The organism is Streptococcus sp. HMSC071D03 (assembly GCF_001812125.1).
In the GTDB taxonomy this organism is placed as follows: Bacteria; Bacillota; Bacilli; order Lactobacillales; family Streptococcaceae; genus Streptococcus; species Streptococcus pseudopneumoniae_N.
Window position 1 is genome coordinate 1 of record NZ_KV807755.1, and the last position, 57,671, is coordinate 57,671.

55 protein-coding genes and 1 riboswitch (1 of these 56 running past the window's edge) are annotated in these 57,671 nt (G+C 40.3%); of the genes, 33 read left to right on the forward strand and 22 right to left on the reverse strand.

Annotated elements, in window-relative coordinates:
* Positions 1-123: 123 nt before the first annotated feature.
* From serS to HMPREF2837_RS05820, 3 genes are all read right to left on the reverse strand, one after another.
* A complete protein-coding gene (serS, locus tag HMPREF2837_RS05810) occupies positions 124-1,398 on the reverse strand; it encodes a serine--tRNA ligase (protein ID WP_000884217.1) in 1,275 nt (424 codons plus the stop codon).
* A gap of 213 nt (positions 1,399-1,611) precedes the next feature.
* Positions 1,612-1,983 carry a DUF956 family protein gene (locus HMPREF2837_RS05815; RefSeq protein WP_049548975.1) on the reverse strand — a complete coding sequence of 124 codons (372 nt, stop codon included), beginning with the start codon at positions 1,981-1,983 and terminating at the stop codon, positions 1,612-1,614.
* Positions 1,984-1,985: 2 nt separating this feature from the next.
* Positions 1,986-3,350, reverse strand: a complete 1,365-nt coding sequence (locus tag HMPREF2837_RS05820) for an aspartate kinase (RefSeq protein ID WP_049548976.1) — start codon at positions 3,348-3,350, stop codon at positions 1,986-1,988.
* Between the two features lie 159 nt (positions 3,351-3,509).
* Between HMPREF2837_RS05820 and HMPREF2837_RS05825 the strand changes: the two genes are divergently transcribed.
* The 15 genes from HMPREF2837_RS05825 to HMPREF2837_RS05900 all read left to right on the forward strand — a co-directional run bounded on the left by HMPREF2837_RS05825 (position 3,510) and on the right by HMPREF2837_RS05900 (position 16,010).
* Entirely contained in the window at positions 3,510-4,070 is a 561-nt protein-coding gene (locus HMPREF2837_RS05825; RefSeq protein WP_049548977.1) for a hypothetical protein, read from the forward strand.
* Positions 4,071-4,180: 110 nt separating this feature from the next.
* Positions 4,181-4,966: an enoyl-CoA hydratase gene (locus tag HMPREF2837_RS05830; RefSeq protein WP_049548978.1), complete on the forward strand. Its 786-nt coding sequence runs from the start codon at positions 4,181-4,183 to the stop codon at positions 4,964-4,966.
* 90 nt (positions 4,967-5,056) lie between these two features.
* Positions 5,057-5,491, forward strand: coding sequence for a fatty acid biosynthesis transcriptional regulator FabT (locus HMPREF2837_RS05835; RefSeq protein ID WP_049548979.1), 435 nt, complete (start codon positions 5,057-5,059; stop codon positions 5,489-5,491).
* Positions 5,491-6,465, forward strand: a complete 975-nt coding sequence (locus HMPREF2837_RS05840) for a beta-ketoacyl-ACP synthase III (RefSeq protein ID WP_049548980.1) — start codon at positions 5,491-5,493, stop codon at positions 6,463-6,465. Before HMPREF2837_RS05835 ends, HMPREF2837_RS05840 begins: the two co-directional genes overlap by 1 nt.
* 56 nt (positions 6,466-6,521) lie before the next feature.
* Positions 6,522-6,746, forward strand: a complete 225-nt coding sequence (locus HMPREF2837_RS05845; RefSeq protein ID WP_000257840.1) for an acyl carrier protein — start codon at positions 6,522-6,524, stop codon at positions 6,744-6,746.
* 221 nt (positions 6,747-6,967) lie between these two features.
* Entirely contained in the window at positions 6,968-7,942 is a 975-nt protein-coding gene (fabK, locus tag HMPREF2837_RS05850) for an enoyl-[acyl-carrier-protein] reductase FabK (RefSeq protein ID WP_049548981.1), read from the forward strand.
* Complete coding sequence (fabD, locus tag HMPREF2837_RS05855) at positions 7,935-8,855, forward strand: ACP S-malonyltransferase (protein WP_049548982.1); 921 nt, start codon at positions 7,935-7,937, stop codon at positions 8,853-8,855. Before fabK ends, fabD begins: the two co-directional genes overlap by 8 nt.
* A gap of 31 nt (positions 8,856-8,886) precedes the next feature.
* A complete protein-coding gene (gene fabG / locus HMPREF2837_RS05860; RefSeq protein ID WP_049548983.1) occupies positions 8,887-9,621 on the forward strand; it encodes a 3-oxoacyl-[acyl-carrier-protein] reductase in 735 nt (244 codons plus the stop codon).
* 22 nt (positions 9,622-9,643) lie between these two features.
* On the forward strand, positions 9,644-10,879 hold the full coding sequence (gene fabF / locus HMPREF2837_RS05865; RefSeq protein ID WP_049548984.1) for a beta-ketoacyl-ACP synthase II: 1,236 nt from the start codon (positions 9,644-9,646) through the stop codon (positions 10,877-10,879).
* Between the two features lie 2 nt (positions 10,880-10,881).
* Positions 10,882-11,325, forward strand: a complete 444-nt coding sequence (accB, locus tag HMPREF2837_RS05870) for an acetyl-CoA carboxylase biotin carboxyl carrier protein (RefSeq protein WP_049548985.1) — start codon at positions 10,882-10,884, stop codon at positions 11,323-11,325.
* The gene (fabZ, locus tag HMPREF2837_RS05875) at positions 11,322-11,744 is read left to right on the forward strand and encodes a 3-hydroxyacyl-ACP dehydratase FabZ (RefSeq protein ID WP_049548986.1); all 423 of its coding nucleotides are present in this window, start codon (positions 11,322-11,324) and stop codon (positions 11,742-11,744) included. Before accB ends, fabZ begins: the two co-directional genes overlap by 4 nt.
* Before the next feature lie 11 nt (positions 11,745-11,755).
* Positions 11,756-13,123, forward strand: a complete 1,368-nt coding sequence (gene accC, locus HMPREF2837_RS05880) for an acetyl-CoA carboxylase biotin carboxylase subunit (protein ID WP_049548987.1) — start codon at positions 11,756-11,758, stop codon at positions 13,121-13,123.
* Positions 13,124-13,308: 185 nt separating this feature from the next.
* Positions 13,309-14,172, forward strand: coding sequence for an acetyl-CoA carboxylase, carboxyltransferase subunit beta (gene accD, locus HMPREF2837_RS05885; RefSeq protein WP_049548988.1), 864 nt, complete (start codon positions 13,309-13,311; stop codon positions 14,170-14,172).
* Positions 14,172-14,939 carry an acetyl-CoA carboxylase carboxyl transferase subunit alpha gene (locus tag HMPREF2837_RS05890; RefSeq protein WP_049548989.1) on the forward strand — a complete coding sequence of 256 codons (768 nt, stop codon included), beginning with the start codon at positions 14,172-14,174 and terminating at the stop codon, positions 14,937-14,939. The genes accD and HMPREF2837_RS05890 overlap by 1 nt, the downstream gene beginning before the upstream one ends.
* Before the next feature lie 345 nt (positions 14,940-15,284).
* Positions 15,285-16,010, forward strand: a complete 726-nt coding sequence (locus HMPREF2837_RS05900; RefSeq protein ID WP_049548990.1) for a CPBP family intramembrane glutamic endopeptidase — start codon at positions 15,285-15,287, stop codon at positions 16,008-16,010.
* A 54-nt stretch (positions 16,011-16,064) separates the two neighbouring features.
* On the opposite strand, the gene nusB is transcribed toward HMPREF2837_RS05900, so the two are convergent.
* The 7 genes from nusB to gatC form a co-directional block, all read right to left on the reverse strand.
* Positions 16,065-16,487: a transcription antitermination factor NusB gene (gene nusB / locus HMPREF2837_RS05905; RefSeq protein WP_049548991.1), complete on the reverse strand. Its 423-nt coding sequence runs from the start codon at positions 16,485-16,487 to the stop codon at positions 16,065-16,067.
* Positions 16,480-16,869 (reverse strand): Asp23/Gls24 family envelope stress response protein, encoded by a 390-nt coding sequence (locus tag HMPREF2837_RS05910; protein ID WP_049548992.1) that lies wholly within the window; start codon positions 16,867-16,869, stop codon positions 16,480-16,482. The genes nusB and HMPREF2837_RS05910 overlap by 8 nt, the downstream gene beginning before the upstream one ends.
* Before the next feature lie 28 nt (positions 16,870-16,897).
* The gene (gene efp / locus HMPREF2837_RS05915) at positions 16,898-17,458 is read right to left on the reverse strand and encodes an elongation factor P (RefSeq protein WP_000568646.1); all 561 of its coding nucleotides are present in this window, start codon (positions 17,456-17,458) and stop codon (positions 16,898-16,900) included.
* Positions 17,459-17,834: 376 nt separating this feature from the next.
* Positions 17,835-18,878, reverse strand: coding sequence for a 2,3-butanediol dehydrogenase (locus tag HMPREF2837_RS05925; protein ID WP_049548994.1), 1,044 nt, complete (start codon positions 18,876-18,878; stop codon positions 17,835-17,837).
* Positions 18,879-19,002: 124 nt separating this feature from the next.
* Complete coding sequence (gatB, locus tag HMPREF2837_RS05930) at positions 19,003-20,445, reverse strand: Asp-tRNA(Asn)/Glu-tRNA(Gln) amidotransferase subunit GatB (RefSeq protein ID WP_049548995.1); 1,443 nt, start codon at positions 20,443-20,445, stop codon at positions 19,003-19,005.
* On the reverse strand, positions 20,445-21,911 hold the full coding sequence (gene gatA, locus HMPREF2837_RS05935) for an Asp-tRNA(Asn)/Glu-tRNA(Gln) amidotransferase subunit GatA (protein ID WP_049548996.1): 1,467 nt from the start codon (positions 21,909-21,911) through the stop codon (positions 20,445-20,447). The genes gatB and gatA overlap by 1 nt, the downstream gene beginning before the upstream one ends.
* Positions 21,911-22,213, reverse strand: a complete 303-nt coding sequence (gene gatC / locus HMPREF2837_RS05940; RefSeq protein WP_049548997.1) for an Asp-tRNA(Asn)/Glu-tRNA(Gln) amidotransferase subunit GatC — start codon at positions 22,211-22,213, stop codon at positions 21,911-21,913. Before gatC ends, gatA begins: the two co-directional genes overlap by 1 nt.
* Before the next feature lie 212 nt (positions 22,214-22,425).
* Here gatC and HMPREF2837_RS05945 point away from each other — a divergent pair, with 212 nt between their 5' ends.
* On the forward strand, positions 22,426-23,970 hold the full coding sequence (locus tag HMPREF2837_RS05945) for a peptide chain release factor 3 (RefSeq protein ID WP_049548998.1): 1,545 nt from the start codon (positions 22,426-22,428) through the stop codon (positions 23,968-23,970).
* A 549-nt stretch (positions 23,971-24,519) separates the two neighbouring features.
* Here HMPREF2837_RS05945 and HMPREF2837_RS05950 read toward each other — a convergent pair.
* From HMPREF2837_RS05950 to trkA, 9 genes are all read right to left on the reverse strand, one after another.
* Complete coding sequence (locus HMPREF2837_RS05950; RefSeq protein WP_049548999.1) at positions 24,520-25,857, reverse strand: dipeptidase; 1,338 nt, start codon at positions 25,855-25,857, stop codon at positions 24,520-24,522.
* A gap of 17 nt (positions 25,858-25,874) precedes the next feature.
* Positions 25,875-27,383, reverse strand: a complete 1,509-nt coding sequence (locus tag HMPREF2837_RS05955; protein WP_049549000.1) for a YfcC family protein — start codon at positions 27,381-27,383, stop codon at positions 25,875-25,877.
* A gap of 94 nt (positions 27,384-27,477) precedes the next feature.
* Entirely contained in the window at positions 27,478-28,425 is a 948-nt protein-coding gene (arcC, locus tag HMPREF2837_RS05960) for a carbamate kinase (RefSeq protein WP_049549001.1), read from the reverse strand.
* A 281-nt stretch (positions 28,426-28,706) separates the two neighbouring features.
* Positions 28,707-29,720 (reverse strand): ornithine carbamoyltransferase, encoded by a 1,014-nt coding sequence (gene argF / locus HMPREF2837_RS05965; protein ID WP_186823206.1) that lies wholly within the window; start codon positions 29,718-29,720, stop codon positions 28,707-28,709.
* Positions 29,721-29,787: 67 nt separating this feature from the next.
* Positions 29,788-31,017 (reverse strand): arginine deiminase, encoded by a 1,230-nt coding sequence (gene arcA, locus HMPREF2837_RS05970; protein ID WP_049549003.1) that lies wholly within the window; start codon positions 31,015-31,017, stop codon positions 29,788-29,790.
* 355 nt (positions 31,018-31,372) lie between these two features.
* Positions 31,373-32,065, reverse strand: a complete 693-nt coding sequence (locus tag HMPREF2837_RS05975; protein ID WP_049549004.1) for a CPBP family intramembrane glutamic endopeptidase — start codon at positions 32,063-32,065, stop codon at positions 31,373-31,375.
* A gap of 60 nt (positions 32,066-32,125) precedes the next feature.
* On the reverse strand, positions 32,126-32,746 hold the full coding sequence (locus HMPREF2837_RS05980; RefSeq protein ID WP_065426691.1) for a hypothetical protein: 621 nt from the start codon (positions 32,744-32,746) through the stop codon (positions 32,126-32,128).
* Between the two features lie 175 nt (positions 32,747-32,921).
* Entirely contained in the window at positions 32,922-34,361 is a 1,440-nt protein-coding gene (locus tag HMPREF2837_RS05985) for a TrkH family potassium uptake protein (protein WP_049549006.1), read from the reverse strand.
* A 3-nt stretch (positions 34,362-34,364) separates the two neighbouring features.
* Positions 34,365-35,714, reverse strand: a complete 1,350-nt coding sequence (gene trkA, locus HMPREF2837_RS05990; RefSeq protein ID WP_049549007.1) for a Trk system potassium transporter TrkA — start codon at positions 35,712-35,714, stop codon at positions 34,365-34,367.
* Between the two features lie 393 nt (positions 35,715-36,107).
* Here trkA and HMPREF2837_RS05995 point away from each other — a divergent pair, with 393 nt between their 5' ends.
* From HMPREF2837_RS05995 to HMPREF2837_RS06055, 13 genes are all read left to right on the forward strand, one after another.
* Positions 36,108-36,611: a tRNA (cytidine(34)-2'-O)-methyltransferase gene (locus HMPREF2837_RS05995; protein WP_049549008.1), complete on the forward strand. Its 504-nt coding sequence runs from the start codon at positions 36,108-36,110 to the stop codon at positions 36,609-36,611.
* Between the two features lie 48 nt (positions 36,612-36,659).
* Positions 36,660-36,878: riboswitch (FMN riboswitch) on the forward strand.
* A gap of 156 nt (positions 36,879-37,034) precedes the next feature.
* On the forward strand, positions 37,035-37,598 hold the full coding sequence (locus tag HMPREF2837_RS06000) for an ECF transporter S component (RefSeq protein WP_049549009.1): 564 nt from the start codon (positions 37,035-37,037) through the stop codon (positions 37,596-37,598).
* Positions 37,588-38,238, forward strand: a complete 651-nt coding sequence (locus tag HMPREF2837_RS06005; RefSeq protein ID WP_049549010.1) for a phosphatase PAP2 family protein — start codon at positions 37,588-37,590, stop codon at positions 38,236-38,238. The genes HMPREF2837_RS06000 and HMPREF2837_RS06005 overlap by 11 nt, the downstream gene beginning before the upstream one ends.
* A 27-nt stretch (positions 38,239-38,265) precedes the next feature.
* Positions 38,266-38,685: a ParB N-terminal domain-containing protein gene (locus HMPREF2837_RS06010; RefSeq protein ID WP_049549011.1), complete on the forward strand. Its 420-nt coding sequence runs from the start codon at positions 38,266-38,268 to the stop codon at positions 38,683-38,685.
* Entirely contained in the window at positions 38,660-39,142 is a 483-nt protein-coding gene (locus HMPREF2837_RS06015) for a GNAT family N-acetyltransferase (RefSeq protein WP_049549022.1), read from the forward strand. The genes HMPREF2837_RS06010 and HMPREF2837_RS06015 overlap by 26 nt, the downstream gene beginning before the upstream one ends.
* Positions 39,143-39,335: 193 nt before the next feature.
* Positions 39,336-39,761 (forward strand): 50S ribosomal protein L11, encoded by a 426-nt coding sequence (gene rplK / locus HMPREF2837_RS06020; protein ID WP_001085808.1) that lies wholly within the window; start codon positions 39,336-39,338, stop codon positions 39,759-39,761.
* A gap of 96 nt (positions 39,762-39,857) precedes the next feature.
* Positions 39,858-40,547, forward strand: a complete 690-nt coding sequence (gene rplA, locus HMPREF2837_RS06025; RefSeq protein ID WP_001085672.1) for a 50S ribosomal protein L1 — start codon at positions 39,858-39,860, stop codon at positions 40,545-40,547.
* Between the two features lie 212 nt (positions 40,548-40,759).
* On the forward strand, positions 40,760-42,460 hold the full coding sequence (locus HMPREF2837_RS06030; protein ID WP_049549012.1) for an acetolactate synthase large subunit: 1,701 nt from the start codon (positions 40,760-40,762) through the stop codon (positions 42,458-42,460).
* Positions 42,453-42,929: an acetolactate synthase small subunit gene (ilvN, locus tag HMPREF2837_RS06035; RefSeq protein WP_001253809.1), complete on the forward strand. Its 477-nt coding sequence runs from the start codon at positions 42,453-42,455 to the stop codon at positions 42,927-42,929. The genes HMPREF2837_RS06030 and ilvN overlap by 8 nt, the downstream gene beginning before the upstream one ends.
* 218 nt (positions 42,930-43,147) lie before the next feature.
* Positions 43,148-44,170, forward strand: coding sequence for a ketol-acid reductoisomerase (gene ilvC / locus HMPREF2837_RS06040; RefSeq protein WP_000290683.1), 1,023 nt, complete (start codon positions 43,148-43,150; stop codon positions 44,168-44,170).
* An 80-nt stretch (positions 44,171-44,250) separates the two neighbouring features.
* Positions 44,251-45,501 carry a threonine ammonia-lyase IlvA gene (gene ilvA / locus HMPREF2837_RS06045; protein WP_049549013.1) on the forward strand — a complete coding sequence of 417 codons (1,251 nt, stop codon included), beginning with the start codon at positions 44,251-44,253 and terminating at the stop codon, positions 45,499-45,501.
* Positions 45,502-45,583: 82 nt separating this feature from the next.
* A complete protein-coding gene (locus HMPREF2837_RS06050; RefSeq protein WP_000243418.1) occupies positions 45,584-46,480 on the forward strand; it encodes an SPFH domain-containing protein in 897 nt (298 codons plus the stop codon).
* A 105-nt stretch (positions 46,481-46,585) separates the two neighbouring features.
* The gene (locus HMPREF2837_RS06055; RefSeq protein WP_001140700.1) at positions 46,586-46,801 is read left to right on the forward strand and encodes a capsule biosynthesis transcriptional regulator; all 216 of its coding nucleotides are present in this window, start codon (positions 46,586-46,588) and stop codon (positions 46,799-46,801) included.
* A 444-nt stretch (positions 46,802-47,245) separates the two neighbouring features.
* Here HMPREF2837_RS06055 and HMPREF2837_RS06060 read toward each other — a convergent pair whose 3' ends face one another.
* The gene (locus tag HMPREF2837_RS06060) at positions 47,246-47,986 is read right to left on the reverse strand and encodes an amino acid ABC transporter ATP-binding protein (protein ID WP_049549014.1); all 741 of its coding nucleotides are present in this window, start codon (positions 47,984-47,986) and stop codon (positions 47,246-47,248) included.
* The gene (locus tag HMPREF2837_RS06065) at positions 47,986-49,551 is read right to left on the reverse strand and encodes an ABC transporter substrate-binding protein/permease (RefSeq protein ID WP_049527370.1); all 1,566 of its coding nucleotides are present in this window, start codon (positions 49,549-49,551) and stop codon (positions 47,986-47,988) included. Before HMPREF2837_RS06065 ends, HMPREF2837_RS06060 begins: the two co-directional genes overlap by 1 nt.
* Positions 49,552-49,681: 130 nt before the next feature.
* Here HMPREF2837_RS06065 and HMPREF2837_RS06070 point away from each other — a divergent pair, with 130 nt between their 5' ends.
* Together HMPREF2837_RS06070 and HMPREF2837_RS06075 are read left to right on the forward strand one after the other, a co-directional pair.
* On the forward strand, positions 49,682-51,574 hold the full coding sequence (locus HMPREF2837_RS06070) for a DUF2207 domain-containing protein (protein ID WP_049549015.1): 1,893 nt from the start codon (positions 49,682-49,684) through the stop codon (positions 51,572-51,574).
* 61 nt (positions 51,575-51,635) lie between these two features.
* The gene (locus tag HMPREF2837_RS06075) at positions 51,636-52,481 is read left to right on the forward strand and encodes an undecaprenyl-diphosphate phosphatase (protein ID WP_049549016.1); all 846 of its coding nucleotides are present in this window, start codon (positions 51,636-51,638) and stop codon (positions 52,479-52,481) included.
* Positions 52,482-52,518: 37 nt separating this feature from the next.
* On the opposite strand, the gene dinB is transcribed toward HMPREF2837_RS06075, so the two are convergent.
* On the reverse strand, positions 52,519-53,580 hold the full coding sequence (gene dinB, locus HMPREF2837_RS06080; RefSeq protein ID WP_049549017.1) for a DNA polymerase IV: 1,062 nt from the start codon (positions 53,578-53,580) through the stop codon (positions 52,519-52,521).
* A gap of 237 nt (positions 53,581-53,817) precedes the next feature.
* Here dinB and pflB point away from each other — a divergent pair, with 237 nt between their 5' ends.
* Positions 53,818-56,133 carry a formate C-acetyltransferase gene (pflB, locus tag HMPREF2837_RS06085; protein ID WP_049549018.1) on the forward strand — a complete coding sequence of 772 codons (2,316 nt, stop codon included), beginning with the start codon at positions 53,818-53,820 and terminating at the stop codon, positions 56,131-56,133.
* 403 nt (positions 56,134-56,536) lie between these two features.
* Positions 56,537-57,671: the 5' portion of an AAA family ATPase gene (locus HMPREF2837_RS06090; RefSeq protein ID WP_049549019.1), read on the forward strand. The gene runs 968 nt beyond the window's last position; 1,135 of the gene's 2,103 nt are visible here — the first part of the coding sequence; it begins with the start codon at positions 56,537-56,539; its stop codon lies beyond the right edge, outside the window.

Sequence of the window (57,671 nt, forward strand, 5' to 3'; positions counted from 1 at the left end):
TTTTGTCTTGTTCTTGTTTCAATTGACTATAAATAAAAACAGGTAGAATGAAAGATTTCTACCTGTTTCTTTTGAATTACTCAAAAAGAGGAAGCTCAGCCTCCTCTTTTTACATCTACTTAATTATGGTTTGATAACTTCAGCTCCACCCATGTATGGACGAAGAACTTCTGGAATGGTCACAGAACCATCTTCGTTTTGATAGTTTTCAAGGATAGCAGCGACGGTACGTCCAACAGCAAGTCCAGAACCATTCAAGGTGTGAAGAAGTTTAACCTTACCATCTGCTTCATCACGGTAACGGATTTGGGCACGACGTGCTTGGAAATCTTCTGTATTTGAACAGCTTGAGATCTCGCGGTAGGTATTTTGCGCTGGAATCCAAACTTCCAAGTCGTAAGTCTTAGCAGCTGAGAAGCCCATATCTCCTGTAGAAAGAGCAACTACACGGTATGGTAAGTTTAGTTTTTGAAGAATGTTTTCAGCGTTGGCTGTCATCTTTTCTAATTCTTCGTATGATTCTTCAGGTTTGGCAAATTTCACCATTTCAACCTTGTGGAATTGGTGCAAACGAATCAAGCCACGAGTATCACGACCAGCAGAACCAGCTTCTGAACGGAAAGATGGGCTCATAGCAGTAAAGTAGATTGGCAAGTCTTTTCCGTCAAGGATTTCATCACGATAGTAGTTTGTCAGAGGAACTTCAGCGGTAGGAATGAGGACGTAGTTCGTATCTTTCAATTCAAACGTATCTTCCTTGAATTTTGGATATTGTCCTGTACCAAACATTGAATCATGGTTAACCATGTAAGGTGTGATGACTTCAGTATAACCTTCCTTTCCATGCTCATCCAACATAAAGTTGTAGATAGCACGTTCCAAACGAGCCCCAAGTCCTTTGTAGAATAGGAAGCGCGCTCCAGTTACCTTTCCACCGCGTTCCCAGTCAAGGATACCAAGGTCTTCACCAAGATCCCAGTGGGCTTTTGGTTCAAAGTCAAACTCGCGAGGAGTTCCCCAACGGCGAACTTCTACGTTATCATCCTCGTCAGCACCGATAGGCACGCTATCAGCTGGGATATTTGGAAGAGTAGTGGTAAATTCTGTCAATTTAGCATCAATCTCCGCCAACTCAGCATCAAGAGCTTTTACCTCGGCAGAGAGGGTTTGCATAGCTGCAATCTTGTCGTCTGCATTTTCTTTGTTTCGCTTAGCTTGGGCAATTTCAGCAGAAACTGTGTTACGCTCTGCCTTGAGAGTTTCAACCTTAACCAAGATGTCACGTCGTTTGGCATCGATTTCTTTCATCTCATTCAAGATAGCAGCATCTACACCACGTGTAGCTAGTTTTTCAGCGACAGCATCAAAGTCTGTACGAATACGTTTGATATCTAACATATAAACTCCTTTGTGAAAAAAGCACACCTGACAACGCGTTGGAGTGGCAGGGCCACGGTTCCATCCAACTTCACAGGTGTGCACTTGATTCTGTATTTGATTTAAAATAACGGTAGAATTTCAATTAAATCCTCTATCTGCTCGCAGCACCCGCAGACTTTCTGAAAGAAGGAAGTAACCTACTTATCCGTTGCTATGATTATACTAAACTTTTTATTTTTTTGCAAATAGATTTTTAATTTTTTGACCAATGATTTGGACTAAGGTAGGAAGTTTGACTACCTTGTCATTTCCCAATTTTTCACGAGCAATCTTAAGGATTTTTCCAGAGTCTTTTGAGGCGAAGAGGAATTTTCCTTGATCTGTAAAGATTTCAAAATGACGACTGACCTTGCGGCCTGAAACATTGGCTCCGATTTGGTTAACGCTGGACCATGGGATTTGAATATAGTCCTCGACATTACGATCTGCGTAAAATTCTAGCGCATGATCTCCAACCAGAAATTTTCCAACCTTTCCTGTAATGGAGAGATAGGAGGTTCCAGTTGTTTGCAAGTCGACGACCTTGTTGAGGGATTGTGCCATGTTTAGTCTTCCTTATTTTCACCGAAAAATGCTTGGTAGAGAGCTTTAAGAGCGGCTTTTTCTTGGTCTTTTTGGACAACAAACATGATAGAAACTTCACTAGAACCTTGTGACATCATTTGGATGTTAATGTTGTTTTCAGATAGGGCACGAGTGGCTGTAGCAGTTACCCCGATATGGCGCTTCATTTTTTCCCCAACAATCATAATGATAGAGAGGTCGTGTTCGATTTCAGCGTGGTCTACCTCTGCTTTTTGAACTAACTGACGAAGGATTTCTTCTTCTTTAATAGGAGTTAATTCTCGTGAACGTAAAATGATAGATAGGTCATCGATACCAGTTGGCATATGTTCCCAACCAATATTAAGGTCCTCAAGAATCTGAAGAACTTTACGACCAAAACCGATTTCGCGGTTCATCAGATACTTAGACATATTAATGCTGACAAAGCCAGAATCACCAGCGATCCCAACAACTGGGAATTTGTCGCTGCTATGTTGTAGCACAATGCGAGTACCTGGGTGGTCTGGATTGTTGGTATTTTTAATGACAAGAGGAATTTTCCCACGGTAGGCTGGTAGAAGTGCTTCATCGTGTAGTACAGAGAATCCAGCATAGGCCAATTCACGCATTTCACGGTAGGTCAACTCAGGGATCGAGTGTGGTTGGTGTATAATACCTGGGTGGGCTGCAAAGATACCATCAACGTCTGTAAAGTTTTCATAGAGGTCTGCCTTAACACCGGCAGCAATGATAGAACCTGTAATGTCTGATCCTCCACGTGAGAAGGTACAGATTTGATCCTCCTTAGTAACACCGAAGAAACCAGGGATAACAAGAACTTCAGTTGAATTTGTCAATTCCTCGATTTTATCGTAACTTGATGGGATGATACGTGCATTTCCAGGTTCGCTCGTAACGACGATACCAGCTTCTCTAGGATGAACATAACGCGCCTCCAAGCCATTTTGGTTAAAGTAGGCTGCAATCAACTTGGCATTGTTATTTTCTCCAGCTGCTAGAAAGGTATCATAGAGAAACTTATTATCTTCAATTGGAAGAGTTGCAAGAGCACGGATGCTTTTTGAGATTTTTTCTAGAACTGTTGGTTTGAGTTTTAGCTCACTAACCATGGCAGCATAACGATCAATAATCCAGTTTTGACGTTTACTGATATCGTTACCAGCTACATAGTCGCGGTAGTATTTAATTAAGGCATCTGTCACCTTAGTATCCTCGGCGTCACGTTTGCCTGGAGCAGATACAACTACGAAACGACGTTCAGGGTCACTTTTTACAATGTTTAGAACTTTTTCTAACTGACTAGCAGAGGCAAGTGAACTTCCACCAAATTTTACAACCTTCATAAGAACTCCTAAAGTAAGTATTTTATACGATTATAGCAGAAAGAGGGGCTTTTTTCAATCTGGAAAATATCCTATACAATTGTTTGAAAGTCTCATCAGGAAAGCTTATAATAAAGATGTAGGAGGAAAGACTCTTCTGATGAAAGGAGTTGGGGGAAGATGATTAAAAGAGTGGTTTGTTTAATTTTACTAGTCCTTACCTTCGTGATGATTCCTACAAATATTGGAGCAAGGTCTCATCCTCTTCCCAGTGGTCGTTTGACGGGAGAAGAATTAGCGATGGAGTATGCTCAGGAGCGTCATATTTCAGTTGAGAGGGCTAAAATTATCTTATCTATCGGCTTGTCAGATAGTAAGGCAAGGACCTATCGAATTCTCTCTGAAAAGATTATCGTTAATCCTGACTATGAAGCTAGAGTCAAGTTTTATTGTCGAACAGATGAAAGTGGACAATTTAGAGGAATCACGAAACTCTTAGCTACAAGTCTGGTCACCAAGGACGGGGATAAGGAAGCTCCTTTTACAGGCAATTTTTTTGCCTACCTTGAAGATCCAAATCGTGTTTTTTACATGGTTTCAGGAGAATTCTACCACAAGGGATCCAACCAAGAACAGCTCTATCAGAGAGAAGGAGGACGAATGCTTGAAGTGATTTATGATTTCATGGATGATACAAGTACTGGTTTTCCTGTATTTTTAGAGACCAAACTAAGATTTTAAAATCGGCCGAGACACTTTCGGTCGATTTTTCTCTTGTTTAAAAAGTCAGAAAAAGATATAATTTGAAAATAAAACAATTTAAATATCATTGTAATTTAAAAGGAGTGGCTATGAATCATATTATCTATCAAGTTCAGGACGATCTAGCGATGCTTACTCTGAATCGTCCCGAGGTAGCAAATGGTTTTCATATTCCTATGTGTCAGGAAATTTTAGAAGCCTTAGAATTAGCTGAAAAAGATAGTGCTGTTTCCTATATTCTCATCAATGCAAGAGGCAAAGTTTTTTCTGTCGGAGGAGACTTGGTAGAGATGAAACGAGCTGTCGATGAGGATGATATTGCATCCTTGGTTCAGATTGCAGAATTAGTCAATGCCATTTCTTATAAACTGAAGCAAATTCCTAAGCCTATCATCATGGAAGTAGACGGAGCAGTTGCTGGAGCTGCGGCTAATATGGCTTTAGCAGTTGATTTCTGTATTGCTTCTGACAAAGCTAAATTCATTCAAGCCTTTGTAGGCGTGGGCCTGGCTCCAGATGCGGGTGGTTTATTCTTGCTGACACGATCACTAGGAGCGGCTCGGGCAACGCAACTGGCTATGACCGGTGAAGCTTTTACAGCTGAGAAGGCTTTAGAAGTAGGAGCTGTCTATCGTCTGTGTGCTAGTGAGCAACTGGAAAAGGCAAGAGAGCAACTATTGAAGAAGTTGAGAATAGGATCTACTAACTCATACGCAGCCATTAAGAAATTGGTCTGGGAGAGCGAGTTTAAGCAGTGGCATGAATATGCCAAATTGGAACTGGAGCTACAGGAAACTCTATCTTATACCGAAGATTTTAAGGAAGGTGTTCGTGCACATTCTGAAAGAAGACATCCAAAATTTTGGGGGAAATAATAAAATACTTGCGCAATTCTTTGAAGTTTGATATACTTTTTTTGTCAAATGTTTTGATAGTTAAACTTTTTGATGAGGGAGGGAAGAAAATTGGACTACCAACGGATCAATGACTATTTAACATCTATTTTTAATAACGTCTTGGTGATTGAGGAAATGAGTTTGAGAGGTAGTCGTTTCAAGGATATCTCCATCAAGGAAATGCACACGATTGATGTGATTGGCAAGTTTCCAGATGTGACTCCAAGTCAAGTGTCTAAAGAGTTGATGGTAACTCTAGGAACCGTGACAACTAGCTTAAACAACTTGGAACGAAAAGGTTATATCGAGCGCTTGCGATCAGATCAGGATCGTCGTGTAGTACATCTGCATTTGACCAAGAAAGGTCGACTCGTACATCGTCTCCATAAACGTTTCCATAAGGCCATGGTCGAAAGAATTATCGAAGGCATGAGCCCAGAGGAACTGGATGTTATGAGTAAAGGTTTGACCAATCTTTATCAATTTTTGGAGGATTTGAAATAATGGCTTTTGCAAAAATAAGCCAGGTTGCTCATTATGTACCAGAGCAGATTGTCACAAATGAGGATTTAGCTCAGGTTATGGATACGAGTGATGAATGGATTTCAAGTCGAACTGGGATTAAGGAACGTCGCATTTCTAAGACAGAATCAACAGGAGATTTGGCAACGGCAGTTGCAAAACAACTCCTAGAGAAGGCAGGGATTTCTGCTGAAGAGTTGGATTTTATCATCCTAGCTACGATGACACCTGACTCAATGATGCCTTCTACTGCAGCACGTGTACAGGCTCGTATTGGTGCTCGTAAGGCCTTTGCATTTGATCTAACCGCCGCTTGTAGTGGCTTCACCTTTGCCCTTTCAACTGCTGAGAAATTCATATCATCTGGACGATTTGGCAAGGGCTTGGTCATCGGTAGTGAAACTATGTCCAAAACCTTAGACTGGACAGATCGTTCAACAGCTGTCCTATTTGGAGATGGAGCTGGTGGCGTCTTGTTAGAAGCAAGCGATAAGCAACATTTCCTAGCGGAAAGTCTCAATAGCGATGGTTCACGTAGTGAGTGCTTGACCTATGGGCAGACAGGTTTGACTTCCCCATTTTCAGTTCAAGAAAAGCCAGATGCTTTCTTGAAAATGGATGGCCGAGCAGTTTTTGATTTTGCAATTCGAGATGTTGCTAAGTCTATCAAGGAGACCATAGAGATGAGTCCTGTATCTGCAGAAGAACTAGACTATCTCCTGCTTCATCAGGCCAATAACCGTATCTTGGATAAGATGGCTAGAAAAATCGGTGTAGATCGTGATAAGCTTCCCGCAAATATGACCAAGTATGGCAATACTAGTGCGGCAAGTATTCCGATTTTACTTTCAGAGTGTGTAGAAGAAGGGCTCATCCATTTGGATGGTAGCCAAAAAATACTCTTGTCAGGCTTCGGTGGAGGTTTGACATGGGGCACGCTTGTTGTTACAATTTAGGTAATCATGTGGTAAACACATTGTTATAAAAACTATTTATTTTAAAGGAGTCTATCATGGCAGTATTTGAAAAAGTACAAGAAATTATCGTTGAAGAACTTGGAAAAGATGCATCAGAAGTAACGCTTGAATCTACTTTTGATGATTTGGATGCAGATTCATTGGACTTGTTCCAAGTAATCTCTGAAATCGAAGATGCTTTTGATATCCAAATCGAAGCAGAAGACAACTTGAAAACAGTTGGTGACTTGGTTGCTTATGTTGAAGAGCAAACAAAATAATTTATACTCTTCAAAAATCAAATTCAAACCACGTCAGCTTCGCCTTGCCGTACTCAAGTACAGCCTGCGGCTAGCTTCCTAGTTTGCTCTTTGATTTTCATTGAGTATTAAATAAATGGAGAAGGAGTAGGGAAACCCGCTCCCTCTTGTTCAGGTAATAGTTTGACAGTCAAAGTATAATATGGTCGAACTATTACCTAAGCAAGACTCATGGAGGCACTATGAAAACACGTATTACAGAATTATTGAATATTAAATATCCTATCCTTCAGGGAGGAATGGCCTGGGTTGCTGATGGTGACCTAGCGGGTGCTGTTTCAAAGGCAGGTGGTTTGGGTATCATCGGTGGAGGAAATGCTCCCAAGGAAGTGGTTAAGGCCAATATCGATAAGATTAAATCATTAACAGACAAGCCATTTGGTGTCAACATTATGCTTTTGTCTCCATTTGTTGAAGATATCGTTGATCTTGTGATTGAAGAAGGGGTTAAGGTTGTTACAACTGGCGCAGGGAATCCAAGTAAATACATGGAACGATTCCATGAGGCAGGGATTACTGTTATTCCAGTTGTCCCAAGTGTGGCTTTGGCAAAACGCATGGAAAAAATTGGTGCGGATGCTGTCATTGCTGAAGGTATGGAAGCCGGTGGACACATCGGTAAATTAACGACCATGACCTTGGTTCGTCAAGTTGCAGCTGCTGTTTCAATTCCTGTTATCGCTGCTGGTGGTATTGCAGACGGTGAGGGAGCTGCAGCTGGATTTATGCTTGGTGCAGAAGCTGTGCAAGTAGGAACTCGTTTTGTAGTTGCTAAAGAATCAAATGCTCATCCAAACTATAAAGCTAAGATTTTAAAAGCTCGTGATATTGACACAACGATCTCAGCACAACATTTTGGACACGCAGTTCGTGCCATTAAAAACAAATTGACTCGTGATTTCGAGCAAGCTGAAAAAGATGCCTTTAAACAAGAAAATCCAGACTTAGAAATTTTTGAACAAATGGGCGCAGGAGCCTTAGCTAAGGCTGTTGTCCATGGTGATGTGGATGGCGGTTCAGTTATGGCTGGTCAGATTGCAGGTCTGGTTTCGAAAGAAGAAACTGTTGAAGAAATCTTAAAAGATATTTACTACGGTGCAGCTGAAAAGATTCAAGCAGAAGCTGCTCGTTGGGCAGGAGTTACAAGAAATGACTAAAACAGCCTTTCTATTTGCAGGTCAAGGAGCCCAGTACCTAGGAATGGGACGTGAGCTATACGACCAATATGCTATCGTCAAGGAAACAATCGACCAAGCTAGCCAAGTCTTAGGGTATGACCTTCGTGACTTGATTGATAATGATGAAACAAAGCTAAATCAGACTTGTTACACGCAACCAGCTATTTTAGCTACGTCCGTTGCTATTTACCGACTACTAAAGGAGAAAGGTTATCAGCCTGATATGGTGGCAGGTTTGTCTCTTGGAGAATATTCTGCCCTGGTAGCTAGTGGTGCCTTGGATTTTGAAGATGCAGTGGCTCTAGTTGCAAAACGTGGGTCTTATATGGAAGAAGCAGCACCAGCAGGATCAGGGAAAATGGTAGCTGTGCTTAATACACCGGTTGAAGTAATTGAAAAAGCTTGTCAAGAAGCCTCTAAACTTGGTGTTGTAACTCCAGCTAACTACAATACGCCGAGTCAGATTGTTATTGGTGGTGAGGTAGTGGCGGTAGATCGTGCGGTTCGACTCTTGCAAGAAGCAGGAGCAAAACGTTTAATTCAGCTCAATGTTTCAGGTCCTTTCCATACAGCTTTGCTGGAAACTGCTAGTCAGAAATTAGCTCAAGTCTTGACAGAGATTGAGTTTTCTGACTTTGCTTGTCCACTTGTTGGCAATACAGAAGCAAAGGTCGTGGAAAAAGAACGCATTGCAGAACTCTTAACTCGTCAAGTTAAGGAACCGGTGCGTTTTTATGAAAGTATTGCTCTTATGCAAGAAGCTGGTGTGAATCGTTTTATCGAGATTGGTCCTGGGAAGATCTTGTCAGGATTTGTCAAAAAGATTGATAAAACAGCTCAACTTGCAAATGTGGAAGATCAAGCAAGTTTACAAGCACTCTTAGAAAATTAGCCAAACTGGTAGAAGTTTTGAAAGGAGAAACATGAAACTAGAAAATAAAAATGTCTTTATCACAGGCTCAAGTCGAGGAATTGGTCTTGCCATTGCTCATAAATTTGCCAGCTTGGGAGCCAATGTTGTCTTGAATAGTCGTGGTGAAATCTCTGAGGAGCTTCTAGCTGAATTTAAACCATACGGAGTGAAGGTCCTTGCTATTTCTGGTGACGTTTCTAATTTTGCGGACGCAAAGCGTATGGTGGACCAAGCCATTGAAGAGCTGGGTTCAGTTGATGTCCTCGTTAATAATGCTGGGATTACTCAAGACACTCTCATGCTTAAGATGACAGAAGAAGATTTTGAGAAGGTTTTAAAAGTCAATTTGACAGGTGCCTTCAATATGACACAATCAGTCTTAAAACCGATGATAAAAGCTCGCGAAGGTGCTATCATCAATATGTCTAGTGTCGTTGGTCTCATGGGAAATATCGGTCAAGCGAACTATGCTGCTTCAAAGGCAGGATTGATTGGTTTTACCAAGTCTGTAGCACGTGAGGTTGCCAATCGCAATGTGAGAGTAAATGCTATTGCGCCAGGAATGATTGAATCGGATATGACCGCTGTCTTGACAGATAAAGTAAAGGATGCCATGTTGGCGCAAATTCCGATGAAACAGTTTGGACAAGCAGAGCAGGTGGCTGATGTGACAGCCTTTCTTGCTAGTCAAAATTATCTAACAGGACAAGTAATTGCAATTGATGGTGGACTAACCATGCAATAAGAGTTAAAATAGAGGTAGAAGAATGAAACTGAATCGAGTAGTAGTGACAGGTTATGGAGTGACATCTCCAATCGGAAACACACCAGAAGAATTTTGGAACAGCTTAAAAACTGGTAAGATTGGAATTGGTGAAATTACTAAGTTTGATCATAGTGAATTTGCAGTGCATAATGCGGCAGAAATCAAAGATTTTCCTTTTGACAAATATTTTGTAAAAAAAGATACCAATCGTTTCGATGATTATTCTTTGTATGCGCTATATGCAGCACAAGAAGCCGTTAATCATGCAGGTCTTGATGTAGAAGCTCTGGATAAGGATCGCTTTGGTGTTATCGTTGCTTCAGGTATTGGTGGAATCAAGGAAATCGAAGATCAAGTCATTCGCCTTCATGAAAAAGGTCCAAAACGTGTGAAACCGATGACCCTTCCAAAAGCTTTAGCAAATATGGGCTCAGGAAATGTTGCTATGCGCTTTGGTGCTAATGGTATTTGTAAATCTATCAATACTGCTTGTGCTTCTTCAAATGATGCAATCGGGGATGCCTTTCGTTCCATTAAGTTTGGTTACCAAGACATCATGCTAGTTGGTGGTTCTGAGGCTTCTATCACTCCATTTGCCATTGCAGGCTTCCAAGCCTTGACAGCTCTTTCAACAACAGAGGATCCAAGTCGTGCCTCTATTCCATTTGACAAAGACCGTAATGGTTTTGTCATGGGAGAAGGGGCAGGGATGTTGGTTCTTGAAAGTCTAGAGCACGCAGAAAAACGCGGTGCAACTATTCTAGCTGAAGTTGTTGGTTACGGGAACACTTGTGATGCCTACCATATGACTTCACCACATCCAGAAGGACAAGGAGCTATTAAAGCCATCAAATTAGCCTTGGAAGAAGCTGAGATTTCTCCAGACCAAGTAGCCTATGTCAATGCTCATGGAACCTCGACTCCTGCCAATGAAAAAGGAGAAAGTGGTGCCATTGTATCTGTTCTAGGTAAGGATGTTCCAGTTTCTTCAACCAAATCCTTCACAGGTCATTTGCTGGGAGCAGCAGGGGCTGTTGAAGCCATTGCTACTATTGAAGCTATTCGTCATAGCTATGTTCCAATGACAGCTGGAACGAAAGAATTATCAGACTATATCGAAGCGAACGTTATCTATGGACAGGGATTGGAGCGTGAAATTCCATATGCTATCTCAAATACCTTTGGATTTGGTGGGCATAATGCAGTCCTTGCTTTCAAACGTTGGGAGAATAAGTAAAGATGAATTTAAATGAAATCAAAGACTTGATGGCGCAATTTGACCAGTCAAGCTTGAAAGAATTTTCTTATAAAAATGGAACGGATGAGTTGGTCTTCAGTAAGAATGAAGCGAAACTTGTTGCAGAAGCAAGTCCAGCACCTCAAGCTCCAACTACAACACCAATTGTAGAAACAGATTCAGAAACAAGCGTTACTGAATCTGTAGCTGAAGGAGATCTAGTAGAGAGTCCACTTGTCGGAGTTGCTTACTTGTCTGCGGGACCAGACAAACCTAATTTTGTTTCAGTTGGTGATACTGTTAAAAAAGGCCAAACCTTGGTCATCATAGAAGCCATGAAGGTCATGAACGAAATTCCAGCACCTAAAGACGGTGTCGTAACAGAAGTTCTTGTTGCTAATGAAGAAATGGTTGAGTTCGGGAAAGGCTTGGTACGTATCAAATGATTGATATTCAAGGAATTAAAGAAGCTTTGCCTCACCGCTATCCCATGCTCTTAGTGGATCGTGTTTTGGAAGTCAGCGAAGATACAATCGTTGCCATTAAAAATGTGACGATTAACGAACCTTTCTTCAATGGTCATTTTCCTCAATACCCAGTTATGCCAGGAGTCCTCATTATGGAAGCCTTGGCTCAGACAGCAGGTGTTTTGGAATTGTCTAAACCTGAAAAAAAAGGGAAACTTGTCTTCTATGCTGGTATGGATAAGGTTAAGTTTAAGAAACAAGTTGTTCCTGGTGATCAGCTTGTCATGACAGCAACGTTTGTCAAACGTCGTGGCACAATCGCTGTAGTAGAAGCGAAGGCAGAAGTAGATGGTAAGCTTGCAGCAAGCGGTACTCTGACCTTTGCTATTGGAAACTAGGGAGGTTTTCCATGTTTCGTAAGATTTTAATTGCCAATCGTGGTGAAATTGCTGTTCGTATTATTCGTGCGGCTCGAGAGTTAGGAATCGCAACAGTCGCTGTCTATTCGACTGCTGACAAGGAAGCTCTCCACACTCTTTTGGCTGATGAGGCTATCTGTATCGGCCCTGGGAAGGCTACAGAATCTTATCTGAACATCAATGCCATCCTTTCAGCTGCGGTATTGACTGAAGCTGAAGCTATTCACCCTGGATTTGGATTTTTAAGTGAAAATTCCAAATTTGCAACCATGTGTGAAGAAGTCGGTATCAAATTTATCGGGCCATCAGCTCGAGTAATGGATGTCATGGGAGATAAAATCAACGCCCGTGCTCAGATGATTAAGGCTAAGGTACCCGTCATTCCTGGTTCAGATGGTGAAGTCCATACTGCTGAAGAGGCTCTTGCTATTGCCGAAAAGATTGGTTATCCAGTCATGCTTAAGGCATCAGCTGGAGGTGGTGGTAAAGGGATTCGTAAGGTTGAAAAGGCAGAAGATCTTGTTTCAGCCTTTGAAACAGCCTCTAGTGAATCTAAAGCCAACTTTGGTAATGGGGCTATGTACCTAGAGCGTGTGATTTATCCTGCTCGACATATTGAAGTACAGATTCTTGCTGACCAGATGGGTCATGTTATTCACCTAGGTGAGCGTGACTGTTCGCTTCAGCGGAATAACCAAAAAGTTTTAGAAGAAAGTCCTTCAATTGCTATTGGGAAGACACTGCGTAATGAAATTGGTGCTGTAGCTGTTCGTGCAGCGGAGTCTGTTGGTTACGAGAATGCTGGTACTATTGAGTTTCTATTGGATGAAGCAAGTGGTAAATTCTACTTTATGGAGATGAATTCTCGTATTCAAGTAGAGCATCCTGTTACAGAATTTGTTTCTGGTGTGGATATTGTCAAGGAACAGATTCGTATTGCAGCAGGTCAACCATTGGCTTTGAAGCAGGAAGATATTGTTCTAAAAGGTCATGCCATTGAGTGTCGTATTAATGCGGAAAACCCAGCCTTTAATTTTGCACCAAGTCCTGGTAAGATTACTAATCTCTATCTACCAAGTGGTGGTGTTGGCTTGCGTGTTGACTCTGCAGTTTATCCAGGTTACACTATTCCACCCTACTATGAGAGTATGATTGCTAAGATTATTGTTCATGGTGAAAATCGTTTTGATGCTCTTATGAAAATGCAACGAGCTCTATATGAACTCGAAATTGAAGGAATCGTCACCAATGCTGATTTCCAACTAGATCTAATCTCTGATCGTCGCGTGATAGCAGGGGACTACGATACTTCCTTCTTGATGGAGACCTTCTTACCACACTATCAAGAAAAAGAATAATGTAATACTCTTCGAAAATCTCTTCAAACCGCGTCAACGTCGCCTTGGATTATATATGTGACTGACTTCATCAGTCTTATCTACAACCTCAAAGCAGTGCTTTGAGCAACCTGCGGCTAGCTTCCTAGTTTGCTCTTTGATTTTAATTGAGTATAAAAATAGTATAAGACCGAAAAGGGGGATGTATGGCTCTATTTAGTAAAAAAGATAAATATATTCGAATCAATCCCAATCGTTCGACTGTAAATCAACCTCAGATCAAGCCAGAGGTTCCAGATGAGCTCTTCTCCCAATGTCCAGGTTGCAAATACACGATTTACCAAAAGGACTTGGGGAGTGAGCGTATATGCCCTCACTGTGGCTATACCTTCCGTATTTCAGCTCAAGAGCGTTTAGCTTTAACCATTGATATGGGTACGTTTTTGGAAATGTTTAAAGGGATTGAGACTCAGGATCCTTTGAATTTTCCAGGCTATCGTAAAAAATTGACTTTGATGCGTGAAAAGACAGGTCTTGATGAGGCTGTTGTAACAGGAACAGCTTTGATTAAGGGAGAGAAGGTTGCCCTTGGCATCATGGATTCTAACTTTATTATGGCGTCAATGGGGACAGTTGTTGGTGAGAAAATCACTCGCTTGTTCGAATATGCGACCGCTGAAAAATTACCTGTCGTATTGTTTACAGCTTCTGGCGGAGCACGCATGCAGGAAGGAATCATGAGCTTGATGCAGATGGCCAAAATCTCTACAGCAGTCAAACGTCATTCCAATGCAGGTCTCTTTTATCTGACAATCCTTACTGATCCGACGACTGGAGGTGTAACAGCTTCCTTCGCCATGGAAGGGGATATCATCTTGGCAGAGCCGCAAAGTCTGGTTGGTTTTGCTGGACGCCGTGTGATTGAAAATACTGTAAGGGAAGACTTACCAGAGGATTTCCAGAAGGCAGAGTTTCTTCTAGAGCATGGCTTTGTAGATGCAATTGTAAAACGGCGAGAATTGCCAGATATGATTGCTCGATTAGTAAGGTTGCATAAGGGGGATCGTTGATGAATATAGCGAAAATCGTCAGAGAAGCACGTGAACAAACCCGCTTAACTGCCTTGGACTTCGCAACAGGAATTTTTGATGACTTTGTAGAGCTACATGGTGATCGCTCTTTCAGAGATGATGGTGCTGTGGTTGGTGGTATCGGATGGTTGGGAGACCAAGCAGTAACTGTAGTTGGAATCCAAAAAGGTAAAAGTTTACAAGATAATCTTAACCGTAACTTTGGACAACCCCATCCAGAAGGCTATCGCAAGGCCCTTCGTTTGATGAAGCAAGCTGAAAAGTTTGGTCGTCCTGTTGTTACCTTTATCAACACTGCTGGTGCCTATCCAGGTGTAGGGGCAGAGGAACGTGGACAAGGTGAAGCTATCGCCCGTAATCTCTTTGAAATGAGCGACCTAAAAGTGCCCATTATTGCCATTATTATCGGAGAAGGTGGCTCTGGTGGAGCTCTAGCTCTAGCAGTCGCGGACCGTGTTTGGATGCTAGAAAACTCTGTCTATGCAGTTCTCAGTCCCGAAGGCTTTGCTTCTATCTTATGGAAAGATGGAACTCGCGCCATGGAAGCAGCTGAGTTGATGAAAATCACCTCGTATGAGTTGTTGGATATGCAAGTTGTAGATAAGGTCATTTCTGAAGTTGGTCTTTCAAGCAAAGATTTAATCAAGCAAGTGAAGGAACAACTCCAAGCAGAACTCGATGTACTTGGTAAACTTCCGCTAGATCAACTCATTGAAGAACGTTATCAACGCTTTAGAAAATATTAAAAAGAAAGCTAGAACTAGGAAAAGGTTCTAGCTTTTTGGCTTCTATAAAAAGACATTTCAGGATTAAGAATTGACAGTTGAGGAAATAACTGCTAAAATAATCAAAAAAATATGTATAATGAACATATAGGCTTAGAAACATATTATTTAAGAAGCTACTTGACAGATATATTTACAGTTCTTTCGTTTGAAGAGTTAGAGCAAGTTTCAGGCGGTGGTATGATTTGGATGTTTGATGAAAGAATTTGGATTTGACCTAGTATAGCAACAAATCAGAAAACTATACTTGTTGATGTGACTAGACGTGGTTCTGGTGTTGGTTATTGATAAGTTAAAGGAGTGAGTATGAAAAAACTAGGGCATTTGGGAACCTATATATTACTGGTATTTTTATCGGTTTATCTACTAGAGTTTAGTAGTCTTCATATGGCTAAGTTTTTAGGATGGGGGATAGATGGATATTCTATCATTTCAGCAGTTGGTGAAGTAACTCTTTTAGTGGTGTTTGTCTGCTGGTTGAAAAAGAAAAAAATGCTCTTTATCCTTGAAAAACAGTCATGGAAATGGTCAAGGCTTTTCTACCTTGTAATAAGTCTAGTGGCTACTTATTTTGTTCGTCAATTGTTGGATACTTTTCAGTTACAGTTTCATCACTTAATTGATAACAAGTATATCTTTCAAGACCTTATTTCGACTTTATATTCTAATGGACAACCTACTTTTTTAGCGACTAGTTTCCATTTTATATCGAGTGTCATCGTTGCTCCTATATTTGAGGAGAGCGCTGATAGAGGGTATTTTATGAATACCTTCTTTCCAAACTCCAAGTATTATCTGGATGTTATCTTATCAGCCCTTATCTTTGGAATCAGTCATTTGGTATTTTCCCATCGCGATCCTATCAGTTTAATGTTTTATAGTTTAGGCGGTTTCTTCTATGCCCTTGTCTACCGTTGGACAAAGAACCTGAAAATTACAATCCTATGCCATAGTTTTTTCAACTTTCTCACTTATGCAAAGCCCATCTGGATTTTTGTTTATAATTATGTCTATTACCACTTTTTTAGATAGTAGAAGGGAAAGAAAAAAGTGTTTGATAATTGTCAAACACTTTTTCTATATTATTTAATCTTCTTCTGTCACAAATTGACTGAGGAGTCCGTTGATAAAACGGGCTGATTTTTGATCTGAAAAGCTTTTAGCAAGCTCAATGGCTTCGTTAACAGCTACGAGTTGAGGAGTGTCAAATGAAGTAATTTCAAAAACTCCTAGGCGTAGAAGAGTTTTTTCCACTAAAGTCAGACGATCGATGGTCCAACCAGTTTTCAAATGTTGAGTGATTTGTTTATCCAGATCATCCTTTTTAGCTTGGACACCAGAAACGAGCTCTACAAGGAAGTTAGGAAGTTGTACGTCTGTATCTTCGCGATCATGTGTGTAGGCGAAGCGACAAGCAGTTTCTAGATCTGAACCAAATTCAAGACTCATCAAGGCTTGGAAAGCACACTTACGTAGTTCACGTCTAGATTCTAATAATGGACTAGTCATTGAGGAAGTCCTCGTCGAATAAGTCTTTCAATTCTGGTTTTGGTGTTTTATCTGGAACGATACCAGCAACGTGAATGTTGACGGCAGTGATTTCAACATCAGCCATATTGCGGACAGCATCCTTAACAGCTTTCTGGATAGCCATAGCAACCTTAGGAACTTTGACACCGTACTCTAGGTAGAGGTAGATATCAGCTGTGAGCTCATCGTTTGCTTCTTTTAGATATACGCCACGACCAAGAGAAAGTTTTGAAAGGGTGTCAGATACTGATTTGTTTGAAAAAGAGTGTACGCCTTCAACTTTCGCAGTTGCGATAGCAATAATTTTTTCAAGTACACGTGGGGCGATGACGATTTCGCCAAGTTGTTCTTCAATTCCCATAGAATGACCTCTTTCTAGTTTCTAGAGATTAGGCGCGAGAAACGTAAGTTCCTTCTGCAGTGTTGATAATCAATTTTTGTCCTGCTTCGATGAAGTCTGGAACGTTCACGACAAGACCAGTTTCCATTGTTGCTGGTTTACCAGAACCTGTAACAGTAGCACCTTTGATAGATGGTTGTGTTTCAGCAACTGTCAATTCAACAGTAGTTGGTACAGTCACACCGATTACTTCAGTTCCGTAGAATTGGATTTTTACATCTGAGTTTTCAAGGATGTAAAGCAATTCGTTTTCAACATTTACAACAGGAATTTCGTATTGGTCATAAGTTTCTGTATTCATGAAGTAAGCTGTGTCGTCCATTTTGTACAAGTATTGAGCTGGAACTGTTTCGATAATAGCTTGCTCAAATTTTTCTTCTGGGCGGTAGCTTGTTTCAAATGTTGAACCAGTACGGACATCACGCAATTTCATACGCATGATAGTGTTTCCTTTACCTGGTTTGTGGTGGCTAGCTTCCAAAACGCGGATCAATTTTCCTTCTGCTGTTTCAAAGGTCATACCAGCTTTTAGTTTACTTGCTTCAATCATGTTTTTACCTCTTTAATAAATATTATTACTCTTCATTCTACCATAAAATCTTCTGGAAATAAAGTCAAAATAGTTAACGGGAGATGGTAGGGGAGAAAAAGAATATTGCCTAGTCAGGTGGAGTGGTTAATGTTAAAGAGTATCCACTATATTTCTTCTCATACTCAATGGAAATCAAAGAGCAAACTAGGAAGCAAGCCGCAGGTTGCTCAAAACACTGTTTTGAGGTTGCAGATAGAACTGACGAAGTCAGTAACCATATATACGGTAATGTGACGCTGACGTGGTTTGAAGAGTTTTTCGAAGAGTATTATATTTCAAAAGGCCGAAGTAAGCTTGCTCCGACCTGTTAGTATTGTCTTAAAAAGATTGATTTTTATTCTGGTTCTACCAAAATTTTAATTTGTGACTTATCTTGAGTTAATTCGATAAAGCCTTCTTCGACTATATTTTCCAATTTAATTTTCTTAGTAACTAATTTTTCAGCAGAGAAGTAGCCTTGTTCCATCAATTCTAATACTTTAGGGAAGATATGACGATAAGCAATGATTCCTTTTAGTGTCTTTTCTTGGATTGCAAATTCATTCGGATTAATATTTGCTTCTCGTTCCCAGATAGAGACCACCATACACTCACCTGCTTTATGTACGGCAGCTAAGGCTTGTCCTAAAACTACTGGCACACCCGTTACTTCATAAGAAACATCTACACCACCGTTTGTTAAACGATGAATAGCTTCAACAGCTGTTTCACCTTCTTCCGGACGGACAACTATAGCTCCTAACTCTTCAGCTTTTGCTTGACGTTCAGGTGATAGTTCAACAGCATAAATCTTAGAAGCACCCGCTGCACGAAGGGCTTCTACAATTAAAAGACCAATCGGACCTAAGCCAAAGACAGCAGCAGTATCACCAGTTTTTAGTGCTGATTGACGAACTGCATAAACTGCAACAGCAGCTGGCTCAGTGAGAGCAGCTTGCTCATAGCTTAAGCTATCTGGAATGACATGTACTAAGTCACCGTCTAAAACACAATATTTGGCAAATCCACCGTCTGCAGCCAAACCGACAAAATTAAGGTTTGGATCCAAATTATAATTACCAACTAAGTTATTCTTAGCTAGAATTGGTTCTACAGCAACACGATCACCAACTTTAACACGAGTAACATCGCTTCCGACTTCTACAATTTCACCAGAAAATTCATGTCCCAGTGTTACTGGTGCTTTTTGACCAGAATAGACATGTTCTTCTGTTGGGATGAAGATAGGGCCATCTAAAAATTCGTGGAGGTCAGTACCACAAATTCCTGTGAATTTAACAGCAACTTTTACTTGGTGCGGAAGTACCTCAGGGACTTCTACTTCTTGAATACGAACATCTTTTGCTGCATGCCAGCGAGCTGCTTTCATTGTAGCCATATGAATAACTCCTTATTGTTGCGATTTTTAGTTTTCCTTTTAGGAAACTTTACATGCAATATTGTAAACGCTTTCCTTGTATTTGTCAAGAAAAACCAACCTCAGGGCTGGTTTCTTTTACATATTAATCTTCTTTCAACTTAGCCAATTCTTGGGCAAGTAGCTTGAGGGCGACTTGTGGGTTGGCTTGGCCTTTGGTTGCTTTCATGAGGAATCCTGTGAAGGCTTTGTCAGCGTTACGTTTTCCTGACTTGAAGTCGGCAACAGCAGCTTCGTTATCTGCAAAGACTTGGTGGATAATTGGAATCAAGATTTCTGGATCTGAGATTTGAACCATACCTGATTTCTCCACGTATTCACGCGCACCTCCACCATTTTTAGCCAGGTGGACAAAGACTTTCTTGGCAATCTTAGACGAGATAGTGCCGTCTTCGATGATGGCAATCATTTCAACCAAGTTTTCTGGTGTCAATTCGATTTGTTCCAGTGTTTTGCCTTCGGCATTCAAGAATTGAGCAACTTCCCCTTGGAGCCAGTTAGAGACTTGTTTAGCATCGCCACCGAGGGCAACAGCTTTCTCAAAGAAGTCAGAAGTGACTTTATTAGCAGTCAACTGACTAGCATCGTAGTCTGATAAACCAAGGTCAGATACATAACGCGCACGGCGTTCTTTTGGAAACTCTGGCAACTCTGTACGCATTTCCTCAATCCACTCATCTGAGATTTCAAAGAGTGGTAGGTCTGGTTCTGGGAAGTAGCGGTAGTCTGCAGCACCTTCCTTGACACGCATGAGGATAGTTGCCTTGTTCGCTTCATCATAACGACGTGTTTCTTGGCGGATTTGACCACCAGAGCGAAGTATTTCAGCCTGACGTTGCACTTCGTATTCAAGACCTTTACGAACGTTTGAGAAGGAGTTGAGGTTTTTCAACTCAGTTTTGGTACCAAATTTCTCTTGACCATAAGGACGAAGAGAGATGTTGGCATCTACACGCATAGAACCTTCTTCCATCTTAACGTCAGAGATACCAGCGTATTGGATCACTTCCTTGAGGGCTGTTAGATAAGCGTAGGCTTCTTCTGGTGAGCGCATGTCGGCTTCAGATACAATCTCAATCAATGGCACGCCTTGACGATTAAGGTCGACATAAGAGAAACCATCCGTACCGTGGGTGTTCTTACCAGCGTCCTCCTCTAGGTGAGCACGCTCGATACCGATTTTCTTAGTTGTTCCGTCTTCTAGTTCCACTTCAATCCATCCGTTGTAACCAATTGGCTCATCAAATTGAGAAATTTGATAGGCTTTAGGATTATCAGGATAGAAGTAGTTTTTGCGATCAAAGTGCATCTTCTTGTGGATGTCCATGTTGAGGGCAAGAGCTGCCTTGATACCAGCATCGACAACACCCTTATTGAGAACTGGTAGTACGCCTGGGAAAGACCAGTCAATCACGTTAGTGTTGGCATTTTGGTCATTTCCAAAGTGGGCAGAAGTAGGTGAGAAGATTTTTGAATTGGTGTTGAGCTCTACGTGGACTTCAAGTCCAATGACTGTTTCAAAGTTCATTAGTTGTCACCTCCAAAAATCACGGGTTGTTGTTTGTGGTAGTCTGTTGTTGCTTCAAAAGCAGCAGCAGCTTGGTAGATAGTTTCTTCTGAATACTTAGGACCAATCAATTGGAGTCCTACTGGTAGACCTTGAACAAATCCTGCAGGAATTGAAATTCCTGGTAGACCAGCCAAGTTGACAGGAATTGTTAAAAGGTCAGCCAAGTACATGGCAACTGGGTCATGGTTGAGTGAGTCCAAGTCATAAGCAACACTAGGAGCAGTTGGACCCAAAATCAAGTCATAATCCGCAAAGACGTTTTCGAAATCTTGAATGATGAGGGTACGGACTTGACCAGCTTTCTTGTAGTAGGCATCGTAGTAACCTGATGAAAGACTGAAAGTACCTAGCATGATACGACGTTTCACTTCTTCACCAAAACCTTGGCTACGGCTGTTTACATAGATTTCATCAAGGTTGGTTGCATCTTCTGCGCGATAGCCGTAACGGATACCGTCAAAACGTTGCAAGTTTGATGAAGCTTCTGATGAAGCGATGATGTAGTAGACGGCAACACCGTATTTAGAGTGAGGCAGGCTCACTTCTTCGACGATGGCACCCAGTTTTTCAAAGTGTTTGGCAGCATTAAGAATAGTTTCCTTAACTTCTGGGTCAATCCCTTCGCCAAGATATTCTTTAGGCAAAGCGATTTTCATGCCCTTGATGTCTTGGCCGATTTTTGAAGTAAAGTCAGCAATGCGGACAGGAGCAGAAGTAGAGTCTTTAGCATCTTCGCTAGCAATAGCATTGAGCAAGAGAGCATTTTCCTTAACAGTTGGAGCAAAAGGACCAATTTGGTCCAATGAGCTACCAAAGGCAATGAGACCGAAACGTGAAACCGTTCCGTAGGTTGGTTTGAGACCAACAATCCCATTGAAGGCAGCAGGTTGGCGGATGGAACCACCAGTATCAGAACCAAGTGACAAGCGAACTTGTCCTGAGGCTACAGCTGCGGCAGAACCACTTGATGAACCACCAGGAACCTTGCTTTGATCCCAAGCGTTTTTAGTCGCACCATAGTGTGAAGTTTCACCTGAACCACCCATGGCAAATTCGTCCATGTTAGTTTTCCCTACGACAATCATGCCGTTCGCTTTTGCATTGGCAACGGTTGTCGCATCAAAGATTGGCTCATAGTTGTAGAGCATTTTTGAGGCAGCAGTTGTCAGGATGCCGTCTGTAGAGATATTATCCTTAACCGCAAGTGGAATTCCTGAAAGGATATTTTCAGCATCGATTCCAGCTTGGTCAATAGCCTTGGCTTGAGCAAGAGCTTGGTCTTCAGCGATGGTAACAAAAGCGTTGATAGCTGTCTCGCGAGATTTGATATCTTCAAGTGTTACTTGCGTTAGTTCGGTTGCAGAAATTTCCTTAGATACAAGGAGGTTGTGCAACTCTTCAATCGTTTTATTGTTAAAAGTCATTAGGCATCTCCTCCATCATCCAGAATAGCTGGTACCTTGATATAGTAGTTATCTTTTTCAGGTACATTTTTAAATAAGCGATCACGGTCAGTTCCTTCTTCGGCTACGTCTGGGCGAAGAACGGTCTTGCGATCTGCCATGGTAGTCGTTGCTTCAACACCAGTAGTGTCGACTTCGCCCAGCAATTCGACCATATCAACAATTTTTGAGAGTGTTGTCGCAAACTCAGCAGTTTCTTCTTCTGAGAATTTTAATTTTGAAAGATTGGCAACGTGAGTTACCTCTTCTTGCGTAATTTTCATCTGGTATCCTTTCGTGAAATGATGATTATTTATCTGTTCTATTTTACCATATTTTCCTATAAATAAGGGAGGCGGAACTGAAAAGAAATAGAAATTGAAAAAAATGCTAAAATCCGATATAATGGAGTGTTGAAAGGAATGGTAAAATCCAATGTAGAAATCATTCTTAGCCATTGAAACAAGAAAAATAGAGAATCAAAGAAAGAGAACTTATGAATATTCAAGAAGAAATTAAGAAACGTCGTACCTTTGCCATTATCTCTCACCCGGACGCGGGGAAAACAACCATCACTGAGCAATTGCTCTACTTTGGGGGCGAGATTCGTGAGGCTGGTACTGTAAAAGGAAAGAAAACAGGGACTTTTGCCAAGTCTGACTGGATGGATATCGAGAAACAACGTGGGATTTCGGTAACCTCATCTGTCATGCAGTTTGACTATGATGGCAAGCGTGTGAATATCCTAGACACGCCAGGGCACGAGGACTTCTCAGAAGATACCTATCGGACCTTGATGGCGGTGGATGCTGCGGTCATGGTAGTGGACTCTGCCAAGGGTATCGAGGCCCAAACCAAGAAATTATTTGAGGTTGTCAAACACCGCGGGATTCCAGTCTTTACCTTTATGAACAAGCTGGACCGTGACGGTCGTGAACCACTAGATCTCTTGCAAGAATTGGAAGAAGTCTTGGGTATTGCAAGTTATCCAATGAACTGGCCAATCGGAATGGGGAAAGCCTTTGAGGGGCTCTACGACCTCTATAACCAACGTTTGGAACTCTACAAAGGGGATGAACGTTTTGCCAGCCTAGAAGATGGCGATAAACTCTTTGCTAGCAATCCATTCTATGAACAAGTTAAAGATGATATTGAGCTTTTGAATGAAGCAGGAAATGAATTCTCAGAGGAAGCCATTCTTGCAGGTGATTTGACACCAGTATTCTTTGGATCAGCTCTTACTAACTTTGGTGTTCAGACCTTCCTTGAGACTTTCCTCAAGTTTGCTCCAGAACCACATGGACACAAGAAAACAGATGGCGAAATTGTGGATCCGTATGACAAGGATTTCTCAGGTTTTGTCTTTAAAATTCAAGCCAACATGGACCCTCGACACCGTGACCGCATCGCCTTTGTTCGTATTGTATCGGGTGAATTTGAGCGTGGCATGAGTGTCAATCTCCCTCGTACTGGTAAAGGGGCTAAACTTTCGAATGTGACTCAGTTTATGGCGGAAAGTCGTGAAAATGTCACTAATGCCGTGGCTGGAGATATCATCGGGGTTTACGATACAGGTACTTATCAGGTTGGGGATACACTAACTGTTGGAAAAAATAAGTATGAATTTGAACCACTGCCAACCTTTACTCCTGAGATTTTCATGAAAGTTTCTGCTAAGAACGTCATGAAACAAAAATCTTTCCATAAGGGAATCGAGCAATTGGTTCAAGAAGGAGCTATTCAGCTTTATACCAACTACCAAACAGGTGAATATATGTTGGGTGCCGTTGGTCAATTGCAGTTTGAAGTCTTCAAACATCGTATGGAAAATGAGTACAATGCAGAAGTGGTTATGAGCCCAATGGGTAAAAAGACCGTTCGCTGGATCAAGCCTGAGGACTTGGATGAGCGTATGTCTTCAAGTCGAAACATCTTGGCTAAAGACCGCTTTGACCAGCCTGTCTTCCTCTTTGAAAATGACTTTGCCCTCCGCTGGTTTGCGGACAAGTATCCAGATGTAGAGTTAGAAGAGAAGATGTAGATCGCCAAAGTTACTTGATTGTGTAACAATCTAAGTAACTAACGCCAAGTTTCTATGGAACTTGGCTAGGCGCTCCACTAGTAAAGTTTTACGAATAGTATCGATTCGTAAAACTTTACGTCGTGACGGGTAGAAATTGGGCTACCTGCTTGCCTCACTAACTACGTTTGGCAAATGGAATCGATTTGCTAAACTGTGTGTCGTAATGTAACAATCGGTAACCGCTATGGCAGTTTGCCTAGTAACAGAAAGGAAGCGGTCTAGCTGCCTGCCTTTCTAACTGCGTTTGGCAAATAAAATCGATTTGTAAAACTCAGTGTCGTAACGTGTAGAAAGTGGCCTAGCTAACTGCCTTACTAACTTCGTTTGCCAAATAGAATCGATTTGCCAAACTCAGTGTCGTAGTGAAAAAGAGTATCTGAGTTTGTAACTTACCTTAAAACTATTGCAAAAAGCCAAGAAAATCCCTTCCTTGGCTTTTGTTGTGACTTGCTATTTAGAATTTTCCTAAAACTCCGTCCCGATTTGGGACGGAGTTTAGGAGGTCTTTTAGGTCGCTAATCGGTAAACAGCTTCAGCATAGATATCCATAGCCTGATAGAGATCATCTAAGATAGCATATTCATTTGCTTGATGTTCTGTTTGCTCTCTTCCTGGGAAGAGGGCGCCAAAAGCGACACAGTTTGGCATCGTACGTGCAAAGGTTGCACCGCCAGATGATAGAGCGGGACTCTTGTCACCAGTTTTTTCTTCATAAACTTGCATGAGAGTAGTGACGAGCATACTATCTCTTGCCACGTAAAGTGGTGCTAGGTAGTCAAATTCTTGGTAGCTAAGTTGGTAAGCTTTTGCGCACTCTATCAGCTGATGAACAAGGGCATCCTTGTCTGCAAGGACTGGGATTCGGATATCAATTCGAATCTCAGAACTTTCGGGAGTAATGGTTAAGGCGGCCACATTAAAGGATAAATGTCCAGAAGGCTGGTCGCTGATATCACCAAAGATTCCTTTTCCTTGACCATCTTGACCATCTTGACCAACTTCTTTGGCAAGAAATGTAAGTGCAGGATGGGATTGAATGGAATCAAGGACGGTGGCTAATCGAATGACTGCATTAATCCCTTGGCTAGCATCCTTGGCATGCTTAGATAGTCCTAGAACAGTAAGGTTCTGGTCATTTTGTTGATAATCGTAGCCAGCAGATATGAGGCCTGTCTGGATCTGATCCATAAGTGGTCCTTGATAGGTTGCCTTATCAGGTACGACATTAAATGCTCCGCCTACATCTAAGGCGAGTTGTTCTGATCCAGGTCCATGAAGTTTGACCTGAAGGAGTCCTTTTTCTGCATAGGTTAATGGAAATGATGAGTCGGGAGCAAATCCCATGCTGGCTTGCTCTTCAATGGCATTATATCTTGCCATACAACGCCAAAGTGTTTCTTCATCAGTGCCAAATATGAACCGAACCCGTTTTTTGAATTGAATTCCTTGGTCAAGCAGGCTTTTGACTGCGTAAAGGGCTGCAAGAGAAGGTCCTTTATCATCCTGAGAACCCCGACCATAAACCCGCCCATTTCTGATACTAGCTTCAAATGGAGGAGTTTCCCAGTCTGTCAAATCGCCTGCAGGAACTACATCTAGGTGGCAGAGGATGGCAAGGAGATCCCCCTCTCCAACTTCTGCATACCCATAATATCCTTGAGGATCAAGGTAGGTTTTAAAACCAAGTTCTTGACATAAGTCCAGCGTTTTTTTCAGGACATCTTGAATTGCTTGACCAAAGGGAGTGCCATTTTCACCTTCATTGAGAACAGAAGGATAAGAGATGATTGTTTTCAAACTTTGAAGAAAATCCTCTTTGATTGATTCTGTAATATAGGATTTCATCCGTATTTCCCTCTTTATTATAAGAATGGCACAAAGGTACCTAAGATAAGAAGTAGAATACTTGCAACGACAATGACGATGACGAGTTTTCCAACAAACTTCCACCAAGTTCCAAGGCTGACACGACCAAGAGCAAGAGCACCCATAACAATACCTGAAGTAGGAGTCACAAGGTTAAGGACACCAGATGCAGATTGGTAGGCAGTGACGATAAGGCTTGCTTTAACATTGACGAACTCTCCAAGAGGAGCCATTATACCCATAGTTGCACTAGCAAGACCAGATGAAGAAGGAATGAGGAAGGACATAGGTAGGTAGAAGATATAGGTCAATACGATGAAGATTTGAGGAGAAAGACCTTGAAGGCCAACTTCACCCCAGTGTAGGATGGTTGCAGTAATCATACCATCGTTCATGATAACTTGGATACCACGAGCAACCGCACAAATCAAGGCTACTGAAAGCAAATCTGCAGCACCAGTTAGGAAGGTTGAGACAATCTTGCTTTCTTTGAGACCATAGACAACACCAATCAAAATCCCCATAACGGCAAAGAGCATAGCGCCTTCTGGGAAGTACCAGCTACCAAATGGTTGAGCAGATGAACCGATAACTCCTCCAATTACAGGAAGGCCGATTAACCAATTCTTGAAGTCTTCAAATACAGTAACATGCAAATCAACCCAAGGGATGAAACTTGCAATCATAATGATAAAGGTTAATACAAACAAAGCGAGGACATGTTTTTGTTTCTTGCTCAAAGTAGATGGTGCATCATCGTTTTCTGAAACATTAAAGTGTTTGATATCTTCTTCGCGTTGAGCGTAAACGAGTGATTTAGTAGGATCTTTTTGAATCTTTTCTGCATAACGATAGACAAAGTAAGTGCTGATACCTGTCATTACAAACCAGAAGATAACACGGAGAATAACCCCATCCATAGAAGAGATTCCTGCAGTATCAGAGGCGATAACTGTAGCAAATGGATTCAATGTAGATGCCAAACAACCAACTTGAGAACCTAGTAAGATGATGGCTACGGCAGTGATACTGTCAAAACCAACTGCCATCATTACAGGGACAAGAAGGGGATAGAAGGCCATGGTTTCTTCCCCCATACCATAGGTAGTTCCTCCAAGTGCGAAGAGGGGCATGAGGATGAGAATCAACATTTTTTCGCGGCCCTTGTATTTTTTAACGATGGAGGCAATCCCTACATCGAGTGTACCAGTAGCGTTTACGACACCAAGGAAACCTCCGACCATAAGGATAAAGAAGGCAACGTCGATTGCTGCGCTAGTTGGTTCGTGACCGAGCATGGCACGAATTGGTGCCATAAAGACATCGTAAATCCCTTGAGGATTAGAGTCAACAGTTTGATAGGTACCTGCGATGAGGTTACCTGCTTCATTGGTATCATACTTACCTGCAGGAATGACCCAGGTCAAAAATGCCATAATGGCAATGATGATGATCAAAACAGTGTATGATGAAGGCATTTGAAACCTTTTTTTATTTTCACTCATTTGTTTTTCCTCCTAAACTATGTCACACAGTATAAAAACGAATGATGGTGGCAAGAGTGCTGACTAAACTTTCTTGTAAGGTATCACTAAGATATTAATCTTTAACGATGATTGTTCCGCTATCAGATTCAATCAAGGCTCCCAAATTGCTGAGGGAAGTGATGACGGCTTTTCCTGCTGGACGATTGGTTACAAAATCAATGGCAGCTTGGATTTTTGGTAGCATACTACCAGGAGCAAATTGCCCCTCTTGGATGTATTCTTGGAGTTGGCTAACAGTTACCTGCTCCAATTTTTCTTGATTTGGTTTGTTATAGTTGACATAAGCATAATCTACGCCAGTCAAAACGATGAAGAGATCGGCTTCAACCAGTTCTGCCAAGCGTTGAGATGCAAAGTCCTTATCGATAACGGCTTCTACCCCCGATAGGTAACCGTTTTCATTTTCGATTACAGGAATACCTCCACCGCCTGCAGCGATGACAACTTGACCTGCGTTTAGCAATGCTCGGATACTATCGATTTCTTTGATGTGGATAGGTTTTGGCGAAGCAACGACCTTACGCCAACCGCGACCTGCATCCTCTTTGAAGGTTGCTCCAGTTCTTTCGCTTTCTGCTTTGGCATCTTCTTCTGAGTAGAAAGGACCGATTGGTTTGCTTGGGTTAAGAAATGCTGGATCATCTTTGTCTACGACTACTTGCGTTACAACAGACGCAACAGGTTTTTCCAATTTCAAATCAAGCAAAGCATTATCTAAAGCATTTTGGAGCCAAAAACCGATACTACCTTCAGTCATGGCTACGAGTGAGTCTAGAGGGAAGACTGGATTTTTTTCGGAATCTGCTGCTAGATGTTGAAGGAGCAAGTTACCGACTTGCGGTCCATTGCCATGGGTGATAATCAATTCATCACCATTTTGGATGAGTTTCACCAGATGGCGTGCTGTTTCTGCCAGAGCTGCTTCTTGGGCTTGAGCAGATGGATCGGTAGAGAGAATAGCATTCCCTCCAAGAGCGACAACAATTTTACGATGAGACATGAGCGCTCCTTTCTTTTGGATGGATAAAAACCAATTTTGGTTAAAAGCTTGGATTTGGAAGTTGAGAAGAAGGCTTTCTACAAACGAGCAGAGTTGGAATTCTAGACATGTAAATAACTGGGGAGGCAGTTAATTTTTTGTTATGAGGTTTAGGTTGAATGTTAAGCTAGTAGCTTGAATGTGACTGTTTTCAAATTCCAACTCAGAGCTCGTAACTATTACAAAAAGGGACCGGACTAAAACACTAGTCTCAGCCCCTAAGCTGTTTCTTATAGTTGGTATCACACTTTAGGAATATAGAGATTTCCTAGTGTAGCAGCCATAACGGCTTTGATGGTGTGCATACGATTTTCTGCTTGATCAAACTGACGAGCATATTTGCTATGGAAGACCTCATTAGTTACTTCCATTTCTTTTACACCAAATTTCTCAGCTACTTGTCTGCCATAGATTGTATTTGTATCATGAAAGGCTGGTAAGCAGTGGAGGAAGATTAAGTCTTCATTGCCTGCTTTCTTAATAAGCTCCATATTTACTTGATAAGGTTTTAGCAAAGCAACGCGTTCTGCAAACTTATCTTCTTCGCCCATAGATACCCAAACATCAGTGTAAAGGACATCAGCCCCTTTTACAGCTTGATCAGCATCTTCTGTGATGAGAATGTGAGCCCCACTTTCTTTGGCATATCCCTCAGCCAGTGCAACAACTGCTTGATCTGGGAAGAGTTCTTTTGGTGAAAAGACATGAACGTTCACACCAAGGATTGCTCCTGTTACTAGAAGGCTATTGGCAACATTGTTACGACCGTCACCACAGTAAACCAATGTCAAACCTTCAAGATGTCCGAAATTTTCTAGTACTGTCAAATAGTCTGCAAGCATTTGAGTTGGGTGCCATTTATCCGTCAAGCCATTCCAAACAGGAACACCAGAGAATTCAGCTAATTCTTCAACCATATCTTGACTAAAACCACGGAATTCAATACCATCAAACATACGTCCCAAAACTTTTGCGGTATCTTCCGTAGTTTCTTTTTTACCTAGTTGAATATCGTTGGCCCCCAGGTATTCTGGATGTGCACCAAGATCGATTGCAGCAGTTGTGAATGCTGCGCGTGTACGGGTAGAAGTTTTTTCGAATAAAAGAGCAATATTTTTACCAGCTAGATAGCGGTGTTCGATGTTTCGTTTTTTAAGATCCTTCAAGTGAGCTGAAAGTCCAATCAAATATTCGAGCTCTGCACGGGTAAAATCTTTTTCAGCTAGAAAACTTCTTCCTTGAAATACTGAATGTATCATTCTATATATCCTTTTCTAACAAGCATGATTCTGCTAGCAGATGCTAGGCAGAAATAGGAAGAATTTAAATGTCTTCGCGTTCAAACGGCATTGACATACAACGAGGTCCACCACGACCGCGTACCAACTCCCTGCCGCGAATCTTAATGAGACGAAGTCCATATTCTTCAAGTTTCTTATTGGTCACAGTGTTGCGTTCATAAACGACTACGACACCTGGTGCGATAGCGAGTGTGTTAGAGCCATCATTCCATTGTTCACGAGCAGCTGCAACAATATTACCATCACCACAAGGAATGAGTGTAACTTTTTCTAAACCAAGGTTTTGAGCAAGGAGTTCTGCCAAATCTCCTTTTTCTTCAACAATCTTGAGTTCTTCATTTTCGTAAGTGACGGAATAGACACGAAGATTGCCTTGGATTTCTGGGTGGATTGTAAATTTGTCATAGTCTACCATGGTGAAGACAGTATCCAAGTGCATGAACTTACGGCTGTTTGAAAATTCAAAAGCCAAAACTTTCTTGAAGCCAACATTCTTTTTGAAGATATTAACCAAAAGTTTTTCGATAGAAGCGGCATCGGTCCGTTGAGAGATCCCAACTGCTAGGACATCTTTTGAAAGAACAAGTTCATCTCCACCTTCAATCCGAGTAGTTTCTTCACGGTTATAGATGAGCTCTACTTTGCCACCATAAATTGGGTGATGCTTGAAGATGTACTTACCATAAAGTGTTTCGCGATTGCGTGTATCGGCGTACATGTGATTAAGTGATACTGCATTCCCGATAGTCGCAAATGGGTCGCGGGTGAAGTAAAGGTTTGGCATTGGATCGATGGCAAACGGATAGTCAGATTCAACCAAGTCAGTTAATCCTTTGCCTTCTTCAGGGATGTCAGGCAATTCAACTTTTTGAACACCTGCCATTGTTTTCTTGATCAGTTCAAGATTGTCGTCAATATCATGAAGCAGTTTTCGGATGGCATTTTTAGTTTGTCGACCACGAATATTTGCTTCGTTGAGATATTCTTCGATGAACTGGTCGCGTATTTCTGGAGAAGTTAATGATTCAGCAGCCAACTGTTCAAGATAGAGCACTTCGATTCCTTCGTCACGGAGTGCTTGAGCAAAGGCGTCGTGTTCACTTTGGGCATCTGCTAAAAATGGGATGTCATCAAAGAGCAACCTCTCAAGGTGATCTGGCATCAAGTTTTCTAATTCTTGACCCGGACGGTGCAACATAACTTTTTTCAGTTTCCCAATTTCTGAGAAAACATGAATTGGATGTGAAGACATGTGGATCCTCCTTTTTTTCTCGTGTGTACCAAATGATATTGGTATCGCTTACAAGCTAATAGTATCACAAATTAATATGCATTACAAGGGATATGATAAGGCCTAAAAGGCTTTAAAATGGCTATTTTAAAGTATTTCTTACATTTTTTTTATAAGAATATTCACAAATATACATGTTAAGTTAACTTATTTTTATATTCTATAAAATTTATGCATAAAAATATTTTTAAAATTTTTTTAAAAAAATTTGAGATTGTAGAAAAAGGTGGATTTTCTGAGGTGAAAAGTTTGTTGAAACAAAAAATCCCTTAGACTAGGACGATTGATCTAGCCTAAGGGAATGAATAGTTGGGTATTACATACCGAAATTTTTCATAAAAATTATGAAGAGTGCCATTAAGATGAAGCTGATACTATTAAGTAGCATATGGACTGAGATAGACATTTCCAAACGTCTGGTACGATAAGCAGTCCAAGTGAGGACGGCTGACATCCAGCCATAAATCAAGAAGGAAGGGAGATTAGAAGGTCTGTGCGCAAGGAGGAAGATCAACCAACCAATAATATAGCCAAACTTTTCGTAGCCTTGGAAGAGTTTGGTAGGAATAATCCCGCGACAGATGATTTCTTCACAAATAGGTGCGATTAAAACGATGAGGAAGAAACTGCTAATCAGAGAGCTTTCAGAAATAAGGTTGTTAATTACTTGCTGATTAGAAGTTGTTGTTTGTTTTATGAGTTGTAACCAGATGCCACCTACAAGATTTCCAACAAAGATTGTCAAATAACTCAAAACAATACGAGGAAGATCATTAATCGTTAAGAGTTTAGGCTTAAATACTAGTAACTTGCTCTTATGGGCTCCGTATAAAAAGATAGCAAGTACAAGAATCGAAATAAGAGCTACGATAAGTGATGACCATATAGGCTCAATCTGACTTATTGCTAGCAGAGCTAGAGTTTGCATCGGGATTTGAGAGAGCACGATGGCTACTAACAAAATCCCAAACCACGCGAGTCGTTTACGAAAATCTTTAAAAAAGTTCATTGATATGTCTCCTAAAATTTTTATCTAATTATAGCACAATTGCTGAGAAGATTCTATTTGTTACCATAAGATGAAAGTACAGACGACAAATAGAATATCCCGAATCAAATGACCGTAGAATGATACCTCCTGTCTCAAATTTTTTGGGAATAAAAAACTGAGAAATAGAGCACCAAGGCCAATATAAAAAGCAATCGATAAAATGGTGATTGGATTACGTAGGAAGATTAAAATAGAAATGATGATGACGGAAAATCTCACTTCCTTGCTACTGGAATCTTTTTGTAACCTTCTCCATTTTTTCAAGGGGAGAAAGGTAACGAGATCAACTCCAAAGAGAAAAAAGAAGGAGGGAAGGATGAGTTCTACAGCTTCTTTTTGAAGTAAGTTAACAGTGACGATACTCTCTGACAGAACAAGTCCAACACCACAGAGATTGACAATAACCATCATACTATACAATAAAAAGATAAAGCGACTCCTATCAATCAGTCTATCTCTTTTTAGGTTGTGACTAGATAAATAATGCATAAAGGCACAAGACCCAGATAATCCTAATAAAGCCAGTAGAAAATAAAAACAGGATTGTTTGAGGGCCAGAGAGGTTCCAGACCAAAAGATACAACTACAAAATGCCAGTTGGATTAAGGCAAAGAACAAGAGTAGTCGAATTGATTTCATGACTTTTTCCATAAAGTATCCCCTATATTTTTTTCTTATTATAGCTAAAAGATAGGAGAGAAAAATCCTTAAATTCCCAATTGTCGATTTTTAGAGCTGTCTTGTCTTTTGAAACTAAAAAATCCCCCTTCAAGGGTTCCTTGAAGAGAGAAGATAGGGTGTAAAGTTGATTGTTCTAACGTTTAGACCAGGTTCGCTTCATAAAGAGCAGTATGATTGGATAGATTTCCAGACGTCCTGCAATCATTGCAAAAGATAGTAGAAGTTTTGAAAATGGACTAAAAATTGAGAAACTTGCAGTTGTTCCTAAAATAGGACCGATATTGTTAAAACAACTGAAAACAGCACTCGTGACAACCATTAAATTATTGGTATCTAAACTGACGATGAAAATCAAACTGAGTAGAATCATGATATAAACCACAAAATACTTCAGGATCTTGTGCTGGGTATCCTTATCAATAACCGTTTGATTAACCTGAAGGGTTAACACACGGTGAGGTGATATGGTAGACAAGACTTGATTTTTAGCAATTTTAGACAGGATGACTCCACGGATGATCTTGAGACCACCAGCGGTAGAACCAGCAGAACCACCGATTGCCATCAGCATTAGCAAGATGTATTGAGAAAACAAAGGCCAGTTCGTGATATCTCCATATCCAAAACCAGTAGTGGTAATGATGTTAGATACTTGGAAGAAGGCCATCTCAAAGCTTTGAGAAACTCCGCTATAGAGATGAAGCGTGTTGAGTGTGATTAGACCAGTAGATATAGCCACAATCAAGAGATATGCTCGGAGTTCTTCATCAAAAAAGAATTCCTTGATACGACGGAGCATGAGGTAGTAGTAGAGATTGAAATTGACACCAAACATCAAAACCCCGACACTTGTCAGATAGGTGATGAGAGAACTGTGATAGTGGGCAATTCCGTCATTATAAACAGTAAAGCCACCAGTACCAGCAGTACCCATAGCGATAACAAAACTATCGTAGAGTGGCATCCCAGCAAGGTAATAAATAACTACAAAGAGGGCAAACATAGCCAGGTAGAGGATATAAAGGATTTGAGCTGTATTTTTTAGCTTAGATACAACCTTGCCAAATACTGGTCCTGGAACCTCAGCCTTCATAACTTCTAGGTGACTATTTTTAGCATTGTCCATAATAGCTAGGGCAAAAACCAGTACCCCCATCCCTCCGATGAGGTGGGTAAAACTCCTCCAAAATAGAAGAGAACGACTTAAGACAGAAACATAATTTAAAATGGTTGCTCCCGTTGTTGTGAAGCCAGAACTAATCTCAAAGAAGGCATCTATCATATCGGGAATTTGCCCTGAAAAGACAAAGGGAAGGGCACCAAAGAATGACCAGAGGATCCAACAGAGAGCTACAATTAAGACCCCTTCTTTTGCATAGATTCGCTGTTTTTTAGGCTTGCTGATGATGCCAAGAAGACCTAGAACAACAAGGATTCCGATGGTAGAGAAAAGAGCTGTAAAAACTTGACTTGATTCTCGATAATAAAGGGCAATGCTAACTGGAACTAAGAGTAGACCAGCCTCGATCAAGAGTAGCTTTGCAAGAAGAAATCGTACCATACTTCTATTCATAGCTTACCTCTCTAACAGATCATAGATTTTGGTGATATTTGATAGTAGTGTGATGACAACTAACTTATCACCGACTTGAAGGCTATCTTCACCAGTTGGGAAGATGGTTTTCCCATTACGAATAATAGCAGCGATCAACAAATCTTTTTTGAATTTAAGTTGAGACAATGGTTTGCCAGTCATTTTATTGGCTTCCTTGATGAGAAATTGAAGAGTCTCAATATGTCCATTTGCAAGGTGGTGCATCGCTTGAAGATCTGAATATTGGGCATTGGCACGACCGTGGATAAAGTGCATGATAGCATCTACAGCGATGGTTTTTGGTGTGATAATACTAGAAAACTCAGGTGCATGGATAATCTCTAAAAGGCTAGTTCGATTGACCTTGGTGATGTTTTTCTGAACACCAACACTATCTAAGAACATAGATGTAATAATGTTTTCTTCGTCAACGCCAGTGAGAGTTGCGACAGCATCGTAGTGTTGGGCGCTTTCTTCTAGGAGGATATCTTTTGCGGTTCCATCACCTTGCACAATATAGAGTTTTGGATATTTTTGACTGAAAAATGCTGCGCGATCTGGATTGAGTTCAATGACCTTGGTATCAATACGGCTATCTTTCAAAATACCAACAAGGTAGTAAGCGATTTTTCCAGCTCCAATAATGAGTAAACTTTTAACGACACGAGATTTGACATAGTTATGAAAAAGCATCATGTCTACACGGTTACCTGTAACAAAAATCCGATCCTTATCTTGGAGGACCATATCCCCACTTGGAATCATGAGCTTATGATCGCGTTCAATGGCACAAACGATAACATTACCAAACTTTTTACGGAAATCAACAATAGACATCTGACAAATATTACTATCAATTCGAACCTTGAATTCCATCAAACTAACCAAACCACCTGCAAAACGCTCAACAGAAAGAGCATTTGGGAAGTCGATGATATTAGCGATAGCACGAGCTGCAAGGAGTTCTGGATTGACAATAAGAGAAAATCCGAGAATATTTTTTTCTTTAAAGTAAGGGTTGGAATACTCAGGATTGCGAACACGGACGATGGTTTCTTTAGCCCCCATCTTTTTAGCTAAGACAGCAGAGACCATATTGACCTCGTCATATTGAGTCATAGCGATGAAAATATCGCAGTCTTGAACATTGGCAGCTTCTAGCATGGCAAAGTCAGCACCGTTTCCTGCAATTCCAATAATATCAAAACGGCTTGTCATATAATTAAGAACCGTTTCGTTCTGTTCAATTAGGACAACATCATGATTGTCAGCGACAAGTGAACGACAAAGGGCAGAACCAACTTTCCCCCCTCCGACAAGAATAATCTTCATATTAAATAACCTACTTTTTCAATATGTATCTATCATACTCTTTTTTAGAATAAAATGCACTCGGCAACCGACTCTTTTCATTATTAGGGTAGAAAATTGTCCCACTGATAATCTTACTTGTTCAAAATTTAAGATATAAATCAGCTATTTTCGTGTAATTCTAATGAATACATAAGCATTTTTAGCTAATGTAAATATGTTTGTAAAAAAATTGAAAAAATCAAGTCATTTCTATTGACAATCAAGCTGAAAGTGATATACTAAAACAGTAGTTTCGCTGATTTACTTCAAACCTGTTGTGAGGTAAGTTAACGATGCCTTAACCACGCTGTTTGCTGAGCTTGACTCCGGGCAGTGTGGCTATTTTTTTGCACTAGTGAGAGGAAACAAGGCATGGCAAATCACATTGTATTATTTGAACCCCAGATTCCACAAAATACGGGTAATATTGCTCGTACTTGCGCAGCAACGAATGCGCCCCTTCATATTATCAAACCGATGGGTTTTCCTATTGATGATCGTAAGATGAAGCGGGCAGGTCTAGATTATTGGGACAAGCTTGAGATTCATTTTTATGATAGCTTGGCTGATTTTATGGGAAAAATGGATGGTCAGCTCTACCTGATTTCCAAGTTTGCAGAAAAAGTCTATTCAGATGCAGATTTCACGACAGAAGGAGATCATTATTTTCTCTTTGGGCGTGAAGATAAGGGCTTGCCTGAGGAATTTATGCGTGAGCATCCAGAAAAGGCTCTCAGAATTCCGATGAATGATGAACATGTTCGTAGCCTGAATGTATCTAATACAGTATGTATGATTGTCTATGAGGCTCTCCGACAACAAAACTTTGTGGGCCTCGAACTGGTTCACACTTATGAAACAGATAAATTGAAATAAACACTTAGATAAAATGCTTGCGCTTGCAAGCTTTTTTTGTTATCATAAAGGGGTCTTCAGGGCTGGGTGAGATTCCCGACCGGCGGTGAATTTGACTAGCTATTTTAGCTTTCTCTTCGTTGTCTTGTCTCGATATACTTTAAGTATTATCTTCGACTGCGACGTCTAGATAAATCTAAAATATCTTAGCCAAATAAGTCCGCGAGCGCAAGCTGATGTGGTGAGATTCCACAACCGACAGTATAGTCTGGATGGGAGAAGACGAAAGAATGGCTTTGTCTATTCTAATTGATTTTTTATAGGTAAATTGCAACCGCTTGCTAAAAAGAGTGAGGGGAAACTTTTGGAATATAAAAATAGAGGGTAGATAGAGGAATCCTTTCCAACTTCTTCTGATTTTATAGAAAATTGGAGGAACCTGTTATGACAAACACACGTCGACTTTCGACCATTGCAATTCTATCAGCGCTTTCATTTGTGTTGATGTACTTTGACTTTCCGCTTTTGCCAGCGGCATCCTTCTTGAGGATTGAGTTCAGTATTTTACCGGTCCTTGTGGGATTGGTAGTCTTGGATTTACCAGCAGCTTTTGGAGTGCTTTTCCTTCGGTCCTTGTTGAAAATTCTTTTGAACAATCAAGGGGTTAGTACCTATATTGGTTTACCGATGAATATTGTTGCCTTGGGAGTCTTTGTACTTGCTTTTGGTTTGATTTGGAAAAAAGAGCGTACAACCATGCGTTTCGTCCTAGCTTCAATAGCTGGTACGCTTGGTTTGACTCTAGCTATGCTAGTTCTGAACTACGTCTATGCTGTTCCTTTGTACGCTAGGTTTGCTAATTTTGATATTGAGAAAATCTTAGGATTGAGCAACTACCTGATGACTATGGTCTTGCCTTTTAATCTGATTGAAGGTATTATCTTTGCCATCTCTTTCTGGTTGTTGTTTGTCCTTTTGAAACCAACTTTAAAATACTATGAAAGATAAACAAACATATTTGATGAAGGGCTCTTTTGCCCTTTTGCTTTTTGTAATTTTAGGTTATATTGTCAAGTTTTACCCTAATATGCTGATTGGCTTTGATCAACCAATCCAGACTGCTATTCGAGGTGACTTACCTGCTTCCTTGACCTTTCTTTTCAGAACAATCACACATTTAATTGATATCCCAGTCATTATCACTTGGGTTCTCATTGTAGCTTTTATTTTTTACCGTAAGCGATGGAAACTGGAAACTTATCTCATGCTAGGGAATTTGACTTTAGCTGGAATCTTAATCGTAACTTTTAAAAATATCTACCAACGACCTAGACCAGAAATAGTACATCTAGTGGAGGAAAAAGGTTTCTCATTTCCTAGTGGACATTCTCTGGCTGTGACGCTCATGGTAGGATCTTTGATTGTGATTTTGAGCCAACGGATTAAGAATACAACTTGGAGAAAAATCGTTCAAATCTTGCTAAGTTTATACATCGTCAGTGTATTGGTATCAAGAATTTATCTGGGAGTTCACTACCCATCAGATGTGATTGCCAGCCTTTGTGTAGGCCTAGGAGTTTTGTTTATGGAGTTTCCTTTCTATGATAAACTGCGTTTTCAATGGCGATTTACAGGCAAGCAGAAGTAGGCATTAACTCTTCTTGAGGAGAAAGAAATGGAAGTCAACATAAAAGATCTTCATCCGAGTCAACTATACTTATCAGAAGAGAAATTACAAGATATCCAGATGCTTTATCAATCGGTAGAAAAGCACAATATCAATCCAATCAGTGTTCTTGCATTTGGAGATTATTTGTTGATTACAGATGGGCATCACAGGGCTTATCAGGCTTTGTTGGTAGGCCAGGATACAATTTCTGCTGAGTGGGATAGAGATGGAGGTGATGAACTCTATCATCTTTATGCGCAAGCTTGTGAGAAAAGAAAGATATACTCTGTTCTGGATTTAAAAAATCAAATCTTACCTCAAGATGAGTATGAGGCAAAGTGGTATAACTGGTGTGATGGTTTTAATCAAGCAGCGGAGCTAGTATTAGGATTAGAAAATGATGACAAAAATCATTCAGATAGATGATTCCTTGCGTCTAGTTCCCTATTTTTTAGCAGATCATCATGATGCAGCTTTGGCCTGGTATCAAGATGTGGATTTGGTGGAACTTGTAGACGGTATTAGAATACCTTATAGTCCGGAAAAATTAAATGCCATGTATTCCTATTTAGAAAGACACGGGGATTTGTTCTGGATTGAGTTTCGAGAAAAAGGAGAGTGGCTTCCAATTGGGGATGTAACCTTATCTCAGGAAAACCTTCCTATTGTGATTGGCAATCCAATTTATCAACATCAAGGACTTGGACGCAAGGTTTTGAAGGCTTTGATTGATCTAGCTCGGCAAAAGGGTTGGAAACAATTGAACGTTCAAGAAATCTATACTTTCAATCGTACCTCTATAAGATGTTTTGAGTCTCTTGGATTTGTGGAAAGAGGCGCTACTGAAAAGGGCTTGAGTTTTGTACTGACTTTGAGCGAATGAATTCACTCCATCGTGGTAGAAGATTTTGAAGATTAATTGCACCAAAAAAGTGTAACATAAAGAAATGTCAAAAATAAAAATTTCTCTTGCATTTTTTTTAAAATAGTGTATAATAGATGGGTATGTGTAAAGCATACTTGTGGGAGGTAAAAATCTCTAAATTACCGCCAAAACCACAAAGGAGGATTTAAAAATGGCTAAAAAAGTCGAAAAACTTGTAAAATTGCAAATCCCTGCTGGTAAAGCTACACCAGCTCCACCAGTTGGACCTGCTCTTGGTCAAGCTGGTATCAACATCATGGGATTCACAAAAGAGTTCAACGCTCGTACTGCTGACCAAGCTGGTATGATCATTCCAGTTGTTATTTCAGTATACGAAGACAAATCATTTACTTTCGTTACAAAAACACCACCAGCTGCTGTTCTTTTGAAAAAAGCTGCAGGTGTTGAAAAAGGATCAGGTACACCTAACAAAACTAAGGTTGCTACAGTTACTCGTGCACAAGTACAAGAAATTGCAGAAACTAAAATGCCAGATTTGAACGCTGCAAACATTGAGTCTGCAATGCGTATGATCGAAGGTACTGCTCGTTCTATGGGATTCACTGTTGTTGACTAATCAATAACATCCCTATATAACCCGCAAGACTTCATCATTTCGAGAAGTGACGTGGGAGATGAAAATCGATTGAACCACTTACAAGGAGAATAGAAAATGGCTAAAAAAAGCAAACAACTTCGTGCTGCTCTTGAGAAGATCGACAGCACAAAAGCATACAGCGTAGAAGAAGCTGTAGCTCTTGCAAAAGAAACTAACTTTGCAAAATTTGATGCAACTGTAGAAGTTGCTTACAACTTGAACATTGACGTTAAAAAAGCTGACCAACAAATCCGTGGAGCAATGGTATTGCCAAACGGTACTGGTAAAACAGCTCGCGTTCTTGTATTTGCACGTGGTGCAAAAGCTGAAGAAGCAAAAGCTGCTGGTGCAGACTTCGTTGGTGAAGATGACCTTGTTGCTAAAATCAACGACGGTTGGTTGGACTTCGACGTAGTTATCGCTACACCTGACATGATGGCTCTTGTTGGACGTCTTGGACGTGTCCTTGGACCTCGTAACTTGATGCCAAACCCTAAAACTGGTACTGTAACAATGGATGTTGCTAAAGCAGTTGAAGAGTCTAAAGGTGGTAAAATCACTTACCGTGCTGACCGTGCAGGTATCGTACAAGCTATCATCGGTAAAGTTTCATTTGAAGCTGACAAGTTAGTAGAAAACTTCAAAGCATTCAACGAAACAATCCAAAAAGCTAAACCAGCTACTGCTAAAGGAACTTACGTAACAAGCTTGACAATCACAACTACTCAAGGTGTTGGTATCAAGGTTGACGTTAACTCACTTTAATTAGTAATGATTTAACATGAAAGGTTGAAGACAAATTTGTCTCAACCTTTTTTCTATTAAAAAAATAAAAATACGTATAAACTTTCTAATCTATTTGATATTGTAAAGTATCTAGATAGAAAATTCAGAAAATTTGCTCTTTTCTCTTGAAAATTTTTGAAAAAATGGTATGATAGTAACAAGCTATTTTTAAGAGAAGAGAAAGGGGAACGATGGAGAAAATCATTTTAGACTCACCTAAGACGGGATCGGATCTTGTTTTGGAAACACTTCGCGACTTAGGAATCGACACGATTTTTGGTTATCCTGGTGGAGCAGTACTTCCTTTATATGATGCTATTTATAATTTTAAGGGAATCCGCCATATTCTAGGTCGCCATGAGCAGGGCTGTCTTCACGAAGCTGAAGGTTATGCTAAGTCAACAGGAAAACTGGGTGTTGCAGTCGTCACAAGCGGACCAGGAGCTACAAATGCCATTACAGGGATCGCAGATGCTATGAGCGATAGTGTTCCCCTTTTGGTCTTCACAGGACAAGTTGCAAGAGCGGGAATCGGTAAGGATGCTTTTCAAGAAGCTGATATCGTTGGTATCACCATGCCAATCACTAAGTACAATTATCAGGTTCGAGAAACTGCGGATATTCCGCGAATTATTACAGAAGCTGTGCATATTGCGACTACAGGTCGTCCAGGGCCAGTCGTCATTGACCTACCAAAAGATGTTTCTGCGCTTGAGACAGACTTCGTATACTCTCCAGAGATAGATTTACCAAGTTATCAGCCAACACTTGAGCCAAATGATATGCAAATCAAGAAAATCTTGAAGCAATTGTCTAAGGCTAAAAAACCAGTCTTGCTAGCTGGGGGTGGGATTAGTTACGCTGAGGCTGCGGCAGAGTTAAATGAATTTGCAGAGCGTTATCAAATTCCAGTTGTGACAAGTCTTTTGGGACAGGGAACAATTGCAACTAGCCATCCACTGTTTTTGGGAATGGGCGGAATGCATGGTTCCTTTGCAGCAAATATTGCCATGACTGAGGCTGATTTCATGATTTCTATTGGTTGCCGCTTTGATGACCGTTTGACTGGAAATCCTAAAACCTTTGCTAAGAATGCAAAAGTAGCGCATATTGATATCGATCCAGCAGAGATTGGTAAGATTATCGCTGTTGATATCCCGGTTGTTGGAGATGCTAAAAAGGCCTTGCAGCAGTTACTAGCTGAGCCAATCGTTCGTAACAATACTGAAAAATGGATTGAAAAAGTTACCAAAGATAAGAATCGTGTTCGTTCTTATGATAAGAAAGAACGTGTGGTTCAACCTCAAGCAGTTATTGAACGCGTCGGTGAGTTGACCAATGGCGATGCCATTGTTGTAACAGACGTTGGACAACACCAAATGTGGACGGCTCAATACTATCCTTACCAAAACGAGCGACAACTCGTAACATCAGGTGGTCTAGGAACCATGGGATTCGGAGTTCCAGCAGCTATTGGTGCTAAGATTGCTAATCCAGATAAAGAAGTTGTTCTCTTTGTCGGAGATGGCGGTTTCCAGATGACTAATCAGGAATTGGCAATCTTAAATATTTACAAGATTCCAATCAAGGTCATCATGCTTAATAACCATTCACTCGGGATGGTTCGCCAGTGGCAAGAAGCCTTCTATGATGGTCGAACTTCAGAGTCGGTCTTTGATAGCCTTCCAGATTTCCAATTGATGGCTCAAGCCTATGGAATTAAGAATTATAAGTTTGATAATCCTGAAACTCTTGAGAAGGATTTGGAAGTCATCATGGAAGATGAACCAATGTTTATTGAAGTAGACATTTCTCGGAAAGAACATGTTTTACCGATGGTACCAGCTGGTAAGAGTAATCATGAGATGTTGGGGGTGAAGTTTAATGCGTAGAATGTTAACAGCCAAACTTCAAAACCGTTCAGGTGTTCTCAATCGCTTCACAGGAGTCTTATCGAGACGTCAAGTCAATATCGAAAGCATTTCTGTTGGCGCAACCGAAAATCCAAATGTGTCACGGATTACCATTATCATCGATGTTGCCTCACATGACGAGGTGGAGCAAATCATCAAACAACTGAATCGTCAGATTGATGTAATTCGTATTCGTGATATTACGGATCAGCCCCACTTAGAACGAGAAGTAATTCTTATAAAGGTTTCAGCGCCTGCTGAAAAACGTGCAGAAATTTTGGCTATTATCCAACCTTTCCGTGCAACAGTAGTCGATGTAGCTCCAAGTTCCATTACCATTCAGATGACTGGGAATGCAGAAAAGAGTGAAGCTTTGATTCGAGTCATTCGACCTTACGGTATCAAGAATATCGCTCGTACGGGTGCAACTGGATTTACCCGCGACTAATACTCTTCGTAAATCTCTTCAAACTACGTTAGCGTCGCTTTGCCGTAGGTATATGTTACTGACTTCGTCAGTCTTATTTACAACCTCAAAGCAGTGCTTTGAGCAACCTGCAGCTAGCTTCCTAGTTTGCTCTTTGATTTTCATTGAGTAAAAGAATCCAACTTAAATTTGTTAAACCAGCCTAACAGGCAATAAAAATAGAAAAGAGAGAAAAAACTATGGCAGTTCAAATGGAATACGAAAAAGATGTAAAAGTAGCAGCACTTGACGGTAAAAAAATCGCCGTTATTGGTTATGGTTCACAAGGACATGCGCACGCTCAAAACTTGCGTGATTCAGGTCGCGATGTGATCATCGGTGTACGTCCAGGTAAATCTTTCGATAAAGCAAAAGAAGATGGTTTTGACACTTACACAGTAGCAGAAGCAACTAAATTGGCTGATGTTATCATGATCTTGGCACCAGATGAAATCCAACAAGAATTGTACGAAGCAGAAATTGCTCCAAACTTGGAAGCTGGAAATGCTGTTGGATTTGCACATGGTTTCAACATTCACTTCGAATTCATCAAAGTTCCTGCAGATGTTGATGTCTTTATGTGTGCTCCTAAAGGACCAGGACACTTGGTACGTCGTACTTACGAAGAAGGATTTGGTGTTCCAGCACTTTACGCTGTCTACCAAGATGCAACAGGAAATGCCAAAAACATCGCTATGGACTGGTGTAAAGGTGTTGGTGCAGCGCGTGTAGGTCTTCTTGAAACAACATACAAAGAAGAAACTGAAGAAGATTTGTTTGGTGAACAAGCAGTACTTTGTGGTGGTTTGACTGCCCTTATTGAAGCTGGTTTTGAAGTCTTGACAGAAGCTGGTTATGCTCCAGAATTGGCTTACTTTGAAGTTCTTCACGAAATGAAATTGATCGTTGACTTGATCTACGAAGGTGGATTTAAGAAAATGCGTCAATCAATTTCAAACACTGCTGAGTATGGTGACTATGTTTCAGGTCCACGTGTAATCACTGAACAAGTCAAAGAAAACATGAAAGCAGTTCTTGCGGACATCCAAAATGGTAAATTCGCCAACGACTTTGTAAATGACTACAAAGCTGGACGTCCAAAATTGACTGCCTACCGTGAACAAGCAGCTAACCTTGAAATTGAAAAAGTTGGTGCAGAATTGCGTAAAGCAATGCCATTTGTCGGTAAAAACGACGATGATGCATTCAAGATCTACAACTAATTTTTAAGAATATAAACAGAAGGCGAGTTGGGGGGAACCTAACTCGCTTTTTATCTTGAAAACTCATCTAGGAGGAGATTATGCTAAGTGCAAAAGATGTGGTGAAAGCCCACAAGGTTTTGAGTGGTGTAGTAGCCAATACACCACTTGACTACGATCATTATTTATCCGAAAAATACGGAGCGAAAATTTATCTTAAAAAGGAAAATGCTCAACGTGTCCGTTCTTTTAAAATTCGTGGAGCTTATTACGCTATCTCGCAATTGACAAAAGAGGAACGTGAACGTGGTGTAGTGTGTGCTTCAGCGGGAAATCACGCTCAAGGAGTTGCCTACACATGTAATGAGATGAAGATCCCTGCAACAATCTTTATGCCAATTACGACACCTCAACAGAAAATTGGTCAGGTCCGTTTCTTTGGAGGAGATTTTGTGACTATCAAATTAGTAGGGGATACTTTTGATGCTTCAGCCAAGGCTGCTCAAGACTTTACTGTAGCTGAAAATCGTACTTTTATTGACCCCTTCGATGATCCCTATGTTCAAGCTGGCCAGGGTACGGTAGCCTATGAAATTTTAGAAGAAGCTCGTAAAGAATCTATTGAATTTGATACTGTCTTGGTACCAGTTGGAGGTGGAGGCCTCATTTCAGGTGTTTCTACTTATATTAAAGAAACTAATCCAGCAATTGAAGTGATTGGTGTTGAAGCAAATGGTGCTCGTTCTATGAAGGCTGCCTTTGAAGCTGGGGGACCGGTTAAACTTAAAGAAATTGATAAATTTGCGGATGGGATTGCAGTACAAAAAGTAGGGCAGTTGACCTATGAAGCAACACGAAAAAATGTTGAAACTCTTATCGGTGTAGATGAAGGATTGATTTCTGAGACCTTAATTGATCTTTATTCTAAACAAGGGATTGTAGCTGAGCCTGCGGGTGCTGCTAGTATTGCAGCCTTGGAAGTATTATCCGATTATATTAAGGGCAAGACCATTTGTTGTATCATTTCTGGAGGGAATAATGACATCAACCGTATGCCAGAGATGGAAGAACGTGCCTTGATTTATGATGGTATCAAGCATTACTTTGTAGTGAATTTCCCACAACGTCCGGGAGCACTTCGAGAGTTTGTAAATGATATCTTAGGACCTCATGATGATATTACTCGTTTTGAATATATCAAACGAGCTAGCAAGGGAACTGGTCCAGTATTGATAGGGGTTGCACTTGCTGATAAGCACGATTATGCGGGATTGATTCACCGGATGGAGAAATTTGACCCATCTTATATTAACTTGAATGGGAATGAGACCCTATATAATATGCTTGTTTAATATGCTATGAAATTTTTATCATATCATTTGCCTAACCTATTTACAAGTGCTATAATGTAAATGAAGAAAGGGGGAGATTCCCATGGTTTTAAAAGTTATACTTGTTCTAATTATTCTAATGCTTATTGTAGGAGCTATACTAATGAGCTCAATCTATGTTGTTCGACAACAATCAGTAGCTATCATTGAACGATTTGGTAAGTATCAAAAGTTGAGCAATAGTGGTATTCACCTAAGAGCACCATTTGGGATTGATAAAATTGCAGCTCGTGTACAACTGCGTCTCTTGCAAAGTGAAATCGTTGTGGAAACCAAGACTCAAGATAACGTATTTGTGACGATGAATGTTGCAACACAGTACCGAGTAAATGAACAAAATGTTACAGATGCTTACTATAAACTAATGAGACCTGAGGCTCAAATCAAATCTTACATTGAAGATGCATTGCGCTCATCAGTTCCTAAGTTAACTTTGGATGAATTGTTTGAGAAAAAGGATGAAATTGCATTAGAAGTTCAAAAACAAGTAGCGGAAGAAATGTCAACGTATGGGTACATTATCGTCAAAACGCTCATTACCAAAGTAGAGCCGGATGCGGAAGTCAAGCAATCGATGAATGAAATCAATGCTGCTCAACGTAAGAGAGTAGCAGCACAAGAATTGGCCGAAGCAGATAAAATTAAGATCGTAACAGCGGCCGAAGCAGAGGCAGAAAAGGATCGCCTACATGGTGTGGGGATCGCAGAGCAACGAAAAGCAATTGTTGATGGACTTGCTGATTCTATTAAAGAGTTAAAAGGAGCCAATGTTGAATTAACTGAAGAGCAAATCATGTCAATCTTGTTAACTAACCAGTATTTAGATACATTGAATAATTTTGCAGAAAAACAAGGTAATAATACAATTTTCTTACCAGCAAATCCTAACGGAGTTGAAGATATACGAACCCATATATTATCGGCTTTAAAAGCCAAGTAAACCAAATCTTAACGTCTTATTTGATTGGATATATGTTTTTTTATTGACAAATGCCATAAAAACGTATACAATTAAATATCGTAAAGAATAAAATAGGAGAAAAACATGGCTAAGACTAACTTTGAAAAAGTAGAATCAGTTGTTAGCTGGGTTCGTGATAAGAAGATCACTGGTTATCGTATTTCTAAAGAAACGAATGCACGTGAAATGTCTATCATTGCTCTAGCTCAAGGACGTGCAAAAGTTAAAAATATTTCCTTTGAAACAGCCCTTGGATTAATTGATTTCTATGAAAAAAATCATGAAAAATTTGAAGATTAATCTTTGGATACAAGCAGACTCTAATTAGGGTCTGCTTTTATTTATGGAATGGAGAAATAGCCATGCTATGACCTACTCAACAAATCTATTTGTTAGGATGAGCTAGGTTGACAGGAGAGGAGTGATCTCATACTCTTCGAAAATCAAATTCAAACCACGTCAGCGTCCCCTTGCCGTACTCAAGTACAGCCTGCGGCTAGCTTCCTAGTTTGCTCTTTGATTTTCATTGAGTATCACTCATGAAAATCAAATAAAAGATTAGGAATATAGCTACAAGCAATACTTGCTCAGAAAGCAGAAGATGGCATCGAAGATATAAAAATAGGTCGGAATAAAAAACTCCGACCTTGATTTTTATGTTCATGAGCCTTTGACTCAATGTTGATTGGGGATTGAAAAGGAATACAACTCTTAGTTTAAGAGGTTTATCCAACCGCTTTTATCTTATCCTAAATAGCGTTGTAAAAATTCTCTTGTACGTTCCTCTTTAGGATTTGTAAATAAATCTTCAGGTTTGCCTTCTTCTGCAATCACACCTTTGTCCATAAAGATGACACGGTGTGATACGTCACGAGCAAATTCCATTTCGTGGGTTACAACGATCATTGTCAAGCCTTCTTGAGCTAGTTCTTGCATGATTTTTAGAACTTCACCGACCATTTCAGGGTCAAGGGCTGAAGTAGGCTCGTCAAAGAGAATGGCATCAGGATTCATAGAAAGCGCGCGAGCAATGGCTACACGTTGCTTTTGACCACCAGAAAGTTGTTTTGGTTTAGCTTGCCAGTAGCGCTCTCCCATTCCAACCTTTTCAAGGTTTTCTTTAGCAATTTTCTCTGCTTCTGATCGTTCACGTTTGAGAACGGTTGTCTGTGCAACAATCGTATTTTCAAGAACGTTGAGATTTTCAAAGAGGTTAAAGGATTGGAAAACCATGCCTAGTTTTTCACGATAGTGAGTGAGGTTATACCCTTTTTCAAGTACGTTTTCACCGTGATAAAGGATCTCACCATCAGTTGGTGTTTCGAGAAGGTTGATAGAACGTAGGAAGGTTGATTTACCACTACCGGAACTACCGATGATAGAAATCACTTCTCCTTTATGAATAGTGAGAGAGATGTCTTTTAAGACCTCGTTTTGCCCGTAGGATTTTTTGAGGTGTTTGATTTCAAGGATTGGTTGACTCATTATTTCAAATCCTCCGTTTGCATTTGGTTAGCACCTGTCGTGTAGGTATCCATATCCATACGTTTTTCGATGAAGCGTAGGATACGCGTTACTGTGAAGGTGAGGACAAAGTAGATAACTGCGATGATGGTAAAGGTTTGGAAGTACTGGTAGGTTTGTGTTGCTACTGTATTTCCTGAGAAGTAAAGTTCTACAACAGAGATAACGTTCAATACAGAAGTATCCTTGATGTTGATGACGAACTCATTACCAGTCGCTGGTAGAATATTTCGAACAACTTGAGGCAAAACAATCTTACGCATGGTCTGGTTATGAGTCATGCCAAGTGCAGTTGCCGCTTCAAATTGTCCCTTATCAACAGCTAGGATACCACCACGGACGATTTCAGTCATGTAGGCACCAGTGTTGATCGAAACGATAAAGATAGCAGCTAGCGTACGGTCTAGATTGATTCCGAAAGCTTGAGCAGTTCCATAGTAGATAACCATAGATTGTACAATCATAGGTGTCCCACGGAAAATTTCAATATAGATATTGAGAATCCAACCGATTAGTTTTTGGATGCCGAAAATAAATTGATTTTCTGATAGAGGTGCTGTACGGAAGACACCGATAGCAAGACCGATAGCGAGACCAACGATGGTACCGATAATTGAAATGAGAAGTGTAATACCAGCACCACGCAAGAGTTGTTGCCAGTTTTCAGTCAGAATTTTAGCGACTTGGCCAAAGAAATTACTGTTGCTTTCCTCTGTCGTTGTAGATTCTGCTGGTTGCTCTTTGATCATACGATCCATGAGCGCAACTTGTTCATCTTTAGAAATGGTTTCAATACTGGCATTGATTTGGCTGATACGGTTATCATCTTTACGAAGTCCAATAGCGATAGATGTATCTTCTTCACCAGTTTTAAAACCAGGTTCAGGCTGAATCATTTTGAACTTAGCGTTTGCTGATTCGGCAGTTAGGGCTTCAGGACGTTCAGAAACATAGGCATCAATGACACCAGCTTCAAGAGCTTGACGCATTTGGGCGAAATCTCCCATGGCAGTTTCCTTCTGAGCGCCTGAGATTTGTGAAATCAAATCATAAAGGTAAACACCTTGTTGAGAAGTGATTTTTGCTCCGCTAAAGTCCTCTAGTGATTTGGCGTTTGCATAGGCAGAATCTTTTTTGACCAAAAGTACTGGTTCGCTAGTATAGTAGCTGCTTGAAAATGCAATTTCTTGTTTGCGTTCAGCAGTTGGGCTCATACCTGCAATGATCATATCAATCTTACCAGAAGTAAGGGCTGGAACAAGTCCTTCCCACTTGGTTTTAACAACCAAGGGCTCTTTGCCTAGGTCCTTAGCAATTTTTTTAGCTATTTGGACGTCGTAACCATTAGCATATTGGTTGGTTCCATCGATTTTGACAGCGCCGTTACTGTCGTCATCTTGAGTCCAGTTAAAGGGTGCGTAGGCTGCCTCCATACCGATGCGTAAATATTCATCGGCTTGGACCTGGCTAACTAGTCCTAAAGTAAGGGCCAGGCTAGCAAGGATAGTTAAGCATAATTTTTTCATGTTTTCTCCTATTTCTAGTCTAAAATTGCTTCTCTCTATTGTATCGAAAATTAGCAAGTTTTTCAATCCTAGTAAACCCTTACTTGGAAAAAAATGATATAATGAGAAAAAGGTCAAAAGAGGCTATATTATGAAAAAAAGATGGTTAATAGTACTTATATTTACATGTCTGATAATTGTTCCCAAACTGGTTTTTGCCGTGGATTTCAGCATTCCATCCTATAAAGGAGAACTGTATATTCATGCAGATAATACAGCGGAATTTAGGCAGAAGATAGTTTACCAGTTTGAGGATGATTTTAATGGCCAAATAGTGGGACTTGGTCGTGCAGGCAAGATGCCTAGCGGGTTTGAAATTGATCCTCATCCAAAGGTTGAGGCATCGAAAAATGGTGCTAAACTGACAGATGTTACTAGCGAAGTGACAGAAGAAAAGAATGGTTATACTGTTAAAGTCTATAATCCAGGTCAGGAAGGGGACAGGGTCGAAGTGGAACTTACCTGGCAATTGAAAAATCTTCTTTTCTTATATCATGATATCGCTGAATTAAATTGGCAACCCTTAACAGATAGTTCAGAATCTATTGAAAAGTTTGAGTTTCATGTGAGGGGAGATAAGGGGGCTGAAAAACTCTTTTTCCACACAGGTCAACTTTATAGAGAGGGAAGTATTGAACAGAGTGGTCATGACTATACTATTCGCTTAGACAATCTTCCGTCTAAGCGCGGAGTTGAGTTGCATGCCTACTGGCCTCGAACTGATTTTGCTAGCGCTACAGATCAGGGCTTAAAAGGGAATCGTTTAGAAGAGTTTAATAAGATAGAAGACTCGATTGTTAGAGAAAAAGAGCAGAGTAAACAACTCGTTACTTGGGTGTTTCCTTCAATACTTTCCATCTCCTTGTTATTGAGTATCTGCTTCTATTTTATTTATAGAAGAAAAACCACTCCTTCAGTCAAATATGCCAAAAATCATCGTCTCTATGAACCGCCGATGGAATTAGAGCCTATGGTTTTATCAGAGGCTGTCTACTCGACCTCCTTAGAGGAAGTGAGTCCTCTAACCAAAGGAGCAGGAAAATTCACCTTTGACCAACTTATTCAAGCTACCTTGTTAGATGTGATAGACCGTGGGAATGTCTCTATTATTTCAGAAGGAGACGCAGTTGGCTTGAGGCTGGTAAAAGAAGATGGTTTGTCAAGCTTTGAGAAAGACTGCCTAAATCTGACCTTTTCAGGTAAAAAAGAAGTTGCTGTTTCCAATTTGTTTGCAGATTATAAGGTTTCTGAGAACCTTTACCGTGGAGCGAAAGCTACTGATGAAAAACGGATTCAAACAAAAGGCCGTAAACTCAAATATTCTTTTGAAAGAGCATTGAAAGAGATGCAAGACGGAGTAAGAAATCGAGTTTCCTTCTGGGGGCTCCCAGATTATTATCGCCCCTTGACTAGCGGGGAAAAGGTCTTGCAAGTGAGCATGGCTGTTTCTACTATTTTCCCACTAATCATCGGATTTGGTTTGTTCTTGTATAGTTTGGACGTTCATGGCTATCTTTACCTCCCCTTGCCAATACTTGGTTTTCTAGGTTTAGTTTTGGCTGTTTTCTATTATTGGAAGCTTCGACTAGATAATCGTGATGGTGTCCTAAATGAAGCAGGAGCAGAAGTCTACTATCTCTGGACCAGTTTTGAAAATATGTTGCGTGAGATTGCACGACTGGATCAGGCTGAATTGGAAAGTATTGTTGTTTGGAATCGTCTATTAGTTTATGCAACTTTGTTTGGATATGCTGACAAGGTTAGCCATTTGATGAAGGTTCACCAGATCCAAGTTGAAAATCCAGATATCAATCTCTATGTAGCCTATGGCTGGCATAGCATGTTTTATCATTCAACAGCGCAAATGAGCCATTATGCCAGTGTCGCAAATACGGCAAGTACTTACTCAGTATCTTCTAGTAGTGGAAGTTCTGGTGGTGGATTTTCTGGCGGCGGTGGTGGCGGCAGCATCGGTGCCTTTTAAAGAAAACTAAACACAGCTTATAAAAGTATGATATAATGGAGGATAGAAAAAGGAGTTATCTATGTATCTTATTGAAATTTTAAAATCTATCTTTTTTGGTATTGTTGAAGGAATCACGGAATGGTTGCCGATTTCAAGCACTGGTCACCTGATCCTAGCGGAAGAATTTGTCCAATATAAAGACCAAAGTGAAGCCTTTATGTCTATGTTTAACGTGGTTATTCAACTTGGTGCAATCTTAGCCGTTATGGTTATCTACTTTAACAAACTTAATCCTTTCAAACCAGGGAAAGATAAAGTTCAAGTTCGTAGAACTTGGCAATTATGGTCGAAAGTATTTGTTGCGACTTTACCTCTTCTCCTTGTCTTTAAGTTTGATGATTGGTTTGACACTCACTTCCATAATATGGTTTCAGTAGCCATTATGTTGATTGTTTATGGGGTTGCCTTTATCTATCTTGAAAAACGTAACAAAGCGCAAGCGATTGAGCCAACAGTCACAGAGCTAGACAAGTTGCCTTATAAAACGGCCCTCTATATCGGACTTTTCCAAGTCTTGGCTCTTTTACCTGGGACTAGCCGTTCGGGTGCCACTATCGTTGGTGGTTTGTTAAATGGAACTAGTCGTTCGGTGGTAACTGAGTTTACCTTCTATCTAGGAATTCCAGTTATGTTTGGAGCTAGTGCTTTGAAGATTTTTAAATTCATCAAAGCGGGAGAAGTCTTGAGTTTTGGTCAATTCTTCTTGCTCTTGGTAGCAATGGTAGTGGCTTTTGCAGTCAGCATGGTTGCCATTCGTTTCTTGACCAGCTATGTAAAAAAACACGACTTTACAATGTTTGGAAAATACCGTATTGTCCTAGGTAGTGTCTTACTACTTTATAGCTTCGTTCGATTATTTGTATAAGAAAAAAGCCTTGAGGGAAGCTGCTTCCTTCAAGGTTTTAAAATCCAGTCACAGTGACACCCAATAAGCGAACGTCTTTATCTTTATCTGTCAGAGATTCGTAAAGTTGGATAGCTATTTGTGAAATAGTTTCAGCATCTTGGATCTTTTGAGATAAGCTTTTCCGCTTAGTCATTGTAGAAAAGTCAGCATAGCGGATTTTTAAAATAACAATCTTTCCAGATTTTTCATTTTTTTGAAGACTCAGGGCAACTTTTTCCGAAAGGAGAGTTAGCTCTTTTTTGATATCCTCTTCTAGATTGAGAATTTTACTATAAGTTTTTTCTTTTCCAATAGATTTACGAATGCGATTGGATTTGACGGGAGAATTATCAATGCCACGAGCCTTGCGATACAGGTCAAAACCGAGTCGACCAAAACGATCAATGAGACTAATTTCAGAAATTTTTAAAAGATCAGCACCTGTAAATACCCCCATTTGATGCAATTTCTCAACTGTTTTCTTACCTACACCGTGGAATTTAGCGATATCCATTTGTTTGAGAAAATCTTCAGCTTCATCAGGGAGAATAACTGTCAGACCTTGAGGTTTTTGGTAATCGCTGGCTATTTTAGCTAAGAATTTATTATAAGACACACCAGCAGAAGCGGTCAGATGAAGTTCTTGCCAAATATCTTGTTGGATTAGTCGAGCGATTTTAACAGCGGACTTGATGTCGAGTTTGTTTTCAGTCACGTCTAGATAAGCTTCATCGATACTCATAGGCTCGATATTATCCGTATAACGTTTGAAAATAGCTCGAATCTGTTGACCGACAGCAGTATATTTTTCGTAGTTTCCAGAAATGAAAACAGCTTGAGGGCAACGTTCATAGGCTTCTTTAGAACTCATAGCTGAGTGGATGCCAAAGACTCGCGCTTCATAACTACAGGTAGAAACAACTCCTCGACCACCAGTTTTTCTAGGATCACTACCAATCACAACTGGCTTCCCTTTAAGATTGGGATTGTCTCGAATTTCAACAGCAGCAAAAAAGGCATCCATGTCAATATGGATGATTTTACGAGATAAATCATTCATTAGTGGGAAAATCAACATGAAGAAACCTCTCAGTGCTAGTTTGTTTAATTTTATTATACTCTTTTTCTGAAAAAATGAAAACCAAGTAATTCTTTTCAAAAATATAATACAGTTTTATTTATTTTTGAAACTGTATTAGAAAAGAAAGTGCTAAAAAAGAGATTTTCTACTTGTTGAAATCGTTTACTGTATGTTATACTGAGTACATGAATGTAACAGATGACTGTTACTAGAAAGAAAAAAGAGGACATTAACATGGTTGTTAAGACAGTTGTTGAAGCACAAGACATTTTTGACAAAGCCTGGGAAGGCTTTAAAGGTGTTGACTGGAAAGAAAAAGCAAGTGTGTCTCGTTTCGTTCAAGCAAACTACACACCTTATGATGGAGATGAAAGCTTCCTTGCAGGACCAACAGAACGTTCACTTCACATCAAAAAAATCGTAGAAGAAACTAAAGCACATTACGAAGAAACTCGTTTCCCAATGGACACTCGTCCAACATCTATCGCTGATATCCCTGCAGGATTCATCGACAAAGAAAACGAAGTTATCTTTGGTATCCAAAATGACGAACTCTTCAAATTGAACTTCATGCCAAAAGGTGGTATCCGTATGGCTGAAACTACTTTGAAAGAAAATGGATACGAGCCAGACCCAGCTGTTCACGAAATTTTCACTAAATACGTAACAACTGTTAACGACGGTATCTTCCGTGCTTACACTTCAAACATCCGTCGTGCTCGCCACGCTCACACTGTAACTGGTCTTCCAGATGCATACTCACGCGGACGTATCATCGGTGTTTACGCACGTCTTGCTCTTTACGGTGCAGACTACTTGATGCAAGAAAAAGTAAACGACTGGAATGCAATCGAAGAAATCGATGAAGAAACAATCCGTCTTCGTGAAGAAATCAACCTTCAATATCAAGCATTGCAACAAGTTGTACGCTTGGGTGATCTTTACGGAGTTGATGTTCGTAAACCAGCGATGAACGTTAAAGAAGCTATCCAATGGGTAAACATTGCCTTCATGGCTGTCTGCCGTGTTATCAACGGTGCGGCTACATCTCTTGGACGTGTACCAATCGTATTGGATATCTTTGCAGAACGTGACCTTGCTCGTGGTACATTTACTGAATCAGAAATCCAAGAGTTTGTTGATGATTTCGTTATGAAACTTCGTACAGTTAAATTTGCTCGTACAAAAGCTTACGACCAATTGTACTCAGGTGACCCAACCTTCATCACAACTTCTATGGCTGGTATGGGTAACGACGGTCGTCACCGTGTTACTAAGATGGACTACCGTTTCTTGAACACTCTTGACAACATCGGTAACTCTCCAGAACCAAACTTGACAGTTCTTTGGACTGACAAATTGCCATACAACTTCCGTCGCTACTGTATGCACATGAGCCACAAACACTCTTCAATCCAATACGAAGGTGTAACAACAATGGCTAAAGATGGATATGGTGAAATGAGCTGTATCTCATGTTGTGTATCTCCACTTGACCCAGAAAACGAAGAACAACGTCACAACATCCAGTACTTCGGTGCTCGCGTTAACGTTCTTAAAGCTCTTCTTACTGGTTTGAACGGTGGTTACGACGATGTTCATAAAGACTACAAAGTATTTGATATCGAACCAATCCGTGACGAAGTTCTTGAATTCGAATCAGTTAAAGCTAACTTTGAAAAATCTCTTGACTGGTTGACTGACACTTACGTAGATGCTTTGAACATCATCCACTACATGACTGATAAGTACAACTACGAAGCTGTTCAAATGGCTTTCTTGCCAACTAAACAACGTGCTAACATGGGATTCGGTATCTGTGGATTCGCTAACACTGTTGACACATTGTCAGCTATCAAATACGCTACAGTTAAACCAATCCGTGATGAAAATGGCTACATCTACGATTACGAAACAATCGGTGAATACCCACGTTGGGGTGAAGATGACCCACGTTCAAACGAATTGGCAGAATGGTTGATCGAAGCTTACACAACTCGTCTACGTAGCCACAAACTTTACAAGAATGCAGAAGCTACAGTTTCACTTTTGACAATCACATCTAACGTTGCTTACTCTAAACAAACTGGTAACTCACCAGTCCACAAAGGTGTATACCTCAACGAAGATGGTTCAGTGAACTTGTCTAAACTTGAATTCTTCTCACCAGGTGCTAACCCATCTAACAAAGCTAAAGGTGGATGGTTGCAAAACTTGAACTCACTTGCTAGCCTTGACTTTGGTTACGCAGCTGATGGTATCTCATTGACAACTCAAGTTTCACCTCGTGCTCTTGGTAAGACTCGTGACGAACAAGTTGATAACTTGGTAACAATCCTTGATGGTTACTTCGAAAACGGTGGACAACACGTTAACTTGAACGTTATGGACTTGAACGATGTTTACGAAAAGATCATGTCAGGTGAAGACGTAATCGTACGTATCTCAGGATACTGTGTAAATACTAAGTACCTCACTCCAGAACAAAAAACTGAATTGACACAACGTGTCTTCCACGAAGTTCTTTCAATGGATGATGCATTGAGCTAAGATTCATAAATAGTAAATAAAAACCAGTCATTTTGACTGGTTTTTTGGTATAAAAAAATATTTAAAAAAAGTTGGTCAAAATTGGTCAAATATCTTGACTAATACTGACCAAAGTGATATACTAAGGACATAAGGATAAGGAAATCCTTAGAAAACCTTGATTTTAAGGTGATTGTGTAATTTATCTTAAGGTCAAAGTATGGGTAAAACCTAGAAAAGAGGTACAACCTATGAATAACATTAGTATTTTTAGAAATCCAATTACAAAATCTGTATTGGATAAAGAGAAACCAGAAATTATACGTAGAGTAGCAAAGTGCTAGTCTAAAATTTTTAAAACAAAGGTCAGAAAAAGTCAAATTATTTTGACTAACTAATTTTTAAATTAAACGAGGTATAAAATATGAATAACAACTTTAATAACTTTAACAATATGGATGATTTGTTTAACCAATTGATGGGCGGTATGCGTGGATATAGTTCTGAAAATCGTCGTTACTTGATTAACGGTCGTGAAGTAACACCTGAAGAATTTGCTATTTATCGTCAAACAGGTCAACTGCCAAGTGAAGGAAGTGACCAAGCTCAGTATGTTCAAGGTAAAGCTATGAAACAAGATGGTATTCTTGCAAAACTTGGACGTAACTTAACAGCAGAAGCTCGTGAAGGTAAGTTGGATCCAGTTATTGGACGTAATAAGGAGATTCAAGAAACTTCTGAAATCCTTTCTCGTCGTACAAAGAATAACCCAGTTCTAGTCGGTGATGCTGGTGTTGGTAAAACGGCAGTAGTAGAAGGTCTTGCCCAAGCTATCGTGAATGGTGATGTTCCAGCAGCAATCAAGAACAAAGAAATCATTTCAATTGATATTTCTGGACTTGAAGCTGGTACTCAATATCGTGGTAGCTTTGAAGAAAACATTCAAAACTTGGTAAACGAGGTTAAAGAAGCTGGAAATATTATCCTCTTCTTCGATGAAATCCACCAAATCCTTGGTGCAGGTAGCACAGGGGATGGTCAAGGATCTAAAGGTCTTGCTGATATTTTGAAACCAGCTCTTTCACGTGGTGAATTGACAGTGATTGGGGCAACAACTCAAGATGAATATCGCAACACTATTTTGAAAAATGCTGCTCTTGCTCGTCGTTTCAACGAAGTAAAAGTTAATGCACCATCTGCTGAAGATACTTTCAAGATTCTCCAAGGGATTCGTGATCTTTATCAACAACACCACAATGTTATCTTGCCAGATGAAGTATTGAAAGCTGCTGTTGATTATTCTGTTCAATATATTCCACAACGTAGCTTGCCAGATAAGGCTATCGACTTGGTCGATGTGACAGCTGCTCACTTGGCAGCACAACACCCAGTGACAGATGTACATGCTGTGGAACATGAAATTGAAGAAGAAAAAGCTAAACAAGAAGCTGCAGCTGCTAAAGAAGATTACGAAGCAGCCCTTAATGCAAAAATTCGTATCGAAGAACTTGAAAAGAAAATTGCCAACCATACAGAAGATCATAAGGTTACAGCGACTG

Excerpts from the sequence above, each read along its gene's own strand:
- serS (WP_000884217.1), bottom strand. The coding sequence starts at position 1,398 with ATGTTAGATATCAAACGTATTCGTACAGACTTTGATGCTGTCGCTGAA.
- HMPREF2837_RS06030 (WP_049549012.1), top strand. The coding sequence starts at position 40,760 with ATGGAGAAAATCATTTTAGACTCACCTAAGACGGGATCGGATCTTGTT.
- HMPREF2837_RS06000 (WP_049549009.1), top strand. The coding sequence starts at position 37,035 with ATGACAAACACACGTCGACTTTCGACCATTGCAATTCTATCAGCGCTT.
- arcA (WP_049549003.1), bottom strand. The coding sequence starts at position 31,017 with ATGTCTTCACATCCAATTCATGTTTTCTCAGAAATTGGGAAACTGAAA.
- accC (WP_049548987.1), top strand. The coding sequence starts at position 11,756 with ATGTTTCGTAAGATTTTAATTGCCAATCGTGGTGAAATTGCTGTTCGT.
- accD (WP_049548988.1), top strand. The coding sequence starts at position 13,309 with ATGGCTCTATTTAGTAAAAAAGATAAATATATTCGAATCAATCCCAAT.
- nusB (WP_049548991.1), bottom strand. The coding sequence starts at position 16,487 with ATGACTAGTCCATTATTAGAATCTAGACGTGAACTACGTAAGTGTGCT.
- HMPREF2837_RS05950 (WP_049548999.1), bottom strand. The coding sequence starts at position 25,857 with ATGAAATCCTATATTACAGAATCAATCAAAGAGGATTTTCTTCAAAGT.
- ilvA (WP_049549013.1), top strand. The coding sequence starts at position 44,251 with ATGCTAAGTGCAAAAGATGTGGTGAAAGCCCACAAGGTTTTGAGTGGT.
- fabK (WP_049548981.1), top strand. The coding sequence starts at position 6,968 with ATGAAAACACGTATTACAGAATTATTGAATATTAAATATCCTATCCTT.
- HMPREF2837_RS06010 (WP_049549011.1), top strand. The coding sequence starts at position 38,266 with ATGGAAGTCAACATAAAAGATCTTCATCCGAGTCAACTATACTTATCA.
- rplA (WP_001085672.1), top strand. The coding sequence starts at position 39,858 with ATGGCTAAAAAAAGCAAACAACTTCGTGCTGCTCTTGAGAAGATCGAC.
- gatC (WP_049548997.1), bottom strand. The coding sequence starts at position 22,213 with ATGAAAATTACGCAAGAAGAGGTAACTCACGTTGCCAATCTTTCAAAA.
- HMPREF2837_RS05815 (WP_049548975.1), bottom strand. The coding sequence starts at position 1,983 with ATGGCACAATCCCTCAACAAGGTCGTCGACTTGCAAACAACTGGAACC.
- HMPREF2837_RS05980 (WP_065426691.1), bottom strand. The coding sequence starts at position 32,746 with ATGAAATCAATTCGACTACTCTTGTTCTTTGCCTTAATCCAACTGGCA.
- HMPREF2837_RS05975 (WP_049549004.1), bottom strand. The coding sequence starts at position 32,065 with ATGAACTTTTTTAAAGATTTTCGTAAACGACTCGCGTGGTTTGGGATT.
- HMPREF2837_RS05955 (WP_049549000.1), bottom strand. The coding sequence starts at position 27,383 with ATGAGTGAAAATAAAAAAAGGTTTCAAATGCCTTCATCATACACTGTT.
- accB (WP_049548985.1), top strand. The coding sequence starts at position 10,882 with ATGAATTTAAATGAAATCAAAGACTTGATGGCGCAATTTGACCAGTCA.
- arcC (WP_049549001.1), bottom strand. The coding sequence starts at position 28,425 with ATGTCTCATCGTAAAATTGTTGTCGCTCTTGGAGGGAATGCTATTCTC.
- HMPREF2837_RS06015 (WP_049549022.1), top strand. The coding sequence starts at position 38,660 with ATGACAAAAATCATTCAGATAGATGATTCCTTGCGTCTAGTTCCCTAT.
- HMPREF2837_RS05825 (WP_049548977.1), top strand. The coding sequence starts at position 3,510 with ATGATTAAAAGAGTGGTTTGTTTAATTTTACTAGTCCTTACCTTCGTG.
- fabG (WP_049548983.1), top strand. The coding sequence starts at position 8,887 with ATGAAACTAGAAAATAAAAATGTCTTTATCACAGGCTCAAGTCGAGGA.
- HMPREF2837_RS05985 (WP_049549006.1), bottom strand. The coding sequence starts at position 34,361 with ATGAATAGAAGTATGGTACGATTTCTTCTTGCAAAGCTACTCTTGATC.
- HMPREF2837_RS05830 (WP_049548978.1), top strand. The coding sequence starts at position 4,181 with ATGAATCATATTATCTATCAAGTTCAGGACGATCTAGCGATGCTTACT.
- HMPREF2837_RS05820 (WP_049548976.1), bottom strand. The coding sequence starts at position 3,350 with ATGAAGGTTGTAAAATTTGGTGGAAGTTCACTTGCCTCTGCTAGTCAG.
- dinB (WP_049549017.1), bottom strand. The coding sequence starts at position 53,580 with ATGTTGATTTTCCCACTAATGAATGATTTATCTCGTAAAATCATCCAT.
- HMPREF2837_RS06070 (WP_049549015.1), top strand. The coding sequence starts at position 49,682 with ATGAAAAAAAGATGGTTAATAGTACTTATATTTACATGTCTGATAATT.
- HMPREF2837_RS05845 (WP_000257840.1), top strand. The coding sequence starts at position 6,522 with ATGGCAGTATTTGAAAAAGTACAAGAAATTATCGTTGAAGAACTTGGA.
- ilvN (WP_001253809.1), top strand. The coding sequence starts at position 42,453 with ATGCGTAGAATGTTAACAGCCAAACTTCAAAACCGTTCAGGTGTTCTC.
- HMPREF2837_RS05900 (WP_049548990.1), top strand. The coding sequence starts at position 15,285 with ATGAAAAAACTAGGGCATTTGGGAACCTATATATTACTGGTATTTTTA.
- HMPREF2837_RS06075 (WP_049549016.1), top strand. The coding sequence starts at position 51,636 with ATGTATCTTATTGAAATTTTAAAATCTATCTTTTTTGGTATTGTTGAA.
- HMPREF2837_RS06065 (WP_049527370.1), bottom strand. The coding sequence starts at position 49,551 with ATGAAAAAATTATGCTTAACTATCCTTGCTAGCCTGGCCCTTACTTTA.
- efp (WP_000568646.1), bottom strand. The coding sequence starts at position 17,458 with ATGATTGAAGCAAGTAAACTAAAAGCTGGTATGACCTTTGAAACAGCA.
- HMPREF2837_RS05995 (WP_049549008.1), top strand. The coding sequence starts at position 36,108 with ATGGCAAATCACATTGTATTATTTGAACCCCAGATTCCACAAAATACG.
- HMPREF2837_RS06050 (WP_000243418.1), top strand. The coding sequence starts at position 45,584 with ATGGTTTTAAAAGTTATACTTGTTCTAATTATTCTAATGCTTATTGTA.
- HMPREF2837_RS06005 (WP_049549010.1), top strand. The coding sequence starts at position 37,588 with ATGAAAGATAAACAAACATATTTGATGAAGGGCTCTTTTGCCCTTTTG.
- HMPREF2837_RS06055 (WP_001140700.1), top strand. The coding sequence starts at position 46,586 with ATGGCTAAGACTAACTTTGAAAAAGTAGAATCAGTTGTTAGCTGGGTT.
- HMPREF2837_RS05945 (WP_049548998.1), top strand. The coding sequence starts at position 22,426 with ATGAATATTCAAGAAGAAATTAAGAAACGTCGTACCTTTGCCATTATC.
- HMPREF2837_RS05910 (WP_049548992.1), bottom strand. The coding sequence starts at position 16,869 with ATGGGAATTGAAGAACAACTTGGCGAAATCGTCATCGCCCCACGTGTA.
- fabZ (WP_049548986.1), top strand. The coding sequence starts at position 11,322 with ATGATTGATATTCAAGGAATTAAAGAAGCTTTGCCTCACCGCTATCCC.
- gatB (WP_049548995.1), bottom strand. The coding sequence starts at position 20,445 with ATGAACTTTGAAACAGTCATTGGACTTGAAGTCCACGTAGAGCTCAAC.
- gatA (WP_049548996.1), bottom strand. The coding sequence starts at position 21,911 with ATGACTTTTAACAATAAAACGATTGAAGAGTTGCACAACCTCCTTGTA.
- fabD (WP_049548982.1), top strand. The coding sequence starts at position 7,935 with ATGACTAAAACAGCCTTTCTATTTGCAGGTCAAGGAGCCCAGTACCTA.
- rplK (WP_001085808.1), top strand. The coding sequence starts at position 39,336 with ATGGCTAAAAAAGTCGAAAAACTTGTAAAATTGCAAATCCCTGCTGGT.
- HMPREF2837_RS06060 (WP_049549014.1), bottom strand. The coding sequence starts at position 47,986 with ATGAGTCAACCAATCCTTGAAATCAAACACCTCAAAAAATCCTACGGG.
- HMPREF2837_RS05890 (WP_049548989.1), top strand. The coding sequence starts at position 14,172 with ATGAATATAGCGAAAATCGTCAGAGAAGCACGTGAACAAACCCGCTTA.
- trkA (WP_049549007.1), bottom strand. The coding sequence starts at position 35,714 with ATGAAGATTATTCTTGTCGGAGGGGGGAAAGTTGGTTCTGCCCTTTGT.
- fabF (WP_049548984.1), top strand. The coding sequence starts at position 9,644 with ATGAAACTGAATCGAGTAGTAGTGACAGGTTATGGAGTGACATCTCCA.
- pflB (WP_049549018.1), top strand. The coding sequence starts at position 53,818 with ATGGTTGTTAAGACAGTTGTTGAAGCACAAGACATTTTTGACAAAGCC.
- ilvC (WP_000290683.1), top strand. The coding sequence starts at position 43,148 with ATGGCAGTTCAAATGGAATACGAAAAAGATGTAAAAGTAGCAGCACTT.
- HMPREF2837_RS05840 (WP_049548980.1), top strand. The coding sequence starts at position 5,491 with ATGGCTTTTGCAAAAATAAGCCAGGTTGCTCATTATGTACCAGAGCAG.
- HMPREF2837_RS05925 (WP_049548994.1), bottom strand. The coding sequence starts at position 18,878 with ATGGCTACAATGAAAGCAGCTCGCTGGCATGCAGCAAAAGATGTTCGT.